Consider the following 56,957-nt stretch of genomic DNA (forward strand, 5'->3'; position numbering starts at 1 on the left):
GTCGACGCACCAGTCATACAGCGGGCGGTGGTCCTCGAACTCCAGCGTGCACAGCGAATGCGTGATGCCTTCCATCGCGTCGGACAGCGCATGCGCGAAGTCGTACATCGGGTAGATCGGCCACGCATCGCCGGTGTTCTGGTGAGTGACCTTGCGGATGCGGTACAGCGCCGGGTCGCGCAGGTTGATGTTGCCCGAAGCCATGTCGATCTTCGCGCGCAGCGTGCGGCTGCCGTCAGCGAACTCGCCCGCACGCATGCGCTGGAACAGGTCGAGGTTTTCCTCGACGCTGCGGTCGCGGTATGGCGAATTGCGGCCCGGCGCGGTCAGCGTGCCGCGGTACTCGCGCATTTCGTCGGCGCTGAGGTCGTCCACGTAGGCCACGCCGTCCGCGATCAGCTTGAGCGCGGCGCGGTAGAACACGTCGAAGTAGTCCGAGGCGTGGCGCAGGTCGTGCCACTCGAAGCCCAGCCAGCGCACGTCGTCCTTGATGCCCTGCACGAACTCCGGGTCTTCCTTGCCGGGATTGGTGTCGTCCAGCCGCAGGTTGCACCAGCCGCCGAATTCGCGGGCAATGCCGAAGCTGAGGCAGATCGCCTTGGCGTGGCCGATGTGCAGGTAGCCGTTCGGCTCCGGCGGAAAACGGGTATGGATGGCGGCGTGCTTGCCCGAAGCCAGGTCCTCGCGGACGATCTGGCGGATGAAGTCGCGTGGGCCGTCGGTGGCGACAGTGGCGGACTCGGCGGGGCTGGGCGTGCTCGACATGCAACGATCTCGTGGGCTGGCAAGGGAATCCCCCGAAGTTTACCCTGTCCCCGGTGGCGGCCGCAGGCTTGCCGTAGGCGCGCGGCGGGGCTAGCGTGCAACCATGCATACCGTTTATCGCGCCGAAAACCTGTTCGATGCGCATCTGGTGAAGGATGCGCTGGAGCATGCGCAGATCCCCGCCTTCATCGCCGGCGAGTACCTCACCGGCGGCGTGGGTCAGTTGCCGGCGCTGGATTACCTTGCGGTGATGGTGCCCGACTCCGGCGTGGAAACCGCCGAAGGCATCGTGCGTGAGGTCGAGGCGCAACTGACCGAAGCGCGCGAGGCGTTGCGCGAATGGGACGACGATCCCGGCCTGCCGGTGGGCGTGCCTTGCTGACCGTGGAAGACGCGAGGCCCCCATTCGCCGCATTGATCCGCGCCGTGGCTGACTTCCCCAAGCCCGGCGTGCTGTTCCGCGACGTCACGCCGCTGCTGGCCGACGCGCAAGGCTTCGCCGACTGCGTTGCCGCGCTGGCCTTACCGTGGCGCGATGCCGGCGTGCAGGCGGTATGCGGCATCGAGGCGCGCGGCTTCATCTTCGGCGCTGCACTGGCGCAAGCGCTGGGCGCGGGCTTCGTGCCGCTGCGCAAGCCAGGCAAGCTGCCGCCGCCGGTGCTGGCGGTGGACTATCAACTGGAATACGGCAGCGACCGGCTGGAGGCGCGCAGCGACGCGATTGCGCCGGACACGCGCGTGCTGCTGGTGGACGATGTGCTGGCCACCGGAGGCACGCTCGCCGCCGCGCAGGCGCTGGTGGCGCGTTTCGGCGGCGACGTGGTGGGCGCGTCGGTGCTCATCGAGCTGGAGGCGCTTCGTGGCCGCGAGCGCTGGATGGGCGAGCGGCCATTGCACGCCCTGTTGCGATACTGATCGCAAGGCGCAGCGCAACGGGGTGTCGAATCCTGGTCCGCGTATGTTCCCTGCGGCGCTATCGGGCCACGAGGAGTCGTGAGGCACCGTCCGTCTCGGATTGCGTCGCCGCCTCGGCTTCACATGGCCCGGTGGCGGAATCGGTATTACTTATCGCAATACCCCGATGGCTATTCGGAACTGGGCGGGGCCGGATCGGTCTGGTCCACGGGTGAATCGACCGTCGTGACATAGAACAATTCGCATGCCCCGTCGCCGGTATCGTCGCGCGTCATCGACGTGCGCCAATGCCATCCGCCCGCACGGTCCGCGTCCACAAGGAAACCATCCAGCGCCACCACTTGCCCCACGCGTATGCGTCCCAGTGCGCGACGCACGCCCACGTCGGCGGGGATCAGGTGCATGTTGGCGCTGTGTGTTTCGATTTCGCGGCGCGGTATCGGAAATTGCCGCACGCTCCAGTAATAGAAGCGACCGGATTGCGAGATGTCGATGTCTTTCAGGATCGCGCTGTCGGACATGCGGCCCCAGCCGAACGCGAAATCCTCCGGCACCAGTGCTGCACCGGCATCGAAGCGATAGTGCTCGGTGGACAGCACGCGCGCCACGAGGTCGAACTTCGCGCGCGGGGTGAGCGTGAAGTCGCCGAAATGGATGGGCTCCATCGGCGTATCCAGCGCTGTCTGCACGGGATCGTCAGGAGCAAGTTCACCCGGCCCGGGATGCAGTGGCCGCATGTGCCACCACGACCAGCCGCCCCAGAGTACAAGCAGCAGGGCGGCGATGAGCCAAGGGGAGAGCCGGTCGCGGCGCATTCAGTCGAGCTCCCGGGAAGGCCGTCGTGCGTGCATTGTCATGCCGATGCTGTGCGCTTTGCGCTTGCAGGCGTGACAACGTCACGCGGATCCAGCAGGCCCTTAGGCAGTTCGCGGACCACGGCGGCGAGCTGCTTGAGGAAGCCGCCCATGGCGGAACTCTTGCGCCAGAGCATCGCGATGCGGCGGCTGGGCGGGTGGCTGCCGCGGAACTCGATCAGGCGCAGGTTCGGCGCCTGCGCCACCGGCGGCTTCACCGCCAGCGTGGGCAGCAGGGTGATGCCGACTTCGGCGGCCACCATCTGGCGCAGGGTTTCCAGGCTGGTGGCGCGAAAGCCGCTTTTCTCGCCCGCGCCGGCGAGCTGGCAGACTTCCAGCGCCTGGTCGCGCAGGCAGTGGCCATCCTCCAGCAGCAACAGGTTCTGGTCGCTCAGGTCGGTCAGCTTCAGCGAGGGTCGCTTCGCCAGGGGATGCGATTGCGGCACGGCGAGCAGGAACGGCTCCTCGAACAGGAACTCCGTGTGCAGGCTTTCGTCGTGCACGGGCAAGGCAAGGATGCCGGCGTCGAGTCGGCCTTCGCGCAGGCGGCGCAGCACTTCCTCGGTTTTCTCCTCGACCAGCAGCAGTTCCAGTCGCGGAAAGCGTTCACGCATGCGCGGCACCACATGCGGCAGCAGGTAAGGGCCGAGGGTGGGGAAGATGCCCAGCCGCACCGTGCCGGATTCGGGATCCAGCGTACGCCGTGCGATGCCCTTGATCTGTTCCACCTCGTTGATCACGTCGCGCGCGCGCGCGACGATTTCGCGGCCCACGTCGGTGAGCAGCACCTTGCGCGGCGTGCGTTCCACCAGGGCCACGCCCAGTTCTTCCTCCAGCTTCTTGATCTGCGTGGACAGCGTGGGCTGACTGACGAAGCAGGCCTCTGCCGCACGGCCGAAATGGCGCTGCTCGGCAAGCGCCACGAGATAGTGCAGGTCGCGCAGGTTCATCGCGGGCTCTTGTCATAGACATGGACTATGGAATGTGATGTTAGCCATTGGATTGGCCGGCGCAAGCAAGGCTGCACGCATGCCTTATGGCACTGTGTGGAAAGTCATGCCGGACCTAGCGTGCGGGGTCACCTCACCCGATGGGAAAACGCCATGCGCCGTCATCTTCGTCCCCTTCTGCTCACCGCGCTGGCCGCCAGTTGCGGCATGGCTTTCGCGGCTTCCGCGGACCAGGTGCCTGCGGGCCGCCTGCCGGCGTGGGCCGTGCCGCAGTCCTATCGGATCGCGTTCAAGGTGGACCCGGCGCAAACCGATTTCTCCGGTACCACCACGATCAAGGTGAAGCTCGCGCAGGCATCCGATCATATGTGGCTGGATGGCGCCGAGCTCAAAGTGTCGAAGGTGACGGTGACGGATGCGGCGGGCAAGGCGCACGACGCGAAGTACGTGGAAGCCGACCCCAAGGCCGGCGTGGTCCGCGTGGATTTCGGCAGCACCTTGCCGGCCGGCGAAATCACGCTGAAGTTCGACTACACCGCTCCGCTCAACGCACAGTTGCAGGGCCTCTACAAGGTCACCGCCAAGGGCCAGCCCTATGCGATGACGCAGATGGAGCCGATCAGCGCGCGCTTCGCCTTCCCGAGCTTCGACGAACCCGGTTTCAAGACGCCGTTCGATATTTCCATCACTCTGCCCGACAGCCAGGTTGCGGTGGCGAACACGCAGCAGGTGAGCGAAAAGCCAGCCGGCCAGGGCTGGAAGACGGTGACCTTCGCGCAGACCCTGCCGCTGCCCACCTACCTCGTGGCCTTCGGCGTGGGTCCCTGGGACATCACGCCGACCGCGGAAATCTCGCCCGATGCCTATCGCAGCAAGCCGCTGCCGCTGCGCGGCATCGCCGCCGCCGGCGAGGCGCACCGCATGAGCCACGTGATCTCCGAGACGCCGAGCATCATCCACGCGCTGGAGAACTACTACGGCTTCGGTTACCCGTGGGACAAGCTGGACGTGCTCGCCGCGCCTGACTTCTCCGCGGGCGCGATGGAGAACGCGGGCCTGGTCACCTTCCGCGACTGGCTGCTGCTGCTCGACAAGGATTCGCCGGCGCGCAACGTGCGCGGCTCGTTCAACGTCACCGCGCACGAACTGGCCCACCAGTGGACCGGCGACACCGTGACACTGGCCTGGTGGAACGACATCTGGCTCAACGAGGCCTTCGCCACCTGGATGCAGGAGAAGGTCACCGAGGAAGTCCACCCCGAATACCGCGCCGACCTCGACCGCGTGCGCGGCGCGCAGGGTGCGATGGCCAACGACAGCCTGGTCAGCGCGCGCAGCATCCGCCAGCCGATCACCGGCAACGGCGACATCATGACCGCCTTCGACGGCATCACCTACCAGAAGGGTGCCTCGGTGATCGGCATGTTCGAGAACTACGTGGGCGACAAGACCTTCCAGAAGGGCATGCACGCTTACATCGAGGCGCACAAGTTCGGCAACGCGGATGCCGACGACTTGGTCAATGCCATCGCCACTGCCGCGGGCAAGGGCGACGACTTCAAGCACGCGTTCAAGAGCTTCCTCGACCAGTCCGGCGTGCCTTATGTGCAGACCGCGCTGGAGCAGAAGAACGGCCAGACCGTGCTTACGCTCAAGCAGAGCCGTTACCTGCCGCTGGGCAGCCGCGGCGACAGCCAGCGCATCTGGGGCATCCCGGTGTGCGTGCGCTACGGCACCGCCGATGGCAGCAAGGTGGCCTGCGAAATGCTCGACAAGGCCACCGGCTCGGTGGCGCTGCCGGGCGCCAGCAACCCCACCTGGGTGATGCCGAACGCGAACGCCGCCGGCTATTACCGCTTCAGCCTCGACAAGAGCGAGCTGGATGCGCTGACCAAGGAGGTCGCCAAGCTCAGCGACACCGAGCAATTGGCCTACGCCGATGCCATCAACGCCAGTTTCGAGCACGGCGACCTCGACGCTGGCCAGGTGCTCGCCGCGCTCAAGCCGCTCACCGAATCCAAGACCAGCCAGGTGGCCACCGCGCCGCTGGGTCAGCTCGAATGGATCTACCACCACGTGGCCAAGACCGACGCCCAGCGCGCGCGCATTGCGGATTGGGTGAAGGCCGCCTACCTGCCCAGGCTCGAAGCCCTGGGTTACCAGCGCAAGGCTGGCGAGTCGGATGACGATTCCCTGCTGCGCAGCACGCTGGCCGCGGCGCTGGGCCTCGACTACAAGCTGCCGGAAGTACGCGCGGAACTGCTCAAGCAGGGCGAAGCCGCGCTGCAGAAGAACACCGATGGCCGCTTGAACCTCGCCGCCGCCAACCCGGACCTGCTCGGCGATGCGCTGGGCGTCGCGGTGCAGACGCAAGGCAAGAGCGCGGTGGATGCCTTGATCGCCGAGCTGCCGCAGACCAGCGACCCGGCCTCGCGCAATGGCATGCTCGGCGGCCTGGCCAGTGTCGAGGATCCCGCGCTGGCCGAGCAGGTGCGCGACTTCGCCCTGAGCAAGCCGGTGAAGGTGGGTGAGATGGCTTCGCTGCTGCGCTCGGGCCGGGATACGCAAGCCCAGCGCGACGCGATGTGGTCGTGGTTCAACGGTCACTACTCGCAGATCCTCGCGCGCACCGGCAGCTTTGCCGGCGGCTTCCTGCCGATGCTGGCGGGCGGCGGCGGTTGCTCCACCGGCGAGGCGCAACGCCTGCAGGCGTTCTTCCAGCCGCGCATCAACGATGCCGCCGGCATCGCGCGCGGCCTGGCGCAGACCACTGAGTCCATCGAACTGTGCGCGGCATTGACCGCCAAGCAGGATCCGGCCTCGATCACGCACTGACCGGCCTCGTGCTCCGGATGACTGCAAGCCCCGCCACGGCGGGGCTTGCAGTTATTGGCAATGCCGCTGGGTGTGCATCCGTTCGGTGCGACGTCTGGCAAGGTATTGCCGTCGCGGTTGTCGTAGCATGGCCGTCCATTCAACCCACCGACATCGTCTACAGGGGGACGCATGATCGAGCTGGAAATCCAGGCGCTCGCGTTGCAACGCGAGGGCCTGCTCATCGAGGTTGGTCGACTGGCCGGCACCTGCGGCTACACGTTGGTGCGGCAACGGTCGGTGCAGGATCCGCACGGAACCCTGCTCTCCATGATCGTGCGCGGCTCGTGGTTCAAGAAGCGCGCGTTGCGTGCGGCGCTGGCGACCTGCGACCGTCTGGTCAGCTTCGAGCTGCATGGCGTCGTGGAAGGCGAGCAGCGCGAGCATTTCGCCGCCACCAACAAGACCGTTTCCAACTATGTGCCGCCACCTGCACCCGAGCCCGAGACGGTGGAAAAGCCGGTGGAAGAGGTTGCTGCGGTTGCCGAAGCTGAGCCGGCGCCCGCCGCCGTCAAGCCGACTGTGCAGGCCCCCGAACCTGCGCCGCCGGAGTCGTTCGATGAGTTCATTGTGGTGCATCAGCGCGCGCCCGCACCGGCGCCGGCGGAACCGCCGCCTGCACCCTTCATCGAGGTGGAGGTGCTGGAAGCCGACGTGATGGCCGTCGACAAAGCCCTGGCCTCGCTGGAATACGACTATCCGCGCATCATGCCCAACCTGCTGGCGCTGGACCGCAAGGTGGCCGCAGGCGCACGCGAATCCTCGCTGCAACTGGCGGGGCAGCGGGTCGGCGCGTGGCTGCATGCACGGGAACATGCCCAGCGTGGCAAGCAGACACTCCCTGCCGCGCTTGCCGCCATTGGGGCGCCCGCCTTGCAGGGCATCGTCGAGGTCGACCTGCAGGACGGCCAGTTGCACATACGCCACAGTCCCCTATGCGCGGAAGGCGGCCATTCCGGCTGCAGCTTCTACAGCGGCTTCCTCGAGGGGCTGCTGGCACACGCGATCGCTCCACAAGGGCTGTCGATTTTCCCCGTCTGCTGTCGCAGCTTCGGGGCAGACGACTGCGTGCTTGCCGTATCCGAATCCTGACCGCCGCGATTCCTTACACTGTGCCGGCCATGTAGGCACAGGGAGATGGGGATGCTCGCTCGACTGATCGGATGCTTGGGGCTTGGCTTGTTGGTGGCTGCGCCGTTGCACGCGCAGGACGTGCCGCCGCCATTGCGCGACTGGCAGGGTTGGGTGCTGCATGACGTACCACAGTACGCCTGCCCCTTCCTCGCCAACCAGTCGCCGGATCCGGACAGCTACCAGTGCGCGTGGCCCGGCCGGCTGGCACTGGACGCAGGCAAGGATGGTGCGCGCTTCAGCCTCGACGTGCACGTGGACGCGCCGAGCTGGGTGGCATTGCCGGGAGACGGACACGCCTGGCCGCAGTCGGTGACGTCGAACAACCAGGCCGCTGTGGTGTTGCAGCACGAGGGGTATCCGATGCTGTGGTTGCCTCCCGGCGACTACCAATTGCGCGGCACGCTGCCGTGGGCTGAGCGTCCCGCGCGCCTGCGTGTGCCGGCGGAAATCGGCATCGTCGCGCTGAGTCTGGATGGCGCGGCGGTGTCGCGCGTCGAGCGCAACGGCGATGAGCTCACGCTGGGCGAAGCCGCCGCCGCGCAACGCGCCGCCGATGCCTTGTCGCTTCGCGTCTACCGTAAGCTCGACGATGGTCTGCCGGACACGCTGCAGACGCAATTGCAGCTGGACGTGGCCGGCAGCCCGCGCGAAGTCGTGCTGGGTCCCGCCTTGCCCGCAGGCTTCGTCGCCACGGCGCTCGATGGCGACTTGCCGGCGCGGCTGGAAAGTGACGGCCGCTTGCGCGTGCAACTGCGTTCCGGGCACTGGCTGCTGACCCTGAATGCGCGCGCCACTGCGCCGCTGGAAAAGGTGGCGCTGAGACTGCCTGCCGCGCCGTGGCCGCGGCAGGAAATCTGGAGCTATCGCGACGACCCCGCGTTGCGCGGCAGCCGTGCCGAAGGGCGGGGCATCGACGCCGCGCATTCCGGTGTGCCTGGTGACTGGGGCGACCTGCCCGCATTCGCGCTGGACGACGACATGGGCCTGACCATCGCCGCAGGCACGCGCGGCGACGAAGGCGGCAAGGGCGACCAGATTCGCCTGCAACGCGAAATGTGGCTGGATTTCGACGGCGGTGGCCTGCGCGCGGCCGACCATCTCACTGGCGAACTGCGCCACCGTCGACGGTTGGACACGACCGCGCCGTGGCAACTGCAGCGCGCCAGCGAGGGCGGTACGCCGCTGCTGGTCAGCAGGGATAGCGACGGCAGGAGCGGCATCGAATTGCGCACACGAAGACTTGATCTGGATGCCGGCCTGCGCTTGCCCTTGCACGGCGGCACGATCCCAAGCTCCGGCTGGCAACTGCCGCTGGAAAACATCGACGCCAACCTGCATTTGCCCTTCGGCTATCGCCTGATCGCGGCGCCCGGTGCGGATCGCGCACCGGATACGTGGGTGGCGCGGTGGAGTTTGCTCGACCTGTTCGTGCTCGCGCTGGTCGCTTTGTTGGCCGGTCGCCTGCTCGGCTGGCGCTGGGCGTTGCTGGCGGCGCTGTATCTCGCATTGGGGCGCCACGAAGATGGCGCGCCGCTGTGGACGCTGGCCGTGGTGTTGATGCTGGCGTTGCTGCTGCGCGCTTTGCCGGGCGGGCGCTTGCATGCCGCGGTGCGCGGTGTCGCCATCGCAGTGTTCGCGCTGGCGGTGCTGTGGAGCCTGCCGTTTGCCGCGTCGCAATTGCAGTACGCCTTGCATCCGCAGTTGGAGAGCGGGCCAGTCGTGCAAGTGCAGTTTGTCCAGCCCCCGTCGGGAATCGTGGCGCAAGCCGCACAACCGCCAGTGGAAGGATCTCCCGCACCGCCGCCGCCGTCGCCCGCGGAATCGCCGTCGTTGGCTGAACCTGTGGCACCAAGGCAGCCTTCCCCTCAGGTTCTTTCTTCCGTCATCGTGACTGCGAGTGCCTTGCAAAGCCCCGCCCCCGATGGTTTCGACAGCCGCAGCCCGATCCAGGCTGGCTCAGGCACGCCGAGCTGGGATCAGGGCAACGACTACCAGCTGGGCTGGTCGGGTCCGGTGAGCCCCGAACAAACCATGCGCCTGCTGATTGCGCCGCGCTGGCTGTTGCGGCTGTTGCGCGTGGTGATGGTCGCCCTGCTGGGTGCGCTGCTCGCGAAGCTGCTCGGCAGCTTGCGTCCATGGCACGTCGCTTGGCCTGCCGCGCGCGGCGTGGATGCGGCCGGTGCGCTGCTGCTGGCCATTGCGCTGCTGCCGTCGGCTTCGCATGCACAGAGCCTGCCCAGCCAGCAGTTGCTGGAACAGCTGAGGTCCCGCCTCACCGAAGCACCGAAGTGCGCACCCGATTGCGCCAGCGTGGCGCAGGCGCAATTGCAGGTCAGCGGCGACACGCTGGACATGGCGCTGGACGTGCACACCGGAGCGACGGTGGCCTTGCCGCTGCCGCAGCCCGATGCCGCGCTGCAATTGCTCGACGCCAGCGTGGACGGCCATCCCGCTGCGCTGGTCCGCGATGGCGACGACGCGCTGCTGCGTCTCGACCGCGGTGTGCATCGTGTTGGCCTGCGCTATCGCATCGGCATGGTGGACAGTGCCAGCCTGAACTTCACGCTGCGCCCGCAACTCGTGGTGTTCAGCGGGCAGGGTTGGTCGCTGGATGGAGTGGATGGTGGCCGCCTGCTGGGCGACAGCCTCACATTGCAACGCGAGCGTGTTGCCGACAACGGCGTGCAGGCGGTGGCCGCACAGGACTTCCCGCCCTACGTGCGGCTGACCCGTCGCCTGCTGCTGGGTGTGGACTGGCAGGTGGAGAACACGGTCGAGCGCATCGCGCCCGCGAATGGCGGCTTCAGTCTCAGCCTGCCGTTGCTGCCGGGCGAACATCCACAGGGCGATGGCGCACTGGTGAAAAACGGACGCATCGACGTCACCTTCAACGCGGGCAGCCGGCAAGTGCGCTGGACCAGCCGGCTGGATCACGCGGCCAGACTCGCGCTGGCGGCGCCGGGGCTGGGCGAGCGCGCCGAGGTGTGGGAAGTCGTGGCTGCGCCGATGTGGCACGTCGATGCGCAGGGCGTACCGACCAGTGCCAGCGACACGGGTCTGCGCTTTCAGCCGTTGCCCGGCGAAACGCTGCAGCTCAGCTTCAGTCAGCCTGCGGCGATCGACGGCGGAAGCCTCGCCTTCGACGATGTCGACGTGCAGAGCAAGGTGGGTGAACGCAGCACGGAAACCACGGTCACGCTCAAGGCGCGCAGCACGCGTGGCGGCGAACACGCGATCACATTGCCGGCGGGTGCGGAGTTGCTTGAAGCAAGCCGCGACAGTGAGCCGGTGAGCCTGGCCGTGCGCAATGGCAAGCTCGGCCTGCCGCTGTTGCCTGGCGCACACGACTACAGCGTGCGGTTGCGCGTGCCGCACGGCGCCGCTGTGCGCATCGCTGCGTCGCCGTTCGCGCTGGATGCGCCGGTGGCGAACATCGGCAGCGAACTCGACCTGCCGCAGGATCGCTGGGTACTGTGGACATGGGGCCCGACCACCGGGCCGGCGGTGATGTACTGGTCACAACTGGCGGTGTTGCTGCTCGTCGCGTGGCTGCTCGGCCGCCATGCGCCCACACCGCTGCGCTTCCACCACTGGCTGCTGCTGGGGCTGGGTTTCTCCGCCTTCGCATGGGGCGCGTTCGCGCTGGTGGTGGTGTGGCTGGTCCTGACCGGCCTGCGCGCGCGCTGGGCGCCCGCAGAACAGCTGCCTGCGGCGCGCTTCAACCTCGCGCAACTCGGACTCGCCATGCTCACCGTGCTGGCGCTGGCCGTGCTGGTCGCCGCCGTGCCCAAGGGCCTGCTCGGCGTGCCGGACATGCACGTGGCCGGCAACGGCTCCGATGCGTGGCAACTGCGCTGGTTCGCCGACCAGAGCGACGGCGCTTTGCCCGCCGCCGGCGTGCTCAGCATATCGATGTGGTTCTACAAGCTGGCCATGCTGGCCTGGGCGCTGTGGCTGGCCTTCGCCTTGATCGGCTGGTTGCAATGGGCATTTGCAGCGTGGACTCATGGCGGCTACTGGCGCCGCAGGGAGTCCAGGCCGGATGTGACGCCGCCACCGTTGTCGTCGGCACCGGAAGAGCCGCCGCATGTCTGACGTGCGCGAAATGCTGGCGACCGCGGTGGAACGGCTGGGCGAGCGCGCTGATGCCGAAGCGTTGCTGCTGCACGCGCTCGGAAGGCCGCGCAGCTGGCTGTTCGCGCATGCTGACGATGTTCCGGATAGGGACGTCCAGACGGCCTTCGATACCTTGGTCGCGCGACGCGCGGCAGGCGAGCCGGTGGCCTACCTCACCGGCCGCCGGGGCTTCTGGACGCTGGAGCTGGAGGTGACGCCCGCCACCTTGATTCCGCGACCGGAAACCGAGCTGCTGGTGGAACTGGCGCTGGAGCGGCTGCCGCGCGATGCGGCAGCTCGCGTGGCCGACCTCGGCACCGGCAGCGGTGCGATTGCGTTGGCCATCGCCAGCGAACGCCCGCAGGTGCAAGTCGTCGCCACCGATGCGAGTGCCGCTGCGCTGGTGGTAGCGCGCCACAACGCGCAGCGGCTCGGTATCGCCAACGTGCGCTTCGCTCAGGGCGACTGGCTGGCGCCGCTGGCGGGCGAGCGTTTTGAACTGATCGTTTCCAACCCGCCCTACATCGAGGCGGCCGATCGGCATCTCGCTGAAGGCGATTTGCGCTACGAACCGGCTGCGGCCTTGGCGTCGGGCGCGGATGGCCTGGACGACATCCGCCGCATCGTTGCCGGTGCGCCCGCCCATCTCGAAGCCGGCGGCTGGCTGCTGTTCGAGCACGGCTGGGACCAGGGCGACGCTGCCAGTGCGCTGCTGCGTGCGGCAGGCTATGCGCAGGTGTTCACGGCGCAGGATCTGGAAGCACGCGATCGGGTGAGCGGTGGAAGGAAAGTGCGCGACTGATTCCGGGCGATGTGATCTGAGTTCTGCACGGCGCTGCATATTCCGATGCGCGGTTCGGCGCCGATGGCGCGCATACGAGAGCTAATGCGGCCGGCGCGATCCTGATTTCCGTGCTGCCGGCGCGAAGATGTGACATGAAAAAGCCGCCGTCCCGGTGTGTGCCGGGACGGCGGCTTTCCGCGATTCGTCGGGGATGACGATCGCCAGACGCAGTGGTTTTCGTCAGAGTGGTCGGCGGCGCCCGAAGATCAGCGACAGGATGAACAGGATGATGAAGACGACGAACAGGATCTTGGCGATGCTCGCGGCGAGGCCGGCGATGCCGAAAAATCCGAAGAAGCCGGCAATCAGCGCGATGATCAGAAAGACGATTGCGTAATAGAGCATGATTTTCTCCTGTGGCACATCAAGCAGGTTTCGATACCGTAATCGTGGATGTATGCCCATTCATGCCGGCAACTCGAGAGGCTTTATGGAGACGGCCGAGGGCCGCCTGTTCTCTCTGGCACCGCGAAGCAAAGGCTTGCATCACAGGCCGGAATTGAAGTCCCGCAGCTGTTTCATCGCCTCGTCCTTGGCAATGCCATAGCGCTCCTGCAGTTTTCCGACGAGATACTCGGCGTTGCCGTTGGCCACACCGACGTCGTCGTCGGTCAGCTTGCTCCAGCGGGATTTGAGTTTGCCGTGAAGCTGTTTCCACTGGCCCTTCAGCTTGTCTTCGTTCATCAGGAATTCTCCGTATCGGGAAATGGGTTACTTCACTTTCAGGCCCGAGGCATCGACGCTCTTCACGCCCTTGATGCTCTTGGCCGCGGCCACCGCTTTGTTCACTGTGATCTTGGTGGGAAGCACGCCGGTGAGGGTGACTACGCCATCGACTGTATTGACGGAAATTTCTTTGCTGGGGACTCCCTTGGTGGTTGCCAGCTCGGTTTTCACCTTGGTGGTGATCCAGGTATCGCCGCCGGCTTGGCTCATGGTGCTGGAGTGGTCGCTGACCGGCCTGTCTTGCGCTTGCGCCGTGCCGGCGAACGAACCCAGAGCGATGGCAACTGAAAAAGCCAGGGCTGGCAGGACGGCTGTGGTTTTCATGATGACCTCGCGTTTCGAAAGTGGATTTTCCGGCGGCATGAAAAGCGGCCCTATGAACCGTGGCGATGCAATGTCGGAGGCATCGTGGTCGGAGGCATCGCGCCGCTTTGCGAATGCCCGCTTTGCGCGCACAGCAAAGCGGGACGGCTTCAGTGATAGAAGGCGGGGAGTTAGGTTCGGGTGAATTATTCGTCGAGTGGGCCAAGCGGCATTCATGCGCGAAAGGCCCATCGAGATCGACGCCACGCACGCACGGCGTCCGGATTACGGGAGATCCGTTGCGGTGCTATGGGACGTATCGCTGTGGTTGCGGCAACGGGCCACGCCATGCCATCCGTGCATCGACACGCGATTAACCGCCGAAAGGCGTCAATGCGATCGCCGGATGCGGCCGTCGGCGACAGGCGTGAAGCCACGCGGTGTTTCGACACCCGCGAGGCGCCGTTGCCGGCGCCGCGTCTTGGTTTGCCGGGCTTCTAGCCTGCGCTGGCGAGGCTGCCGACGCACAGCTGCGGGAAGCGTGCGTGGATGGCGCGGCGGATGCCGGGTAGGTCGAGGCCGGCCATGGTGAGCACTTCCTCGCGGCTGCCGTGTTCCAGATAGACGTCCGGAAGACCGAGGTGCAGGATCGGCTTCACGATGCCGTGCGCGGCGAGGCATTCGGCTACCGCGGAGCCTGCGCCGCCCGCGATGGCGTTGTCTTCCAAGGTGACGAAGGCGTCGTGGGTCTTGGCGAGTTCCACGATCAGTGCTTCGTCCAATGGCTTCACGAAGCGCATGTTGACGAGGGTGGCGTCCAGTTCCGCAGCGATTTCCGTCGTCGGGGAAAGCATCGCGCCAAAGCTGAGCAGGGCGATGCCATGGCCGCGGCGGCGCAACTCGGCTTTGCCGATCGGCAGGGTGTCGAGCTCGGTGCGGATGGCGATGCCCGGGCCGGTGCCGCGCGGGTAGCGGATCGCGGCAGGTCCGGCGTAGTGAAAGCCGGTGCTGAGCATCATGCGGCACTCGTTCTCGTCCGCCGGCGCCATGATCACCATGTTGGGCAGGCAGCGCAGGAAGCTGAGATCGAAACTTCCCGCATGCGTGGCGCCGTCCGGGCCGACCACGCCGGCGCGGTCGATGGCGAAGGTGACGTCGAGGCTCTGCAGCGCCACGTCGTGGATGGCCTGATCGTAGGCGCGCTGCAGGAAGGTGGAGTAGATCGCCACCACCGGCTTGGCGCCTTCGCAGGCCATACCCGCAGCCAGCGTCACCGCATGCTGCTCGGCGATGGCCACGTCGAAATAGCGCTCCGGGTATTCCTTCGAAAAGCGGACCAGGCCGGAGCCTTCGCGCATCGCGGGCGTGATGCCCAGCAGGCGTTCGTCGGCAGCGGCCTGGTCGCACAGCCAGGCGCTGAAGATGTCGGTGTAGGTGGGCCTGGAAGGCGCGTTCTTCTTCACCAGGCCCGCTTCGGGATCGAACGGGCCCACGGCGTGGTATTCGATCTGCGCCTGCTCGGCGGGCGCGTAGCCCTTGCCCTTGGTGGTGACCACGTGCAGCAGCTGCGGGCCGGGCAGGTTCTTCACCGTGCGCAACGCAGCCAGCAGTTGCGGGATGTTGTGGCCGTCGATGGGGCCGGTGTAGTGGAAGCCCAGTTCCTCGAACAGCGTCGAAGGCACGAACATGCCCTTGGCGTGTTCTTCCCAGCGCTTGAAGAAGCGGCCGGCGAAGGACTGTTTCGGGATGGCCCGCTTGGCGCGTTCGCGTACCGCGTTCAAGCGACGGCTGGCCAGCGCGCGCGACATCATGCGGGTCATCGCGCCCACGTTCTCGCTGATCGACATGCCGTTGTCGTTGAACACCACCAGCATGTTCGGCTCGACGTCGCCGCCGTGGTTCAGCGCCTCGAACGCCATGCCGGCGGTCATCGCACCGTCGCCGATCACCGCCACGAACTTGCGCGGGTCGCCCTTGCGCTGCGCGGCGATGGCCATGCCCAGCGCGGCCGAGATCGAGGTGGACGAGTGGCCCACGCCGAAAGTGTCGTACTCGCTTTCCTCGCGGCGCGGGAACGGGGCGAGACCATCCTTCTTCTTGATCGTGGTGATGCGGTCGCGCCGGCCGGTGAGGATCTTGTGCGGGTAGCACTGGTGGCCCACGTCCCACACCAGCCGATCGGTGGGCGTATCGAACACGTGGTGCAGCGCCACGGTGAGTTCCACCACGCCCAGGCCCGCACCGAAGTGGCCGCCGGAACTGGCCACCGCCTCGATCAGGTACTGGCGCAGCTCGTCGGCGACGGCGGGCAGCTCATCGTCGGGAACGCGGCGCAGATCGGCCGGCGACTCGATGGCTGCCAGGTGGGGGTAATGTGCAGGATCTTTCATCCGCCTATTGTTGGCCCGATGGCGGGGCGGGGCAAGGGCGAGGGGCTGGCCGTGATGGGGCGGTTCAGCCCATCGTCTGGCGCCGGTCGCGCGGCAGGTGGCTGACCAGGAAGTCCATCTGGTCACTCAGGATGTTGCGGTTGGAGAGGATCAGGTGCTCCACCCAACTGGGCCGGTACGGCACGGCCAGCAACGGCATGTGGGCTTGCTGCGGGGTACGGTTGCTCTTCCTGAGGTTGCAGGCGAGGCAGGCGCTGACCACGTTCTCCCATTCGTCGCGACCGCCCTTGGATACCGGCTGCACGTGGTCACGGGTGAGGTCGCCACGGCTGAAGTGCTGGCCGCAATACAGGCACAGGTGGCGGTCGCGGGCGAACAGCGCGCTGTTGGTGAGCGCAGGGGCCGGATCGATCGCGTGTTCGTGGCAGTGGCCGGTGCTGGCGATGATGGGATGCAGGTCGAGCTGGCTCTGCACACCCAGGGCGCGATTGTGGCCGCCGTGCACGGTGAGGCAGGGATCGCCCAGCGTCCACGCCACTGCGCCGCGCACGTAGAGACACGCGGCGTCCTGCCAGCTGATCCAGTCAAGGATGCGGCCGGCGGCGTCCAGCGACAGCACGCGGGTCGAATGCAGGTCGGCCCGGCTGGCGACTTCCATCAGCATGCAGTTCGTCCTTCCTTACGAGAAAGAGCGCGGCAACCATGCAACGGTGCTCGGATGCACCCGAGCATAGAACAAAATTTGTTGCAAACGCACGCAAATAGGCCCTTGGCTCAATCAGATAGCTCCATGCCGGGCATTCGCGGCCGGCCACGGGCGCTGATATAGTGATTGTTCGTTTGCAGACCCGACGCCGGGTTTGGGAGGGGGGGCCGATGGTGGCAACCCCGGCACGGCGGGGCAGAGGTAATGACGTGGCTGAAGTTCTTTTCTACGAGCGCCCGGTGCCGCTCAACCGCAATGCACACAAGGATCTGCGCCTGAAGCCGATCCCGAACATGAAGTTCGCGCTGGACGCCCATTCCGTGCCGCTCACCGGCGTGGAATTTGCTTTGGCTGCGCGCGACATGCCAATCGTGTTCGCCGGCAACGACCTCGCTTCCGCCGGCCCGGTGGCCCTGCTGGGCCTGCGCCAGAACGAGAATCTGTTCGTCGACGCCAATGGCCAGTGGCTGCCGGGCGCCTACGTCCCGGCCTTCGTGCGCCGCTACCCGTTCGTGCTGGCCGAGAAGCCGGCCGGTCAGGAGGGCGATGATTTCGCCGTCTTCCTCGACGAGGGCTACGAGGGTTTCAACGCCACCGAGGGCGACCGCCTGTTCAACGAGGACGGCAGCGACACCGAAATGCTGAGCCGCGCCGTGGGTTTCCTCGGCGAGTTCCAGCAGCACGTGGCGCGTACCCGCTGGTTCATGGACCAACTGCGCAAGCACGACCTGCTGGAGTCGCGCAACATCAGCATGCGCAAGGGCACGCCGGACGGCCAGGGCCAGGTGATCAACCTCAATGGCATGTTCGTGGTCAACGAGGAAAAGCTGCGCCAGCTCGACGAGAAGACCGCGCAGGAATTCGTGCGTGAAGGCGTCCTCGGCTGGATCTACGCGCACCTGATCTCGATGAACAACCTCGATCGCCTGGGCCAGCGTCTGGGCGAACGCGAGGATGGCGAAGTGGGCGCTTCCAGGAACTGAGCCTGTCCGGGCGTCTTGCACGCCTGAAAAAAAGCGCCGCGACAGGCGACTGTCGCGGCGCTTGCTTTTGCGATCGTCCCTGATCGTGAAGATCAAGCGGGCGGCCATCCCTGGCCGCACTTTTCAATGGCCTGAAGGTCGGCGGCAGCGCGAAGCGCTTGCCGGGATCAGTTCGCCACCACCGGCAGCCCGATGTAACTGGCTTCGCCCGGCGCGTGGTAGATCCGCTGGGTGGCTTTCACGTAATCCGCCGGTTTGGCGAGCAGGATGTTGGGGACGAAGGTCTGCGGGTTGCGGTCGTACAGCGGGAACCAGCTCGATTGCACCTGCACCATGATGCGGTGGCCGGGCAGGAACACGTGGTTGGCGGCAGGCAGGTCGAAACGGTAGGCCAGCGGCTGGTTGGCGGCGAGCGGCCCCGGTTTGTCGTAGCCGGTGCGGTAACGGCCGCGGAAGATGTCCATCGCCACGGCAAGCTGGTAGCCGCCCATCGCCGGCTGCTCGGCCACCTGATCCGGATACACGTCGATCAGCTTCACCACCCAGTCGCTGTCGGTGCCGCTGGTGGAGGCGACCAGGTTTACCTCGGGCACGCCGGCGATGGTCAGCGGCTTGTCCAGTGGCGCTGTTTCGTAGGTAAGCACGTCGGTACGGCCGGAGGCTTCGCGCTGGTCGTCCACCAGCCATTCCGGCCAGGTGAGGCCGTTGTCGTAGCCGACCGGCTGGATCGGCCGCGCGCGGAACGGCACCGGGTGCGCAGGATCGGAGACGTATTCGTCGTAGGCGTTGCTGCCCGATGGTGGGTCGAAGCCGAGTTGCATTCCCGATTGCAGGTACAGCGCCTGGCTCTTGGCGGTGCAGCCGCTGTCGCATGACAGCGGCCAGCGATCCAGTCGCTGCCACTGGTCGGTGCCGGTCTGGAAGGCGGTGACCGGAGCGAGGCCGGCCTTCGGCGCGCCGTCCTTGAGATATTGCGCAAGGAAGGGGCGCAGGATGTGCTCGCGGAAGTATTTCGCGGTGTCGCTGCCGAAGCGGATCGCGCCCAGCGAGCTGCCTTCCTCGATCTCCTGGCCGTGGTGCCACGGGCCCATCACCAGCTTCACCATGTCGTCGCTGGTGTCCTTCGGCTTGATCGCGCGATACACGGCCAGCGCGCCGTAGATGTCCTCCTGGTCCCACAGGCTGTGCACCAGCATTACCGGCACGGTCAGCGGCTGATCGGCAAGCACCTTGTCCATCGCCTGCTGGCTCCAGAACGCGTCGTAGGCGGGATGCGCCACCAGCTTGTTCCAGAAGCCGAGCTGCCGCATGCCGTAGGCATCGCCCATCGCGCCGACGGAGCCGTAATGCATGAACAGGTCGTATTCGTCGTGGAAGCTGGTCCACCATTTCGCGGTGTTGTCGCGAGTGGCCTCCTGCTCGTAGATGTAGCTGAGGTTCTGCGCGCGGAAGGCGCCGTGGTGGAACCAGTCGTCGCCCATCCAGCCGTCCACCATCGGGTTCATCGGCACCGCCGCCTTCAACGCGGGATGCGGATGCACCAATGACATCAGCGGCTCGAAGCCGTCGTAGGAGATACCGATGGTGGCGACCTTGCCGTTCGATTCGGGGATGTGCTTCACCAGCCAGTCGATGGTGTCGTAGGTGTCGGTGGCGTCGTCCACCGGCGTGGGGTTGAGCGGCCCATGCACCGGGCGGTTCATCACGTAGTCTCCCTCGGAGCCGTATTTGCCACGGATGTCCTGGATCACGCGGATGTAGCCGTCCTCCACGATCACGTCGGCGGCGTTGTCGTAGCCCTCCAGCAGCGGTTCGAGGTGGCCGCTCATGAGGTTGTGGGTGAGCTGGTGCGCGTCGTAGGGCGTGCGGGTGAGCACGATGCCGGCGTGCTTCGCGCCCCTGGGGATCAGGATCACGGTGTTGAGCTTCACGCCGTCGCGCATCGTGATCATCACGTCGCGCTCGACGTAGTCGAAGCTGCCGGTGGCAGGCTTGAAGCTGGCCGGCGTCTCGCTGGGATAGTCGGGATACTTGGCCTGTGGCGCATCCGTTGCGGGGAGGGCGCTGCTGGCGGCAAGCAGGGCGGCAAGCAACGTGGTCTTCAGGCCCGCGGCGATACGGCGTGGCGTCATGGCATCGATTCCCCCTGGATGAAGTGATTGGGCAGCTTACCGTCGCGCTCAGCGTACCGGTTTCGCCAGTCGCAACAGATCCGTGCCGTAGCCCGCCGCCTCATAGAGTTCGCGTGCGCGTTCGTTGCCGGGGAACACCGCCAGCGTCACCAGCTGGCAATGATGCTCGCGCGCCCATCGCTCGGCGTGCGCCAACAGCGACGTGCCCACGCCACGGCCCTCGTGCGCCGGCGCCACGGCCAGGTCGGCGATGTGGCAGTTGCTGCGGCCGGTGAAGAAATCTTCGGTGCGCTGCAGGTGGATGAAGCCCACACGCGTGCCGTCGGCGTCTTCGGCAACGAACAGATGGCTGTTCGCGAGCTGGTCTTCCAGATGTCGCAGCAATTCGTCGCGGATACCTTCGATGCACTCGTGCCGCCGCCGCCACGCGGGCAGCGGGAAATCCACGAAGCGGGGCACCAGGGCCAGGATGAAGTCGTCGTCGTCTTCGGCGAGGCGGATCAGCAGGGACGGTTGGCTCATGGTCGTCGCAAGTGCGGAAACGTATGCCGGTTCTACACCCGCTCGGGGCGTGGCGGAAGTGCGCCATGCCGATTGGCGGCACGGCTATAGTGCGGCCTTCATTGCTTTCGCGAGGATCGCTCCGTGCCCTCTACCCGCATCCGTCTGCTGGCGGGCGACGACGCCACGCTTGTGCAGGGCGTCGCCGCAATCCAGGACGAAATGAAGTTGCCGTTGGCATTCCCACCCGAGGTCGAGGCCGAGGCAAGGCAAGCGGCAGCGCAACCCCGACTGCCCGAACTGGATCGCACCGATATTCCGCTGGTCACCATCGATCCGCCCGGCTCGATGGACCTGGACCAGGCCCTGCACTTCGAGCGGCGGGACGGAGGCGGCTATCGCGTGCATTACGCCATCGCCGACGTGGCCGCGTTCGTGGCGCCGGGCGGCGCCGTGGATGCGGAGGCGCATCGTCGCGGCGAAACCCTGTATGGCGCCGACTCGCGCATCCCGCTGCATCCGCCGGTGCTGTCCGAAGGTGCTGCCTCGTTGCTGCCCGACCAGCTGCGGCCCGCTTTGCTGTGGACGATCGACCTCGACGCCAGCGGCGAGATTGCCGCCATCGACGTGCGCCGTGCGCGGGTGAAGAGTCGGGCGCGGCTCGATTACGCCGGTGTGCAGCAGCAACTCGATGCCGGCACCGCCGACCCGTTGTGGACGCTGTTGCGCGAAGTGGGCGAGCTGCGGCAGCGGCGCGAACAGGCGCGCGGTGGCGTGAGCCTCGCGTTGCCCGAACAGGAAATCAGCGTGGTCGATGGACAGTGGCAGCTGGCTTACCGCGCCAACCATCCGGACGAGGACTGGAACGCGCAGATCTCGTTGCTCACCGGCATGGCCGCGGCGCAGCTGATGGTCAAGGGCAAGGTCGGCATCCTGCGCACGCTGCCGGCGCCGCAGCCGCAGGACATCGCGCGGCTCAAGCGCACCGCGCAGGCGCTGGCCATCGCGTGGCCGGACGGGCAGGGCTATCCCGACTTCATCCGCACGCTCGATCCATCGAAGGATACCCACGTCGCGATGCTCACCGCCTGCACCACAGTGCTGCGCGGCGCCGGCTACGTGGCCTTCGACGGCGACCTGCCCGCGCAGCCCGTGCAATCCGCGGTGGCGGCGGAATACGCCCACGCCACCGCGCCGCTGCGACGGCTGGTGGATCGCTACGTGGGCGAGGTATGCGTGGCGCTGTGCGCGAACCAGCCCGTGCCGGACTGGGTGCGCGCCGCGCTGCCGGCCTTGCCCGGCCTGATGGCCGAGGCGGATCACCGCGCCAAGCATTACGAGCGCCAGGTGACCGATCTGGTCGAAGCGGTGCTGCTGGCGCCGAACGTCGGCGAAACCTTCCAGGGAGCCATCGTGGAAATCAACGGCGCCCGCGGCGACGGCCACGAAGGCGTGGTGATGCTGCGTGATCCCGCCATCGAGGCGCGCGTCAACTCTCCGACAGCGCTGCCGTTGGGGCAGGAAGTCGTGGTGCGTCTGGCCGTGGCCGATCCGGCACAACGGCAGGTGCGTTTCGAACTGGAGAGTGGCGCGCCCTGATCGGCGATGCCGTTGCGGCGACTTCAGTTTATGCGTTGCCTGCCGATTCGCTAAGGATCCGATGACAGGTTTGCGGGAGGATGGCAGGGCTGCGGGCTAGTTTAAGAAGGTGGTATCGCTTGCGCGGGCAACGATGTCGCCGGTATGCCTGTGGTCGCGTGCGAATGAGGATATGCGCGTGAGCGGATGGAGAGTTGCATGCGTGGCTGGGCTGTTCTGCTGCATGGCGGCGGTTTCGTCCGCGTCAGCGCCCGTGGGCCCTGCCGCCGCTCCGGCGTCCGCGTCCGTGCCGGCGCGCATTCGCGTGGCCACCAACGACGATTACCCGCCGTTCGTGTTCATCGATGGCGATGGCAAGCCGCAGGGCTACGAAGTCGACATGTGGCGGCTGTTCCAGCGCCATACCGGCATCCAGGTCGATTTGATGCTCACGGACTGGGGCGACGCCATGCGGAACATGAAGGACGGGCGTGCCGACGTGATCGACATGCTCTACCGCACCCCCTCGCGCGAGCTGCTGTTCGATTTTTCAGCACCCTACGCCGACTTGCCGGTAGGCATCTACGCGGACCGGAGAATCAGCGGTGTCCGTGATGTGGCCACCTTGCGCGGCCTTCCGGTGGGCGTACAGCGCGGCGACGCCTGCGCTGAGCGGTTGCAGGAAGACGGCATCACCAGCGTGCAGCTTTACGGTGACTACCAGGACATCCTGCAGGCCGCGACCAAAGGCGATCTGCGCGTGTTCTGCATGGATCAGTATCCGGCGGATTACAACCTGTACCGGTATTCGGCGCTAAATCGCTTCTATGAAGCCTTCGTGCTGTTCACCGAACAATCGCACTGGGCCGTGCGCAAGGGCGACACGGCCATGTTCCTCGCGATCCAGCACGGCATGTCGCTCGTCACGCCGGACGAGCGCGCGACGCTGCGCAAACGCTGGCTGGATCATCCATCGTCGGAGACGGTGGGTTACCAGCGCAATGCCCGCGATGCGGGCATTGCTTTGGCGGTACTGCTGCTGCTGGCCATGCTGATGGCGCTGTGGGTATGGACGCTGCGTCGCACGGTGGCGGCGCGCACGTCCGCCTTGCGGTCGGAAGAGGGCAAGCTGCGCGCGATCTTCGATGCCAGTCCCGACGCGATGTGGGTGAAGGATCTCAAGGGCATCTATCGCGAAGGCAACGGTCGTGCGGTCGCCCTGTTCCACGAGCCTTGCGAGGCGCCGGTCGGGCGTAGCTGCGACGAGTTGTTCGATGCGGCGTTCGCGGCGAAGGTGACGGCACTGGACCGGGAAGCCAGGCAGCTCGGCCGGAACACCAGCGCCTTGCTGCCGTTGGAGGCCGCCGACGGTACGGAAAGGCAGCTCGAAGTCATCAGCACGCCCTTGTTCACGCCGCAGGGCGAGCTGCACGCCGTGATGAGTGCGGCGCGCGACGTCACCGAACGGTTGCTGGCCGAAGCACAGCTCCGGCTGTGGGCGCACGCATTCCAGAATGCCGCCTTTGGCATGTATATCTGCGATGCGCGCAGCAAGAGCCTGATCGCCGCCAACCCAACCTTCGCCAGCGAGCGGGGCTACGCGATGGAGGAGATGGTCGGCCTGTCTGTGGATGCGCTGTACCCGCCTGACCTGGTTGCCGAGCGCGCGGCCCTGCGGGCAACCGTCGACTGGCTGGACCACTACGTGTGGGAGACCGAGCACGTCGCGAAGGATGGCCGGCGCTTCCCGGTGTGGCTGGATTGTTCGGTGTTCCATGACACCGACGGCAGTGCGCAGTACGTGTTCGTCCACGCGCAGGACATCACCGAGCGCAAGCGGGTGGAAGGGGAGCGGCGCCTGGCCGCCGTCGCGTTCGAGACCCAGGAAGCGTTGATGGTGCTGGATGCCGACCGGGTCATCCAGAGAGTCAACCAGGCTTTCATCACGCTCACCGGTCATCAGCCGGCCGACGTGGTCGGGCGGCACGTGTCGCTGCTGCGCTCGAAGCAGAACGATCCCGAGTTCTATGAAAGCCAGTGGTCCGACGCGTGGCACGGCGGCTTCTGGCAGGGCGAGATGTGGATACAGGCGAGCCACGGCCAACCCAAGGTCGTGCGCATCACCACGTCGGTGGTCACTTCCGACGCGGGGCAGCTGAGCCACTTCGTCTGCTCGATGATCGACCTGACCAGCGAGCGCGAGGCGCATGCAAGCGTCGATCGCATGACCTATTTCGATTCGCTCACCGACCTGCCCAACCGGCGCTTCCTGTACGGCCAGCTGCAGCACATGCTGGGTGAGTCCGGCACGTGCATGGGTGCCTTGTTGCTGTTCGACCTCGACCACTTCAAGCGGGTCAACGACCTGCGCGGCCATGCCGCCGGCGACCGCTTGCTTGCATTGGTTGCGCAGCGCCTGCGCAACATGCTGGACGACGATTGCGTGCTGAGCCGGTTCGGTGGAGGCACCTTCGCGCTGGCGCTGCCCACCCGCGCGGAAACTCCGGCGATGCTGGCCAGCGAAGTGCTGGATTGCGCCGAGCGCATGCGTCAGGTATTGCGCGAACCGTTCCGGCTGGACGGCGAGGCGCTGGCGGGCATGACCATCAGCCTGGGTTGGGCCGAACTGGTGGCCGGCTGCGACACGCCCGAAACGGTGCTCAAGCAGGCCGAGCTGGCGATGTACGCCGCCAAGGCAGCCGGGCGTGACCGGGTGCGCCAGTTCGAGTCGGAGATGCAGGTGGCGTTGGCGCGTCGGGAGACGCTGGCCGGAGACCTGCTTCATGCCATCGCCGACGAGGCGCTGGAACTGCACTTCCAGGCACAGGCCGACCGTCGCGGCAACGTGGTCGGTGCCGAATTGTTGCTGCGCTGGACACGTCACGACGGTACGCAGGTCTCGCCGGACGAGTTCATTCCGGTGGCCGAGGAGAACGGCCTGATCCTGCCGCTGGGCGACTGGGTGTTGCGCAAGGCCTGCGCGCAGCTGGCGGCTTGGTCCGCCCTGCCGGGCAGGCGCGACTTGTCGCTCGCCATCAACGTGAGCGCGCGGCAATTCCTCCAACCTGGTTTCGTGGACAACGTGCAGCGCGCAATGGTGCTGTCCGGCGCCGATCCGTCGCTGCTGACGCTGGAAATCACCGAAACCGCGATCCTGGACGACCTCGCCGAAGCCGCGGACAAGCTCGCCCGCCTGCGCGCGATGGGCCTGCGCATCTCGCTGGACGACTTCGGCACGGGCTATTCCTCGCTGGCCTACCTGTCGCGCCTGCCGCTGGACGAGTTGAAGATCGACCAGGCTTTCGTGGCCCGGCTGCCGGAGGACGCCAATGACGCGATGGTGGCCCAGACCATCGTCGGCATGGGTCGCGGCCTGAGCCTGCAGGTGGTGGCCGAGGGCGTGGAGACGGAGGCGCAGCGGAACTTCCTGATGACCCAGGGCTGCGATATCTTCCAGGGTTATCTGATCTCGCGGCCCATGCCGCTGCGCTCCTTCGAGCAGATGCTTGGCGACCCGCCGGCAAGAGCAGCTTCAGCGTAGCGGGGCGCGTATCGCCCTGGAGAAATCCTCGCCCGATGCGCTGGCGCGCGCGCGGTCGGTGATGCGCGCCTGCTCGTTCCATTGCTGCAACGTGAGCCGGTGGTCCAGCACGCCTATCCTGTAGAGATAGCCGGGCAAATAGCCGGTGAGCAGCAGGCGCGTGTCCAGGGGCAGGCCGAGGCCGAGGTGGCGGGCCATCCGATACACCACGGTGGCGCAGTTCGATGTGACGGTGTTGTAGAACGCGGGCGTGTTCGCCCACTGGTTCGCGGTCTCCACGTAGGAGAGGAACAGCGCGCGCATCGTGGCTCGGCTGATGGCCAGCGGATAAAGGTAGTCGTCCTCGCCGCGCACATTGGTGCGTACGCGGATCAGATCGTCTTCCGGCGCGGCAATCAGTGTCGTTTCGAAATCCTTGAAGAAGCCGCCGATGGAGGAGAACTCCTGTCCGCGCCGCTTGCGTATCTCCACCGAAAAGACGAGGTGGCGACCGTCGTCGAAGCCGAACGAGATCATCGCGTGTGCGATCGCGCCGTTGCCCCAGTGCGACAACACGGCGTCGGCGGAGACCAGACGATCGAGCTCGTAGCTCCGCGTTTCCCAGCGCGCGTCGTAGTCGCTGTCGCTGCGCCAGGCGAAATCGCGCACGTTGCGCAGCACGACCACGTTGCCGTGCACCTCGCCGGCGAGCTGGCGCGAAACATCGTCGGCCCATTCGCGTTGACTGCTGGGCCGGATGGTGGCCCACCATGCCAGCAGCAATGCGTACATCAGCACATAACCGCACAAGGAAGGCCATGGGCGGTGGCGGATCGCCAGCACGAACAGCATCAAGGCCAACGCGACCCACAGCGCGGCGCCCAGCACGCGCACCACGCCGCCGCCGGGCAGCTGGTACCACAGTGCCAATGCACCCCAGGCGATGGAGAGCAGGGCAATCGACCCGCCCAGCAACAACGCTAGGCTTCGTCCCAGGATGCGCAACAGTTTCGCCATAGGTGTCGTCCATGCGTGGCTGGGCGCTAGCCTGCCGCGACGCGCGCGTCGTGGCAACGGTTGGGGGCGCCCGTGACTACAATCGCTGCAGCTCAGGCGAGGGAGGCGTGCAGGGAATGCGGGGCGATCCGGTCAGGCAGTGGTTGCGGTTCGCGATGGCGATGGTGCTGCTGTGCCTCAACGCCTGCGCCATGGTGAACGTGAGCCGGCTCAAGCCCGGCGACGTGGTAAGCGAGCGGCGCAACGACGTGATCGGCAGCGGCCAGCTCAGCGACGGCACGGTGCAGGCGCTGAACGGTGTGGCGTTGACCGGCAAGCAGTGCACGCAGTCCTTCGACGCCTGCGTCGGCATCGTCGGACATGCCAGCGGGCTCGACGAGGAAGGCCGGCTTTCCGCGCTTTCTGAGCTGTGGCTGGGCCGCGCACTGCGTGCCGACCGCCAGCCGGTGATGGACGACGCCACGCTTGACGCCTACCTGCAATGCGCGCGCTACGCCTACGCGTACCTGTTCTATACGCAGCGTACGCCCGCCGAACGCGTGTTCGACCAGCGCCAGGCCAAGGTGATCGCCTTCTACGATTACGCGGTGGAGCGCGTGGTGGGGCGCTGGTTCCAGGAACTGCCGAAGCTGGATACCGGCTGGACGCGTACCGATCTGGCTGGCTGGTCGGTGTTGCGGCCGGATACCGACCTGCATCTGCGCACCGCGCCGACGGAATTGCTGCCCGCATCCTCGTTGCGCTTCAAGGGTTTGCGCAACGTATACCGGCGCGACGGTTTCGGTTCGGAATTCGTGGCGGTGACGCCGCGCACGGCGGATGCGGCTTCCGTGCCGTGGCGCGAGCCGCGCTACGTGGCGATGACCGGGGTACTCACGTTTGGCGGCAACACGCTGGATGAGGTGCTGGGCACACGACAGGTGCAATTGCTGGTGCGCGATCCCTATCGCGATGCGGACGCGAGCATTGCCGGTCGCAGGGTGCCCTTGGGCGCCAACTTCACCGCGCCATACGGCTTGTGGCTGGCGCGCTCGGGTTTCGCCATGCAGTCGATCCGTTCGTTGCTGGGGCGGCAGGGCGGTCTGGATTCTCCGCGCGTGCTGCTGTTGCAGCCCTTCGACCCGAACCGCCGCACCGTGGTGATGCTGCATGGCCTTGCCAGCAGTCCCGAGGCATGGGTGAACGTTGCAAATGAAGTGTTGGGTGACGAGGAGCTGCGCCGCCACTACCAGGTGTGGCAGGTCTACTACCCAACCAACGCGCCCATCGCGTTGAACCTGATGCAGATCCGCCGTGCGCTGGACGACACCGTCCGCCACTTCGATCCCGACGGCACCACGCGCGCCACCAACCACATGATGCTGGTGGGACACAGCATGGGTGGCGTGATCGCTCGCCTCCTGGTGTCGTCCAGCGGGGACAAGCTTTGGAGCCTGGTGCCCGAGGGCGCGCATCTCTCGGCGACCAAGCGCGCGAAACTGCACCAGCAACTGGCGCCGTACCTGCAGTTCTCGCCCATGCCGCAGGTGGATGCCGCGGTGTTCCTCGCCGCGCCGCATCGCGGCACGCCGGTGGCACGGCATCGCATCGCGCGCTGGATCGCCGAACTGATCCGCTTGCCGCTTGGCGTGCTCAAGGAAATGGCCGGTGTCACCGATCTGCTGAAAGACGACAGCGGCAAGAATGCGCCCATCCATGTGTCGAACAGCGTGGACAACCTCAGCGATGCCGACCCCTTCATCGTCGCCACCGCGAACCTGCCGATTTCGCCCGCGGTGCGCTATCACTCGATCGTCGGCCTGTACAAACCGAGCGGCTCGCTGCAGCAGAGCAGCGACGGCGTGGTGCCTTATGCCAGCGCACATCTCGACGGTGCGGAATCCGAGGTGGTGATTCCCTCGTGGCACAGCGTGCAGGAAACACCGGCGGCGATCCTTGAGCTGCGCCGGATCATGCGGCTGCATCTGCAACGGGTGAATGGCGTCGGCACCATGCCGCGCAAGGTCGCGAGCCCGGATTGATCCCGACATCCGCTTGGCGAGCTATTGGCGACGTTGTGGCCTGCTGTGGCGCGGTCGATCTCCGGCGGGAACAGGAACGCCCGGATTGCTCGGGCGTTCCTGTGCGGACAATGCCCGACGAGGCACGTCAGGCCGCGGGCGTCGAAGCCACCGCGCCCGCACCGGACGAATCCACCGTCAGCGAGACGCGGCGGTTGTCGGCGCCGCGCTCGCGGCTGGCGCCCTTCACAACCTGGCGGTTGCTGTCCGCGCCGTAGCTCACCGCACGGACCTGGTCGGCGTTGATGCCGCTGGAAACCAGGAAATCGCGCACGGCCTGCGCGCGCTTCATTCCCAGATGTTTGTTGTAGGAGTGCGAGCCGGCCGGATCGGCGAAGCCTTCCACGGTGATCAGCACATTCGGGTGGTACTTGCTGATGGTCTCGGCGAAGTTCTGCAGCGCGGGCTTGTCCTGATCGTTGAGGTCGGCGCTGTTGAAGGCGAAGTGCGCCACGGTATCCACGCTGACGCGACCCTGCATGGCAGTGATCTGCGTGTCGTACTTGGAGAATTGCGATTGCATCTGCTGCCTGATCGCATCGATCTGCTGCTGTTGATCCTGCTGCTTCTGCTGCAGCTGCTGGATGGCGGTGTTGAGTTCGTCCTTCTTCACGTATTGCGAGCAGCCAGCCAGGCTGACGACCAGGATGCCGGTTGCCAGCATGGCGATTCGTGGGGCTCGGATGTTCATCGATGTTTCTCCCGATGTGCGTGCCGGCGTCGTCGGTGACAGCGACGGTGCCGGCATTCATGGACGCCCCCTGCGTGTGCTGCCTCTGGGAACCTAACGCATGCCAGTACGAAATCGCGCATCTCGGTGGGTCATCGCTACGGTGGCATTCAGTTTCCCCGGCTTCCAGCCATGACGAAGGCACGCTGTTGCGTGCGTGTGCTGCACAAAAGCGAAACCCGGCATTTGCCGGGTTTCGCTTCGATGCAGATACAGATGCGAGGCGTGCGTCAGGCGATGTCGGCAATCGTCCCGGCGCCCGACACCATGGCAGCCTTGTGCATCAGCGTGCGCGGCAACAGGCGGGCGAAATAGAACGCGGCGGTGTCGCGCTTGGCCTGCTTGAATGCTTCGGACTGCGTGCCTGCCTCCGCGGCGGCCACGGCGCGCGCCCAGAAGTAGGCCAGCGTGACGTAGCCCGAATACCACAGGTAATCCGCTGCGGCAGCGCCCAATTCCTCCGGGTTGGCCTGCACGCGCTGCGCGAGCGACTGGGTGAGTTCGCCCCATTCCTTCGCCAGGATGGCCAGCGGAGCGATCAGTGCGGCGAGTTTCGTATCGCCCGCATGCGTCTTGCAGAACGCGCCGATCTCGGCGACGAAGTGCTTGAAACCCACACCCTGCAACTGGAGGATCTTGCGGCCCAGCAGGTCCGCGGCCTGGATGCCGGTGGTGCCCTCGTACAGCGTGATGATGCGCGCGTCGCGCACGAACTGCTCCATGCCGTTCTCGCCGATGTAGCCGTGGCCGCCGTACACCTGCAGCGCTTCCTTGGTGCACTCCTGCGCGAGTTCGGTCACCACGCCCTTGGCGATGGGGATGAGGAAAGCCACCAGTTCGCTGGCGTGCCTGCGCTCGTCCTCGCTGGCGCCGCGTGCTTCGATGTCGGTCTGCAGCGCGGTGTAGTAGAGCAAGGCGCGCGAAGCTTCCACGAAGGCGCGCTGGGTCAGCAGCATGCGGCGCACGTCGGGCTGCACCAGCAGGTTGTCGGCAGCCTTCTCGGGGAACTTCGCGCCGGACAGCGCGCGGCTCTGCAGGCGCTCGCGCGCATAGTTCAGGCTGTTCTGCCACGCGCGCTCGGCCAGCGCCAGACCCTGCACGCCCACCGACAGGCGCGCGGCATTCATCATGGTGAACATCGCCGCGAGGCCTTTGTGCGGCTGACCGATCAGGTAGCCCTCGGCGCCGTCGAAGTTCATCACGCAGGTGGCCGAGCCCTTGAGGCCCATCTTGTGTTCGATGGCGCCGGCGTAGGCCTGGTTGCGTTCCCCCAGAGAACCGTTCGCGTCCACCTTGAACTTCGGCACGATGAACATCGAGATGCCGCGGCTGCCGGCCGGTGCATCGGGCAGGCGCGCCAGCACCAGGTGCACGATGTTCTCGGCCATGTCGTGCTCGCCGGCGCTGATGAAGATCTTGGTGCCGCTGATCGCATAGCTGCCGTCGGCGTTCGGCTCGGCGCGCGTCTTCAGCAGGCCGAGGTCGGAACCGGCCTGCGGCTCGGTCAGGCACATCGTGCCGGTCCAGCGGCCTTCTACGATGGGCTTCATGTAGGTGTGCTGCTGTGCCTCGGTGCCGTGCAGCTCCATCGCGTGGCAGGCGCCTTCGCTGAGCAGCGGGTACAGGCTCCACGACAGGTTGCCGGACTGGAACAGCTCGGTAGTGCTGGTGCCGATGACGTTGGGCAGCGCCTGGCCGCCGAACTCTTCCTTCGCGGTGAGGCCGGCCCAGCCGCCTTCGGAGAAGGCTTTGAAGGCCTCCTTGAAGCCCTTCGGCGTGGTCACTGCGTGGGTGGCCTTGTCGTAATGGCAGCCCTCGGCGTCGCCCGAGGCGTTGGTGGGCGCCAGCACCTGTTCGGAGAGCTTGCCGGCTTCCTCCAGCACCGCGTCGAGCAGGTCGCGACTGTGTTCCGCGCCGCCCTGCAACCTGGTGAGGATGGCCTCGGCGCCCAGCAGGTCGAAGAGGGTGAAGCGCTGGTCGTCTAGCGGAGCCTTGTAGATCGTCATGGCGAATCTCTCGTGAAGAAGGAATCAGCGGAAGGTGTTGGCGATGCCCGGCACCGGCGACAGGAAGTCGCTGTGCTGGAAAGGAAAATCCTGCGGGTTCTTGTTGTCCGGATGATCGGCCAGGTCGGGCTGGGCATGGATCGTGCCGCGGATGGCGTAGGCCAGCGAGCCGGTACTGCCCTTTGCCGCGACGGCGGCGAGCGCGCTGCCCATCGTGGCCGTGGGCAGCACGTCGACGGCGATCACGTCGCCGGCGAAGGATGGGATGTCGCGGTCGAACGCGGCATGCAGGCGCACCGGCATGTCGTTGGCCACCTGCAGCGAACCCTCGATGGAGCTGAAATCCATGCCGCCGTAGCTGTTGTTCTGGATGCGCACGGTGAGCCGCCACATGCCGCTAGGCAGCACCTGCATCTGCTGCACGGTGAGCGAGGGCGGGAATACGCTCTTGCGCTGCGGGCCGCAGGCCGCGAGGCAGGCGGCGCAAACAACGAGTGCGAAGCAGCGGATCAGTCGCATCACGGCCGTGACCTCATGGCTACGATCTCAAACGATTGTTTGAATCTTGACCCGGGCCGCTGCGCGCGTCAATGGACGGAGCAAGGGCGGTAGGGATGTCCGGGCTGCAGAGCTCGTTGCATGGCGCATGTTTCCGCCGCCTGGCCCACAAGGCCGCTGTCGGTCGGCGAACCGCCGAAAGTCGGCTCGTGCTGAAGCTCTCCGCACGGACGTTCCTGTAGTCCACGCTTGCGGCGGTTCCCACAAAAGTGGACACGCGGCATCATGCAGGGTTCCACCATCAGGCCAGCACGCCACATGACCCGTCGCATCGTCGCCCGTCGCTCTCCCATCCATGGCAATGGCGTGTTCGCCGTCGAGTCCATCCGGAAGGGCGAGGAGATCATCCAGTACCGGGGCACGCTGATGACCCACGCCGAGGCCGACGACATGTACGGCGACGGCGGCGAAACCGGCCACACCTTCCTGTTCACCCTCAACGACGACTACATCGTCGACGCCAACCGCAAGGGCAACACCGCGCGCTGGATCAATCACAGCTGCGCGCCGAACTGCCGCGCGGTGGTGGAGGAGAGCGCCGACGGCAACCCGCGCCACGACAAGGTGATGATCGAGGCGATCCGCAACATCAAGCCGGGCGAGGAACTGACCTACGACTACGGCATCACCCTCGACGTGCCGCACACCGCGCGCCTGAAGAAGCTGTGGCAGTGCCTGTGCGGCGCGCCCGACTGCACCGGCACACTGCTCCGGCCCAAGCGCTGACGCAACGGATTTTCCCCTGCCGCGCGGCCGCTTTCGCGCCGCAAATTCCTGCTGTCCGGACGCCTAGCCAGCCGTCGAAAAGCGCCTCTATACTCGCGCGACACGCCCGGCATGGGGATGGGTGGCCAGGGACTGCAACAGGGGATGACGATGGAAAGCAATCCGTATGCGGCGCCCGCCGCGGTGGTGGAGGATGTGGGCGGCAGTTATGCCGACGACCTGGAAAGCCGCAAGGCCAGCCGCGGCAAGCGACTCGGCGCGGCGATCCTCGATGGCCTGATCAACCTGCCCTGGCTCGGTCTGTTCGTGGGGGCGGGCGTGATGTACTACAACGCGGTCCGGCAGGGATTTCCGGCGCCGCACACCGCCGGCATGCTGATCTTCCTCGGCGTCCTGCTGATGCTTGGCGTGTTCGTGGTCAACTGCATGATGGTGCACCAGAGCGGCCAGACCATCGGCAAGCGGATGCTGGACATTGCGATCGTGCGCACCGACGGCAGCCGCATGGGGCTGCTCCGGTACATCTTCCTGCGCGTGGTGCCGGTCGTGCTGCTCGGCATGATCCCGCTGGTGGGGCGCTTCGTCGGCCTGATCGACTCGCTGCTGATCTTCGGCAAGGAACGACGCTGTCTGCATGACCTGATCGCCGACACCATCGTCGTCGACGTTTGATGCTGGACTCCGTCCGCGAGATCGAGACGCCCGAAGGCATCTCGCTGCGCCTGCGTGCGGTCGGTCCGTTGCCGCGCGCGCAGGCGTGGATGATCGACACGGTCATCCGCCTCGTGCTGCTGATGCTGGGGATGGCGCCGCTGTCGCTGCTCGGCACCGGCGGTCGCGGCGTGGCGATGTTGCTGATGTTCGCCTTGCTGTGGGCGTACTGGGTGATCTGCGAGCTGTGGCTGGACGGGCAGAGCCTGGGCAAGCGGGCGCTGGGCCTGCGCGTGGTCAATCTGGATGGCACGCCGGTGACCTGGCTGCCCTCGGTGACGCGCAACCTGCTGCGCGTGGTGGATGCGCTGCCGGGCGTGTACGGCGTGGGCCTGGCCAGCACCCTGGTCGATCCCTGCGCACGCCGGCTCGGCGACATCGTGGCGGGCACGATGGTGGTGTATGCGAAGGAACTGCCGATCGGCCACCAGGTGCCCGCCGCACCGGCGCAGCCCTTGCCCGTGCCGCTGGCCCCCGAGGAGCAGGCGGCGCTGGTGGACTTCGCCGAACGCGCGGACCGGCTCACCCCGCAGCGCCAGGAGGAACTGGCGAACCTGCTGGAACCGCTGACCGGCTGCCGCGACACCGCCGCGGTGAGGCGCCTGCTCGGCTACGCCAACAGCTTGCTGGGGCGCCCGTGAAACAGGAGCGTTTCGTGGCCATGCACGCGCAGGAATGGGACCACCTGCAGCTCTGGCTGGGCGAGCTCGACCGCCAGCCGAAGCGCGGCATGCGCCGCGAGCAGGCGCTGGATTTCCCGGCCGCGTACCGGCGCGTCTGCCATCACCTCGCGCTGGCGCGCGGGCGCGGCTACAGCCACGAGGTCACCGAGCGCTTGCAGTTGCTGGTGCAGCGCGGGCATCGCGTGCTGTACCGCCCGCCGCCGCCGCGCTGGCATCGCGCGGCCAGCTTCCTGGTCGCCGACTTTCCGCGCCTGGTGCGCGCGCAGTGGCGTTGCATGGCGCTCGCGGCGGCGCTGTTCTACGTGCCGGCGTTGCTGCTGCTGGCCTGGCTGCAGATACATCCGGAGCTGGCGCACACGCTGTTCAGCAGCGCGCGGCTGGCCGAGTTCGAGCGCATGTACGACCCCGCCAATCCGCACCTGGGCCGCAGCAGCGGCACCAACCTGCAGATGTTCGGCTTCTACGTGTTCAACAACGTCAGCATCGCCTTCCGCACCTTCGCCTCGGGCCTGCTGTTCGGCGTGGGTGCGATCTATGTGCTGGGCGCCAACGGCATCCTCATCGGCGGCGTGGCTGGCCATCTCACCGCGATCGGCTACGGTGGCCCGTTCTGGCGCTTCGTGGTGACGCATTCGGCGTTCGAGCTGAGCGCGCTGGTGATCGCCGGCGGCGCCGGCCTGCAGCTGGGACTGACCCTGCTCGCACCCGGCCGGCGGCGGCGCGGACCGGCGCTGGTGGAGGCCGGCTGGATCGGCGCGAAGCTGGCGCTGGGCGCTTTCGCGATGCTGGTGGTGGCCGCATGCATCGAGGCCTACTGGTCGTCACAGGCGGCGCTGCCCGACGCGCTGCGTTTTGGCACCGCCGCGCTGGCCTGGCTGCTGGTGCTGGGCTGGCTGGGTTTCGGCGGCAGGGCGGGCCAGCATGGAGCTTGAGCGGATCAGCGTGGTGCTGCGCCCGCGCGAGTCGCGCGAAGCCCTCGACCTGGGCGCCGCGATGCTGCGCGCGAATGCCGGCGCCGTGTGGCTGGCGTGGTTCGCCTTCAGCGTGCCGCTGTTCGTGCTGTGCAACGCGCTGGGCCTGCTGCTGGGCCTGCCGTGGCTGGGCCTGCTGCTGGTGTGGTGGCTGAAGCCGCTGTTCGACCGCGTACCGCTGTACGTGCTCTCGCGCGCCGTGTTCGATCGTGCGCCGCGCTGGCGCGAGAGCCTGCGTGGCCAGCGCGCGTTGCCGTGGGGGCCGACCATGGCCGGACTGAGCTGGCTGCGCATCGACAGCCACCGCGCGCTGCGCCTGCCGCTGGAACTGCTCGAAGGTGCGCCGCGCCGGCAGCGCGTCGCGCGCTGGAAGGTGTTGCGGCGCAAGCTGGTGGGCGAGGCCAGCCTGCTCGCCTGGGGCTGCCTGCAGTTCGAGCTGGTGCTGTTCCTCAGCGCCTGGCTGTTGGCGCTGTGGCTGCTGCCGCAGGAGTGGCGGCCGGCCTCGTTCGCCGATTTCTTCCGCCACGAAGTGCACGGCGCCGCCACCGCCTGGACGCTGGCGGCGTCCGCCGTGGACTACCTCGCGATGAGCGTGATCGAGCCGCTGTACGTGGCCTGCGGCTTCGCGCTGTACCTCAACCGGCGTACCGAACTGGAAGCCTGGGACATCGACCTCGCGTTCCGCCGCCTGCGCGCGCGCCTGCAGGATCTGGGCAAGCTGCTGTGCCTGCTGCTGTGCCTGGGCTTGCCGCTGGCCGGCCATGCCGCGACGCCGACGCCGAAGGCCGCGCCGGTGAGCACGCCGCAGCAGGTGTTCCGGCAGCCGCTGGACGACGGCGACCAGCGCTTCGCGGCCGCTGCGGCGCAGGTGTATCGCGATCCGCGTTTCGGCGGCGAGCGCCACGTGCGTCGCTGGGAATTGAAGTACGCCAGCCGGCCCGCGCAGCCGGTGAATATGGGCATGGCGCCACTGCGCTTGCTCTCCGGCGTGCTCAACGCCTTGTTGTGGCTGGCGCTGGCGGCGGCGGTGGCGGCGCTGGCCTGGTTTGCGTGGCGCTGGAGCGGCGGCTTGCGCGAGCAGTCGCCGCTGCCGTCGTTCGAAGCGAAGCTGTCGACGACGGTGGACGCGACGCCCGAAGCGCTGCCCCGCGACGTGGCCGGCGCCGCCCGCGAACTGTGGCAGGCGCAGCGCCGGCGCGAGGCCTTGGCGCTGCTCTACCGCGGCTGCGCGGAGCGCATCGCGCAGCAACTGCAGTTGCCGTTCGCGGTCGACGCCACTGAGGCGGACTGGCTGCGCCACGCCACCGCGCTGGACGACCCGGCGCGCACGCGGCGCGTCGCCGCGATCGTGCGCACCTGGCAGTTCGCCGCCTACGCCGGTCGCTACCCCGACCAGGTCGCGTTCGAGCGGCTGCTCGATGGCTGGCCGCTGCAGCCGGAGGCCGCCGCATGAAGCATCGCGGCCTGCTCGTCGTCGTGCTGGTGCTGCTGGGCGTTGCGCTGCTCGCGGGCGTGTTCCTCGCCACCTTCCAGCGGCGCGACGTGGTGGAACCGGTCCCGCCCAGCGGCATGGCGCAGACCAATCCGTTCTTCGCGCTCGAGCAGGTGCTGCGGGACATGGGCGAACCGGCGGCGTCGCTGACCACGCTGGATCCGGGCCAGGCGCCGCTGCAGCCGGGCGATACCGTGCTGGTGGGTGCCGATGCGGGACGCATCGATGCGGAAACCGCCGCACGGCTGGCCAGCTGGGTACGGCGGGGTGGCCATCTGCTGCTGGTGCCCGACGCGGGCACGCGCGCGCCCGTGTTTGCGGCGCTGGACCTGCTCGATCCACGTCCGGGCGGCTTCGGCTGCAGCCGCCTCGGCGACGAGAAAATGGCTGCCAGCTTGTGCGGCCTGCGCTTTCGGCTGAAACCTGCAGTCGTGCAGACGGTGGACGCGGCGATCGGCGACGCGGGCGATGGCTATCTGTTCGCGCGCACCGCCGTCGGTCGCGGCCAGGTCAGCCTGCTCGCCAGCCTTGCCCCGCTCGAACGGCTGCAGCTGAAGCATGCCGAAGCGCAGCGTTTCGCCTGGCGCCTGCTGGCGCCGAACCGCGGCCGCGGCCAGATCTACCTGGTCTATGCGCTGGACGGCCAGCCGTTCCTGAAACTGCTGGCGACGCAGGGCTGGCCCGCCCTGCTGGCGCTGGCGCTGCTGCTGGCGGCATGGATGGCGATGCGCGGCGCACGCTGCGGTCCACTGATGCCTGCGCCTGCTCCGCACAGGCGCGCGTTGCTCGAACACGTGCAGGCCGCCGGCGAGTTCCTCTACCGCCGCGACGGCGGCCGCAGCCTGCACCAGCTGGCCTGTCAGGCCGTGCTGGCGCGCTTGCGCCGGCGCGATCCGGCCAGCGTGCGCCTGAACGGCGAAGCCCTGTACGGGCGCCTCGCCGAACGCGGCGGCCTCGATGCCGCGCAGGTCGCGCAGGCCTTCCAGTCACCCGCGAACGCACAGGCGTTCCGTGCCTCCCTCATCACCCTGGCGCGACTCAGGAGCCGCCCATGACCACCGAAACCCTTGCCGCCCCGGACGCTGCGCCGGCCGTTTCGACGCCGATGCCGATAGCCGAACTGGGCGAACGCGCCCACGCCTTGCGCGACCAGGTGGGGCGCGCCTTCGTCGGCCAGCCCGAGGTGTTCGAGCAGGCGCTGCTGGCGCTGCTGGCCACCGGCCACGTGCTGGTCGAGGGCGTGCCCGGGCTGGGCAAGACTCTGCTGGTGCGCGCGCTGGCCGCTGCAGTGGGCTGCAGCTTCGGGCGCATCCAGTTCACCCCCGACCTGATGCCGGCCGACGTCACCGGCCACGCGGTGTACGACCCCAAGGCCGAAACCTTCCGCCTGCGCCGCGGCCCAGTGTTCGCCAACCTGCTGCTGGCCGACGAGATCAACCGCGCGCCGGCCAAGACCCAGGCCGCGCTGCTGGAGGCGATGCAGGAAGGGCAGGTCACCATCGAGGGCCGGCGCATGTCGCTGCCCGCGCCGTTCATGGTGGTCGCCACGCAGAACCCGATCGAGCAGGAAGGCACCTACACGCTGCCCGAGGCGCAACTGGACCGCTTCCTGGTCAAGGTGCTGATCGGCTATCCCGGCCTGGAGGACGAGCGCCGCATGGTGGCCGCGGTGGTGGACGGCAAGCTGGCCGCCGACCTCGACGTGTCGCGGGTGGAGCAGGTGATCGACCAGGCCGGCCTGCTGGCCATGCAGCGCGGCGTGGCCGCGATCCGCATGGACGCGGCGGTGACCGACTATGCCGTGCGCATCGTGCGCGCTACGCGCGAATGGCCGGGCGTGATCGGCGGTGCCGGCCCGCGCGGCGGCCTCGCGCTGGCGCGACTGGCGCGCGCACGCGCCGCACTGGATGGGCGCGATTTCGTGGTACCCGACGACGTGCGTTCGGTGGTGCTGCCCGCCTTGCGCCATCGCCTGCTGCTGGCGCCGGAGGCACTGCTGGAACGCCAGCGCCCGGACGACGTGCTCGGCGCGCTGCTGCACAAGGTGGCCGCGCCGAAGCAATGAGACCTGCACCGCTACTGCTGTGGCTGTTGCTGGCCTGGACCGTGCTCGGTGCGGCGGCCAGCCTTGGCCTGCTGCCGTTGTCGGCATGGCTGGCCGCCGGTCTTGCGCTGGCGGCACTGGGCATGCTCGACGCCTGGCGCCTGCGCCGCACTGCCTCGCCCGAACTGCGCCGCGAACTGGCGCCGGTGCTGCCGCTGGGCCCGGAGGCGACGGTGGCGCTGCACCTGCGCAATCCCACCCGACGCCACCAGCCGCTGCACCTGCACGACCTGCATCCCGGCGGCTGGGCCGTGCGCGGCATGCCGCGCCGCGTGACGCTGCCGCCAAGCGGCGCGCTGCGGCTGGACTATGCCACCACGCCCGACGCGCGCGGGCAGTTCCGTTTCGACGGCTGCCACGCGCTGCTGCCGTCGCCATGGCGGCTGTGGCAGGGGCGGCGCGTGCTGGGCGAACCGTCGTCCACCCGCGTCTACCCCAACTTCGCCGTGTTGGCCGAGCAGGCCGGGCTCAGCGTGGAACTGGCCTCGCGCAGCGTGGGCGCGCGCCTGCAGCGGCGCCGCGGCGAGGGCACCGAATTCCAGGAGCTGCGTGACTACCGCGACGGCGACAGCCTGCGCAAGATCGACTGGAAGGCCACTGCGCGCAGCCATCGACTGATCTCGCGCGAATACCGCGAGGAGCGTAACCAGCAGGTGATCCTGATGCTCGACTGCGGCCGCCGCATGCTGGCGCAGGACGGCCCGCTGGCGCACTTCGACCACGTGCTCAACGCCTCGCTGGCGCTGGCCGGCATCGCGCTGCGCGAAGGCGACGCGGTGGGCATGCTGGCCTGCCTCGGCCAGCAGCAGCGTTGGCTGCCGCCGCAGCAGGGCAGCGGCGGCATGGACCTGCTGCTCGGCGCCGGCTACGACCTGCAGGCGCAGCCGCTGGCCACCGATTACCTCGCCGCCGCGAATGCCCTGCAGGTACAGCAGCGCCGGCGCGCGCTGGTCATCCTCGTCACCAACGTGCGCGACGAGGACGACAAGGAGCTGCGCACCGCATTGAGCCTGCTCTCCCGCCAGCACTTGGTAGTGCTGGCCAGCCTGCGCGAACAGGCGCTGGACGAAGCCGCCCACGACCCTGGCGCCACGCTGGAAACCAGCATCCGCAGTGCCTCGGCGATGCACTACCTCGCCGAACGCGAGCGCGTGCACGAGACCTTGCGGCGGGAAGAGGTGAACGTGCTCGATGTGCGGTGCAGCGAGTTGTCCGGGGCGTTGATCGAGCGGTATCTGGCGATCAAGCGGGGGAATAGGTTGTGAGGGAGGGCGGGCCGGCATGAGGGAGCGCGATCCGCGCTTGCCGCTGCTGGCCCCGGGTGGGAGGGCGCTGCATGGTTGGCGTCGCTAGGAAAGGCTGCTGAATTAATCGGTGGGATTGGGGGCGGGTAAATCGCCTATAACGTTAATGATTGCTAATGTGGTGGTGACTATGAATTTTCAAAAAAGCTCAGTAATTATACTGTGCTGCCGGCTGTCTATTGTGCTGCCGACGGCGTTGTTGGTGTCGGGATGCGCAAAAGTGCTGAAGCCTGATCAGTTGCGTATGCCGGCTAGGCCAACGTGCATTTATCTAGCCACTCCCATCATCAGTACTGCTAAGCATGGTATATTGAACATTGAGTGGGATACGCGACTGGAGCGTGGCCCGTATGTATCTGAACGAGAAGATGATGAGGGTACTTATTACAGAGCTCCGCCTGGGGGCATTTCTGTTAGTCGCCACGAGCAAAATGGAAAGTCAGGCAGCGAAAGCGCGAACAGAACATATGACGGAGGCTTTTGGATTCCACGAGACCCCAATGCTACACCAAAACTCTACACCTATTTCTCGACTTCTCAGGCTCTAGTGGAAAAGCCGGGGGCAGACATTGATTGTTCATCCTTTGGCTATATAAATAATCCGAAAACTCAAGGAGTTAGCATAGTTGTATTTGCAGTTGGTGGCGCAATTGGCGGGGGCGTGGCGCGCGCCACTATTCCTGGGGCGCATGTTACTTATGGGCAATCTGTTATCGGTGGTGCAATAGGCATGGCTATCGTCGGGGCGCTCATTAATATGGATGTTGGGAAGATTATGCTTGGTAATCCACTTATGGATGATGATCTTAGTAGAAAAATTCAAAATTCCGCTAAGCAAGTAGTGCCGCTCAAGGAAAATAGTGCGACAGGCGGTCAAGGGAACGGAGGCTGAGGGTTCCCCACAAATCCCTTCGCTCAATCAACAACTTGCGCACCGATTGAAGGAACAGTGCGCGCATGATGCGGTCATTCCTCACGGGTTACGAAGCCAGAGGAGACCACGCCATGCGCGCGACCAAAGTATTGCAAAAGTGTCTGGGCGATGCATTGCAGCCGATGCACGCGCTGCGCCGTCGCGTGTTGCTGCGTGCCGTGGAGGCGTTGATCCATGGCCGTCGCCTGACCCTGATCGATGTCGCCCGTAATAAAAAGGTGTCAGGGACAATTCAAGGCGGAATCAGGCATCGTCCGGCGATGGCAGCGGTGTTCGGCTGCTCATTCCAGTGGGCGCCGCGCGCCGCTGAATTCAAGCGCCAGATGGACCCTTCAGGCAAGCGGGCCAATCAAAGGGGGTTGATATGAGCGTTCAAAAGCAAATCCAGGAATACATTGCTGCTCAGCCCGAGCCAAAACGCAGCGACATGAAGGAGTTGCACGTTGCCATTCTGGAGTTGATGCCGAAATGCAGGTTGTGGTTCCTCGATGGCAAGGATGACAAGGGAAAGATGGTTTCCAATCCGAACATAGGGTACGGAATCCAGACTTTGGAATATGCCAACGGAAAGAGCAGGGATTTCTACCAGATTGGTGTCAGTGCGAACACGGCTGGTATATCCGTCTATATTCTTGGGATAGCGGACAAGGAGTGCTTGGCCAGGGAGTACGGGAAAGAACTCGGCAAGGCAAGTGTCACGGGTTACTGCATCAAGTTCAAAAGACTGAAAGATATAGACATCGGTGTGCTCAAAGCGGCAATGCAGTACGGGATCGGGCAGACGGGTGCCCGGCATTGATTTCAACCTGGCTTGGCCAAGGGTTGACCCGGTCGAGGCGAGGGCGATGAACTGCAAGAGCGCTTGTCTGATGTCGAAAGCAGGCTGTCCTTCCCGCTTTCGACTCGCCGGGCCAAGGCCCGGCTCCGACGGATCAACCACCATCGCGGTTGATCCGCGAGCGGTCCATCCATGGACTGCTAGTCTTCCTCGACCTTCGGTCGCCACGCCTCGCTGAGCTGCTTCTGCACTGGTGCGGGCACTGGCTCGTAGTGGCTGAGGTCGAGGCTGTAGCGGCCGCGGCCGCCGGTCATCGCCTTGAGTTCGGTGGGGTAGCCGGTGAGCTCGGCCAGCGGGGCCTGGGCGCGGATCATCAGCTCGCCGCCGCGGCTGCTGTCGGTGCCGAGAATGCGGGCGCGCTTGCCGGCGAGCCCGCCGGTGACGTCGCCCACGGCGACTTCGGGGATGGAGATCTCCACGTCCATGATGGGCTCAAGCACGACGGGCCGCGCCTTGCCCACGGCATCGAGGAAGGCCTTCTTGCCGGCGCTGACGAAGGCCACTTCCTTGGAGTCGACAGGATGGTACTTGCCGTCGTACACGGTCACGCGCAGGTCCTGCAGCGGGTAACCGGCCACCGCGCCGCGCTCCATGGCCTGCCGCACGCCTTTTTCGATGGCAGGCAGGAAGGTGCCGGGGATCACGCCACCTTTCACCGCGTCGATGAATTCGAAGCCGGCGCCGCGGTCCAGCGGCTCCACGCGCAGAAACACTTCGCCGAACTGGCCGGCGCCCCCGGTCTGCTTCTTGTGACGGTGGTGCCCTTCAGCCTGCGTCGCGATGGTTTCGCGGTAGGCGATGCGCGGCGGCCGGGTGAGTACTTCCACACCGTAGCGTTCGCGCATGCGCTCCAGCGTCACCTTGAGATGCAGCTCCGAAAGGCCGCGCAACACGGTTTCGTTGAGTTCCTTGTGGTGTTCCATGCGCAGGCAGGGGTCTTCCTCGGCCAGTCGCGCGAGCGCGTTCGCCAGTTTCTGTTCCTGGCCCTTGTGCTTCGGCTCCAGCGCCAGCCCGAACATCGGCTCCGGGAAGCGCATGGGGGCGAGGTGGATGCGATCGTCCTCGTGCGAATCGTGCAGCACGGCGTCGTAGTGGATCTCCTCCACCTTGGCCACCGCAGCGATGTCGCCGGGGATGGCCTGCTCGATCTCCACGTGGTTCTTCGCGTTGAGGCGGAACAGGTGGCCAAGGCGGAACGGCTTGCGGCCGTCGTCCACGAACAATTCCGCGTTGCGGCGCAGCGTGCCCTGCCATACGCGGAAGATGCCAAGCTTGCCCACGAAAGGATCGTTGACGATCTTGAACACGTCGGCGATCACATGCTGCTTCGGGTCCGCGTTCACCGTGATCGCTTCGTCCTCGCCGTTGCGGAAAGGCGGCGGGTTGCCTTCCGCGGGGTTGGGCAACAGGCGATCCGCGATCTCCAGCAGTTCCGCCACGCCCGCGCCGCTGCGGGCGCTGACGAAGCAGATCGGCACCAGATGTCCTTCACGCAGGCATTGCTCGAAGGCGTCGTGCAATTGCTGCCGGTTCAACGCCGCCTCCCCTTTGTCGAGGTAGGCGCCCATGGTCGCCTCGTTGATCTCCACCACCTGATCGAGGATGCGCTGATGTGCGCTGGCCAGCGAGGAGAAATCCGTATGGCCCTCGGCATGGAAGAAGCAGTCGAGCACGTGCTTGCCGCCCTGTGCAGGCAGGTTCACCGGCAGACACTCGGGACCGAATTCCTCGCGCAACGCCTCCACCAGTGCACCCAGGTGGGCACCCTCGAAGTCGATCTTGTTGACCACCAGCACGCGGGCAAGACGACGTGAACGCGCGTGCTCCATGATGCGGCGCGTGCCGTGTTCGATGCCGTTGACGGCATTCACCAGCACCATCACGGTTTCCACCGCGGAGAATGCCGAGAGCGTGCCGCCGCGGAAATCGTCGTAGCCGGCGGTGTCGATCAGGTTGATATGGCAGCCGTCGCGGTCGATGCCGGCGATACAACTGTCGATGGAGTGGCCGCGCGCCTTTTCCTGCGCGTCGGTATCCGATTGCGTGGTACCGCGCTCCACCGAGCCCTGCGACTGGATGACGCCGCCGGCATGCAGCAAGGCCTCGAACAGCGAGGTCTTGCCGCTGCCGGCATGGCCGGCGAGCGCGATGTTGCGGATGTTTTCCGTGTGGTAGGACACGATACGACCCTCCTCTTGCAGGGTGCGGGTCGCATCGGCATGAGCGGCACCGCACGGAACCGCACATGGCGGCTGACGGGCCGTCATGGTCGTCCGGGCGCGGACGCGGGGGCGGTCATGGCGGGACAAGCCCGCCGATGGTACGTCGCGCAGTGGTTAGCCTTGCGTCAACAAGCACCGGGAACCGCGACAATACGCCGTTGTCTGTAGGGCGGTTCAAGCGACGCCTCGCATACTCCCGCCATTCCCGGCGTCATCCGGCGCATAAGGCATTCCCATCGCCACTCCCACGCAGGCCGAAACCCGAGCCACGCCAATGCCCGATCCCGAGCGGGACGGCATGCATGCGCTCGATCCGGTGACGGCTGCGCGCCTGCGCCAGTTGCGCAGCCGCGAACCGTTGCACAGGTGGCGGCTGGCGTGGTGGGTCCTGGCCGTCGTCGCATTGCTGCACCTCGTGTTCGCCGCGCTGACGTGGTGGGCGATGCGGCCGCCGGCACCGTCGCGGGGCGAGCCGGCTGCGGCGGCGACCGACATGCTCGAGGTGCGCTTCATTTCCACGGGCAGCAAGCCGGCCGCGAAGGCGCCACCACCCATGGCGTTGCCGCCACCGTCAGCGCATGCGACCCGCGCGCCGGCGAAGCGTGTCGCCGAACCCGTGTCGAAGAACGCGCTGAGCGTGCAGATTCCTGCGCCGGCCCCGGCGGCCAGCGTGGCCAAGCCGCATCTATTCGACAGCAACGGCATGCCCATTCTGCCGGCCGTGGCCAGCAGCGCCCCCGCGCCCGATTACGTGCAGCAGATGCCGCAGGGCGACGCGGGGATCATGCAGCACACGAGCCCGGTGAAATACCAGCCCACCCGTTTCGACAAGGACTGGGGGCGCACCAGCGCCGTCACCAATGCGCTGCAGAAGGCGGTGGACAAGACCACGGTGAAGCACACGTTCGACCTGGGGCACGGCATCCACATCCATTGCGGCATTTCGCTGGCGGCGTTGGCCGGCGGCTGCGGTGGCGATCCGCCGTCGCCGCCGTCGTCAAAGGACGGCGACGTGCGCATGAACATGGCGCCGGCCAAGCCGCTCGCACCCGGCCCGAATGTGCCGAAGGCGCCCCCGTTGTCCGAGTGCATTTCGCTGTATCGCGCAGGCAAGCCGCTTGCCGATGGTTGCCCCAGCGACACGCCGATCCACGCGGTGGATCAGGAGTTGCGCGAGCAGCGCGAGAAGCAGGCAAAGCAGGCGGCGGAGCACTGAAGTTCCGTTGGTGCCCACTACACTCCTGAGATGCCGCTGCCCAAGGATCCCCATGCACCACGCCAGCCCTTCCAGCGGCCGGCGCAAGTGCTGCTGAACTCGCCGCTCGCCGCCTCGTCGCGCATGCTGAACCTGCGTGCGTCGCGGCGGCCGCGGCCCAACCTGCTGTGGCGACGCACCGTGGCGCTCGCCGCCAGCCTGCTGATCCATATTCTTTTCCTGTTCGGCTTCATTCTCGGCCCGGCATGGGAGCCGCCGCCGGGAAGGGAAGCGCCGGCGAAAATGCAGGCGCGCTTCATCGAACTGCCCGATCTTGCCCCGCCACCGCCGCCGAAAGGGGAGCCGCCGCGCCAGACCGGACCGCTGCACCAGGGGCATGCGATGGCCGTCCCCGGGACGCCGCGCACTGCGAGCGTCGCCGCACATCGGACAACGGCCACGGCCGCTGTTGCCGCGAAGGCGGTGGCCGTGGCGCCGGCGAAGGTGGCCGCCGCTCCCGTGCCACCGCCCAGCGTGCCGCAGCCGGCGCCCGCACCCAAGTTGCAGCCGGTACCGGTGGCGAACCAGCCGCCGCCGGTGAGCCTGGCCAACCCCACCCTGCAGCCGCCGGTACCGCCCAAGTTCCAGCCTACGCCGGTGCGCGCACCGCAGCTCGAAGGCAACCAGCCGATGCCGCCGCCGGCTTCGCTGGCGTTGCCGGTGGTGCCGTCGCAATCGCAGCCGTCGATTGCGCAGCCGACCATGGCACTGGATCGCGTGGCGCCGGACATGCAAGTGCCAACCATCGTGCAGCCCGCGCACGTGGACCTGCCGGCGGCTCCGCCCGAACCCGAACTGCAGGCCGTGCCCCTGGCGGCGCAAGCAGCGCCGCAGGTCAACCTGCAGACTTCCTTGAGCGCGCCTGCACCCGAGCTGCCACAACACCTGCCCAAACTGCAGGCACCCGCGCCTGTCGAGGCGCAGGAACAACCGCTTGCCGCGATCCCGCAATTCCCGCAATCCGCGCCTGCCGTGCCCAGCATCGCGTCGTTGCCCAAGGCCGCGATAGCGATTGCGCACGACCAGCCGCTCACCACGATCAGTCGCCCTGTGCCGCTGACCCTGCCGCCGGGCGAGGACACATCGAAGGCCAGCGAGGCCTCGACTGCCGCGCCGTCGAGTGCCGCGAACGATGCCGCGCACGAAGCTGCTGGCAAGGCCAACGAGAGCACGGCATCGGATGTCAGCACCGCGTCGGATGCCAATCCGCAAGGCAGCGACGACGCGCGCCCCGGCGAGCCGCAAGGTGCGGCCAATGCCAGGGAGACGGTTGCGATGCACGGCAACGGCCCGACGACATCGCACGGCCTTGGCCATGCCACCGCGGGCGACGCGGACAAGGGCGCGGGCATGTCGCCAGGCACGCAGCCGGGGACAGGCTCAGCAAACGCGCCATCACCCAGCAACGTGCCCGACTACGTCCAGCTCAAGCCTACCGGTGACACTGCAGTGATGAGCCACGGCATCAACGGTGTGAAATATCAGGCCACGCGCTTCGACCCGTACTGGACGCCGCCAGGCGAGAGTTCGGTGGACACGGCCTTGCGCCACGCGGCGGAAAAGACCACGGTGCAACACACCTTTCACCTGCCGCGCGGCATCCGCATCAAGTGCTCGGTGACGCCGCTGGTGCCGGTGTCGCTGCTTGGTTGCAGCAATGCCGATCCACCGCCTCCGGCAGTGGCGCAGAAATCCTACGACCGACTCAACTTGCCGGACCTCCCCGGTGGCAGCGTACCCAGCATGCCGCCCGCGCCATCGACAACCGCCGCCGCTCCGCCACACGTGGTGCTGGACAACGGTGCGCAATGCGCCGCTGCCCGTGTCGCCGGCGGCCCGTTGCCGCCAGGGTGCCCGCCGACCGAGCCGGTGGTGAAAGGCCATGCGCCAGCGGCTTCGTCGAGTTCGTGGGTACCAGCCAGCGACCAGTTCGGGCCGTCTTTGCCGGTTCATGCCGGCCAGCAGTAAGAAGGCGCACCAGGGATGTCGTGCACAGGGCCAGCGGATGAGGGATTGCCCGAATGGCCTTGGATGCCAGCCGCTGCACACCGTGGATTCCGCGCGAATCGCCCCGCGATCAAGGTCAGGGCAAGCGGGCCATCTTCATCGTGCAGCCATGAGTGTGGTGGTGTCGAAGACGCACACGCGGTTGCGACCGCCTTCCTTGGCGCCGTACAGGGCACTGTCCGCGTGGGCCATCAGGGTCTCGTAGGTGTCCGAACCATCGGACAGCATGCAGAGCCCGATGGAGACGGTGAACCGGACCTCGTCCTCGCGCGGAATGCGGATGGCCAGCGACGCCAGGGTGCTGCGCAGCCGTTCGGCAATGACCAGCGCGTCGCTCATCTTCACCTCGGGCAGCAACAGGCCGAATTCTTCTCCGCCGAGCCGGCCGAGCAGGTCAATCTCGCGCAAGCCAGCCTGACACGTGCTGGCCAGGCCGACGAGCACCTGGTCGCCTACGGCGTGGCCATGGACGTCGTTGATGCTCTTGAAGTGGTCGACGTCCAGCAGCAGCATTGCAAGCGGGGTCTTGCTTCTCGCGCAGCGTGCGATCACGTGTTCGGACACCTCGATGAAGAAGCGCCTTGAACAGGTGCCGGTGAGCGCATCCGTATTCGCCATCTTCTCGAAGGTATGCGATTGAAGCTCCAGTTCGCGCGTCTTTTCCTCGAGAGCCGCGGTTCTCTCCCTGACGAGCGCTTCCAGTTTCTCGTGGTGCGATTGAAGTTCCGCTTCGTGGCGAATGCGTGCCGCAACGTTTTCGGCCAGGTATTCGCGCATGCGATTGATCGACCCCGCCATTTGATCAATCTCGTCGGGTGACCGGTTCCATTTCGATTTCGGCAGGATGAGCGGAATGTCCAGATACTCCACACGCAGCATGCGCAGATAGCTGGACATGATCTCCAGCGATTGCGTCATCCGGGCCTGGACGAGGAGCAGGAGGGCCAGCGTTCCGAAGAATGTGAGGGAAAGTGTGGCGATGCCTATCTCGATGGCCTGATGTTGCAGCTTCTGCCTCACCGGGCTCCAGCCGAACTCGACGGTCAGGGTGCCGAGGTCGAAGTGCTGGTGGTCGCTGTAGATCAGGGGATAAGTGCGGGTTACCCGCGGGTGTGCATCGGGCCGGCCACGCTGATGCAGTTCCTCATGGCTCTGCAGGCGCACATAGTCGACGCCCGGTATGTTGCCGATCTCGTCCAGGCGGTCATCTATTTCATGCGCGTTCACCTGCCAGAGGCTGCCGACGAGCGCGGGGACGATGGTCCGGCCGATTTCGTCAAGTCTTTGCCGCGTCGCATTTACCTCGCTGCGATAGCTGCCAAGAAGCATCCAGGCGGTGATGATGACGGTGACCAGCAGGTTGATGGAGACATTCGCTACGGCCAGCCTCTTCGCCAGTACGCGCTTGTGCCGGCCGTTGGAGCCTTGCGTATTCATTGCGTGGTTTCGGGTTGAAACCCGAAGTCGCGGCAAGCGGGCACCATGCTGGCCGGAAGCAATGGGTTGGTCAGCTCGATGACATGGCGATCGTGCAAGTGCAGGGCATTCAGGCTCTGGCGGTACGTGAGCTCGAACAGCCGCCGGAGGCTGCCGTCGGCAATGGCCCGTTCGAGGCCCTTCTGCAGTTCGGCGGCGAGTGATGGATTGCTTTTCGAAACGAAAAAGACGAGCGCCGACGGATAGTGCAGCAGCAGATGTGTCTCCGCTACGAGATCGGCTCCATCGGGGCTCTGGAGTTCCTGGCCTATCTCGGCCACCGATCGGGGCACGGCGTCGACGTGGCCCAGCTTCAACATCGAGAATAGGGACGCGTAGTCGAACGCTGCAGTCATGTCGAAACCGTTGTCACGCAAGATCGCCAGATCCGGCCAGTCCTGATCCTGAGCCATCGGCACATGGGCCAGTTGCGAGACCGTCAGCAAGTCCCTGAACTGCTTCTCCTCGTCGCGCCTGATCAGCAGGATGCGCCAACCGATCAGGCCGCGATCGATCGGGACCCTGACGGTAAGGAGCCGTTTGTCCCGCTCCACCGTCGCGACGGACCATCCTACCGTCACCACCTGGTTGTCCTCGAGCAGCCTGAGGGTGCGTGCCTGCGACAGCACGATCGCGCTCTGCTTCATCGAGAACGCGACATTCAGATGTTCCAAAGCCAGGCGCAGAACCGCGACCGGGTAGCCCGTTCTGGCGTCGTAGGGCGTTTCCGGCCGGGGAAAGACCACCTGCAGGGAGGGCGCGGCATGCACGCCTGCCGACGAGAATTCGAGTGCAGCCATCATGGCCAAGCGGAAAAGACGTTTTCCCACCATGCCAGCCTCGCCTTGCCAAGTCACATCGTTCCCCGGCGCCGATCTTTGTCATGAAAAGGGTGGCCGAGGACTGCCACTCTTCGTCTTCCAGCGGGTCATCGGGAATGCACCGGATACCTGCGGGATCAACGATAACGCAGGGTCATGGATACGGTCGATAGCACGCAAATTTGACTACGGCGAGGGGTGGTCGGCATGCACCTCGCGCGGGCAGGGATCGTTTCCGCATCATTGGGACGTCGCTGCGTCTGGTATCGGCTTACAGGCCAAGAACATTAACCGGGCTTGCTTCCCCCGGGATGGCTAAGAAGGGCGCCCTGGCCACAGACAAGCGTTCGGGGCGAGGAATAGGGCGGCCACAAGCCGCCCGCCGGCTGACGGCAGGCACGAAGGACGAGGAAGCCGGCGGCGAACGGTCACAGCAACCGCTGAAACTCCTTCAGCAGCGGCAGCCGCCGCACACGCACCGCGCTGACGCGGAACACCGAGTTGGCGAGGGCCGGCGCGACGGTGGGCATGGCAAGGAAGCTGGCGCCGGTGGGCGGACGTCCGTCGTCGGGGACGACAATCGTTTCCACGCTGTTCGGCAGCAAGGCCATGCTGGCGAGCGGATAGCTTTTCCAATCGTGCTGCTGCACCTGACCGTCCTTCACCGTGATGGCCAGATTGAGCGCGGTGGAGAGCGCATCCAGCGTGGCGCCGGCGACCTGGCCTTCGAGGCCGAGCGGGTTGATCACGCGGCCCACATCCACGGCGCAGACGACGCGCTCGATGCCGAGCTTGTCGTTCTGCAACGAGGTCTCGATGGCGTGCGCCACGTAGGCGCCGTCCATGTACCAGCAGGCGATGCCCAGGCCGTTGACGCTGCGCAGCCAGCTCTTCCAGCCGATGCGGTCGGCGACGAGCTGCAGCACGTTGCGCAGGCGGCCGGTGTCCAGCATGCCGCCGTTCTTCAGCGCGATGTTGCGCGGCTCGCCGAGCAGGCGCAGGCGGGTTTGCAGCGGATCCTCGCGCAACTGGTGCGCGATTTCGTCGATGAAGCTCTCCGCCGCGAAGGCATTGGCGAGGTGCGGCATGGCGCGGTGCGGACCGCGTGGCAAGCTGGACTCCTGCGCATACCAGTCGCTGCGGAAATTGGGCACGAGGCCCGCGGGCAACTGGTCGGCGGAGACTTCCGAATTCCACAGGCGGTCGGCGGGCACGCCCCGGCCGGCGAGTGCGGACGCGCTGGCGATGCGCTGGTTCCAGGCAACCACGTTGCGCTTGCGGTCGAGCGTGGCGCTGATCCTGTGCACGCTGGCGGGGCGGTAGTAGTCGTTGGTGAAGTCTTCGCTGCGCGTCCACAGCAGGCGCACCGGCTTGTTCACGGCCTTGGCCAGCAGCACCGCTTCGGCCACGTAGTCGTGGTCGAGGCGGCGACCGTAGCCGCCGCCGACGCGCGGCACGCGGATCTCGATCTGGTCGGGAGCGAGGCCGGTGAGTCGTTGCACCACTGCCCAGGCCTGCTGCGGCGCCTGCGTGGGTACCACGAGGCTGGCCTTGTCCTTGTCGATGCGCGCGAGGCAGTTCATCGGTTCGGCACAGGCGTGTGCGAGCCAGGGTTGGTAGTAGGTGGCGTCGAGCCGGCTGGCGGCGTGCTTGGCAGCCTTCTCCACGTCGCCTTCGTCGCGCACGCGGGTGGTGGGCGCGGCGGTGGATTTGTCGTCGAGCAGGGCGGCGGCCTGCTGTTCCAGTGCGGCGCTGCTTTCCGCGGCACCGGCGCCGGGCTTCCATACCACCTTGAGCTTGTCGCGACCTTCCAGCGCGGCCCAGGTGTTTTCGGCCAGCACCGCAACCGCGGGAGCGATCACGGTAAAGCCGCGTGACTGGCTGGGATCCGGCTTCAGCTGCAGCACCTTGGCCACGCCCTTCACCGCGAGCGCGGGGGCGGGATCGACGCTTGCCAGCGTGCCATCGGGCCAGGGGCAGTGCAGCAGCACGGCGACCAGCGCCTCGGCCTCGTTGTGGTCGATGGCGTACTTGGCCTGGCCGGTGACGATGGCGTGCGCATTGGCGTCGCCTACCGGCTTGCCGATCAAGGTGTAGCGATCCGGCGACTTCGGCGCGGGCGGCTGCTGCGGCAGGTCGATCTTGCTGGCGTCGTCCACCAGGCTGCCGTAGGTGACGCGGCGGCCGTCGGGCGCGATCACCGTGCCGGCTTCGCAATGCAGGCGGTCGGCCGCGATGCCGAGGCGGCGCGCGGCAGCCTGGGTCAGCAGCCAGCGTGCGAGCGCGCCAGCATGGCGCAAATCGGCCCATGCAGCGGGGACGGAGTCGCCGGTGCCACCGCGCTGATGGCCGTAGGTCCAGCGTGGCCGGCCGTTGTCGCCCGTTTCGACACCGAGGCCGAGGGGCACCACGCTGACGCGGTTCCAGTCCGCATCGAGCTCGTCGGCCACGATCATCGGCAACGCGGTGGCGACGCCGGTGCCGGTGTCGGGATCGCGCGCGCCGATCAACACGTTGCCATCGGAATCGATGCGCACATACGCGCCCAGATCATGGAAATCGTTGCCCAGCCATTCCTGCGGCAGCGATGGTTCGCCGGCCTCGGCGAAGCGCACGCCGATCACCAGCGCACCCGCGGTACCGGCGAGTATCTGCAGGAAGCGCCGGCGCGACAGCCCGATGCCGTTCGACGGGTTCGCGCTCATGCCTGGCCCACCTTGCCGGCCGCGGCGCGCTTGATCGCGGCGCGTACCCGGGTCTGACAACCGCAACGGCAGCTGTTGGGCAACTGGTTGATGTCGGCGTCGCTGGGTTGCGGCTTCCGCTTGAGCAGGTCGAAGCCGGCCATCAGCCAGCCCGGCGTGCAGTAGCCGCAACCGATCGCGTCCTCGTCGATGAAAGCCTGCTGCAGCGGATGCAGGGTGCCGTCGTCCGCAGCGAGGCCCTCCACCGTGGTGATGCTCTTGCCGGCAAGCTTCGCCATCGGCTGGGTGATCGCGGAAACCAGCTTGCCGTTCACCAGCACCAGGTCGGCGCCGCTGCCGCCGTGCGCGCCGCCGTACTTGGTGCCGGTGAGCCACAGCACGTCGCGCAAGTACCACAGCAGTGGCATCTGCGGGTCGCCGGTATGCGCGAAGTGTTCGCCGTTTATTTCGACCGCAATGCCGCCATGCGCCGCCGCGGGCGCGATGCCGTTGTCCGGAACGGCCGGCGTACCGTGGGCTTGGGCTTGGGCTTGCGCCATGCGGGATCTCCTTCAAACGTATCCCGTGCATTGTGGCATTGCGGCGGCTGGCTTAGGAATGCGGGCCGCTTGATCGTTGCGCGGAAATACAGGCTGGGCAGGCGGCATGTCCCGCTGCGCACAGGAGGCTTACCCCAGCAGTGCCTTCATCCTTGCCCGCGTCAATGGGCCGAACCGCAGCTTCTCGCACAGTGCGTCAAGTGCGACGGCATCGCCACCCGCACGGTGCAGGGCGTCGATGCCCTCCGGCACCGGTGCGTCCAGCGCAATGCGCGTGAGACGGCGATAAAGCAACGCTTGTTGCCCATGCTCGCGCAGTTTCGCGGCGCAACTGGCGGCGCCGCGGATGCGCAGGAAGGGAACCTCTTCCACCCGATCGAGCAGGGCTTCGAGGTTGCCGAAGTGGTGGAGCAGGGCGGCGGCGGTCTTGGCGCCGATACCGGGCACGCCGGGGATGTTGTCCACCGCGTCGCCGCAGAGGGCGAGGTAGTCGGCGACCTGGTGCGGATGCACGCCGAGTTTTTCGTGCACGCCAGCGGGGCCCCAGCGCAGGTTCTTCGCGTAATCCCACTGCTCGTCGTGTTCGCCCAGCAACTGGCCGAAGTCCTTGTCGGCGGAGACGATCACGCTGGGCACGCCGTGGGCGCGCAAGCCCCACAGCACGCTGCCGATCAGATCGTCCGCCTCGTAGCTGTGATCGATCAGCACCGCGACGCCGAGCGCGGCAGTGACTTCGCGGCACAGCACGAACTGGCGTTCCAGGTCGGGCGGCGGCAACTCGCGGTTGGCCTTGTAGGGCGGGTAGATAGCGTTGCGGAAGGAACTGGTGAGCGAAGCGTCGAATGCCACGGCCAATCGTTCCGGCCGCACCCGTTCCAGCAGTTCGCAGAGGAAGCGGGTATAGCCGTGCACGGCGTTGGCGGGATGACCCTCGGCGTCGTGGAATTCGTCAGGCATCGAGTGCCAGGCGCGGAACACGTAGAGGCTGCCGTCCACCAGGTGGGCGGCGCCGCGGCGGTCCGCGTTCATGGCGCCCATGTGTAGAGCAGATCATCCAAGGCGGGACGCTCACGATCGGGCACGTCGAGCTGCGGCGTGCCGAGATGCACGAAACCGATGACGTGTTCGTTCATGGACAGTTGCAGCAACGCGGCCACGTCGGGGTCGTAGGCGGCCCATCCGGTGAGCCACTGCGCGCCGAAGCCCAGCGCATGCGCGCCGAGCAGGATGTTGTAGGCCACGCAGCCGGCGCTCAGGCGCTGTTCGATCTCGGGAACGGTGCTGCTGGCATCGATGCATGCGACCACGGCGATCACCAGCGGCGCGAAGGTATAGCGCAGTTGCTCCTTCTCGCGCTTGGCGTCGGAGAGTTCCGGTTGCTTGCGTATCGCCAGTTCTGCCAGCCGTTCGCCGAAGCGCAGCTTGGCATCGCCCTGGAGGCGGATCAGCCGGAACGGCGCCAGCTTGCCGTGGTCGGGCACCCGGATCGCGGCGGCGAGCAGCTCGCGCAGGGTGGCCTCGTCGGGCGCGGGCGCGCCGAGCTGGCGCGACGGGATGGAGTGGCGCTGTTGCAGCAGGGAAAGGGCGGCGGTCATGACGCAGGTCGTGGTGCGGGAGCCCCCATGCTAGCGGCCACGTGTGCCGCACGCGAATCAGGCACTTGTCGACTCCTCTGTCGTTCCTGCCGCACGCATGCCGACTGGTTCACAGGTTCGACGAAACATTCACGCCGCTTCACGGAGCCGTCATCAGCGCGATACAGGATGGGCGGGCAGGGGATGCATCGGGAGGAAATCTGATGAGAACACGTTCCATGTCGTTCGTTTTGCTCGGCGCGGCGCTGATGCTGGGCGCGGCGGCGCAAGCCCAGGACAGCTATGTCGCCGGCATTTTCGCGCCTGCGAAATCGACGGCCACGTATCCGTGCAACGACGCGCAGTTCCTGCAGGACCAGCAGGCGTTCGAGAACGGCCAGATCACGGCCGACCAGCCCGAGGACGTCTGCGGCATCGTGACCGCGGTGCTGCCGGAGAAGAAGACCAGCAGCGGCCACCACGGCTATTTCTACGTGCAGGTGGCTTCGGGCGTGGTGATCGAGATCGTGTCGGATCTCGACCAGATGGACGCGCCGAAATGGCCATGGGTAGCGGTGGGCGATACCACCTACGTGAAAGGCCGCTACTACTACGACAACATGGACAGCCAGGGCATCGACTGGACGCACCACGGCACCAGCAGCTCCTGGCCGTATGCCGGCTACGTGGTGGTGAACGGCACGAAGTACCAGTAAGCGCTGGCGGAAAGGGGCGGCGCCATCGGCGTCGCCCTTTTCCTGCCGGGTCAGGGCGATGGCGCCGCGGTGCGCAACCGGAAGGCGCCCGGCAGGAGTGCCCCCACGCTGGTCTGCGCGTTGTCGCCGCGAAGGTTGGCGAGCAGCACCGGCATCTCGGCGTCGCACAATTCGCTCATCACCTGGCGGCAGGCGCCGCAGGGAGTGACCGGTCCGTCGCAGTCGGCGATCACCGCGATGGCGGCGAAATCGCCCGGCTTGCAGCCGGCGGCAACGGCGGCGAACAGCGCGGTGCGCTCGGCGCAATTGCACAGGCCGTAGGAAGAATTCTCGACGTTGCAGCCGCTGAAGCGGCGGCCGTCGTGCGCCAGCAAGGCGGCGCCCACGGCAAAGCCGGAGTACGGGGCGTGGGCTTGTTCGCGGGCTGCGCGCGCCAGCGCCAGCAGTTCGTCGTGCGGGATGGAAACGGGCATCGTGCTCTCCGTGCTCCCCCGGGCGGTGGATCAGATTAGCGCGCCGTGGCGGCGCGTCCAAGTGCGCGCAAACATGGCAAGATGCAGCGATCTTCCACGAGGGACGCACGATGCCGATCACCGTAGCCGCCCTGCGCGAGACCGCCGCCGGCGAACGCCGCGTGGCGATCACGCCCGAGATGGCCAAGAAGCTCCGCGGCAAGGGGTTGCGCGTGTTGCTGGAACGCGGCGCGGGCGCGGCGGCAGGTTTTCCCGACACGGTTTACGCAGATGCGGATTTCGCATCGGCCGGCGAAGTACTGGCGCAGGCCGACCTGCTGGCCTGCGTGCTGCCGCCCGAGGATGCGGTGTTCGCGCAGTTGCGCGAAGGTGCGCTGGTCGTGGGGCAATTGCGGCCTTACGGCGCACCCTCGCGCATCGCGGCGCTGGCCGCGCACAAGCTCACCGCGTTCGCGCTGGAGCTGCTGCCGCGCACGACGCGCGCGCAGGCGATGGACGTGTTGAGTTCGCAGGCGGCAGTGGCCGGCTATCGCGCCATGCTGATCGCCGCCGAGGCGGCACCCAAGTTCTTCCCCATGCTCACCACCGCAGCGGGCACGATCCGTCCGTCGAAGGTGCTGGTGATCGGTGCCGGCGTGGCCGGCTTGCAGGCCATCGCCACGGCGCGCCGCCTCGGTGCGCAGACCGAGGGTTACGACGTGCGCCCGGAGACGCGCGAACAGGTGGAATCGCTGGGCGCGAAGTTCCTCGACCTCGGCGTCAGTGCCGCCGGCAGCGGCGGCTATGCGCGCGAACTGTCGGCGGAGGAGCGCGCGGCGCAGCAGCAGGCGCTGGCCGAGCATCTCAAGGCATTCGACGTGGTGGTATCCACTGCTGCCGTGCCGGGCCGGGCCGCGCCGAAGATCCTCACTGCCGCGATGATCGAGGGCATGAAGCCGGGTGCATTGGTCGTGGATCTCGCCGCCGAAAGCGGCGGCAACTGCGAATTGACCCGGCCGGGTGAGCGCCTGGAGCACGGTGGCGTCACGATCCTGGGTCCGCTCAACCTGCCGGCCGGTGCGCCACTGCACGCTTCGGAGATGTACGCACGCAACGTGGTGAACTTCGCCGAGCTGCTGCTGAAGGACGGCGCACTTGCCCCCGACTTCGACGACGAGCTGGTGGCGAAGAGCTGCCTGGCGCGCGGCGGCGAGGCGATGTTCAAGGGATAGGCGGCTCCCGCGGGAGTATCCCGGGGCTTGGTCAGCGTTTCGGTCCGTGCAGCCAGTGCAGCCGCTGCGCGGGCGGCATGGCATGCCATTGCTGCATCAGCTTGGCGCGCTGCTCCGGCGGCATCTTCTGGAAGCGCTGGTAGGCGGCGTGCAATTGCTCGCGCTGCTCCGCCGGCAATTGGCGGAACAGGCGCTGGTTGTCGCGTGCCTGCTTGCGCTCCACCGGTGTCATCTGTTGCCAGCGGGCAATGCGTTGGCTGATCTGCGCACGTTGTGCGGGTGGCAGGTTTACCCAGTCCCTGCTTTTCTCGAGCAGGTGCTGTTGGCGCTGCGGCGGCAAGCCGTCCCAGTCCTGCCGCAGCGGCGACAGGACGTCGCGCTGGGCGGGTGTGAGGCTGTCCCAGGAGGTCGGCGCACGCGCGCTCTGCGCATGCAGCGCGGGTGCGACGGCAAGTCCGCCGAGCAGGGCGGCGAGGACAAAAGAATGCAGCGGGCGTGCGAACCAGGCCATGGATCAGTGGGCGGGGGGCGGG

At 66.9% G+C, this 56,957-nt stretch carries 48 protein-coding genes and 1 pseudogene (2 of these 49 cut by a window edge); 25 read left to right on the forward strand and 24 right to left on the reverse strand.

All coding sequences use genetic code 11. From position 1 onward, the window contains the following. Positions 1-765 carry the 5' end (the start) of a glutamine--tRNA ligase/YqeY domain fusion protein gene (locus tag IHE49_RS00245; protein ID WP_192153811.1) on the reverse strand. It extends 984 nt beyond the left edge of the window, so 765 of the gene's 1,749 nt are visible here — the first part of the coding sequence; it begins with the start codon at positions 763-765; its stop codon lies beyond the left edge, outside the window. Between the two features lie 103 nt (positions 766-868). On the opposite strand from IHE49_RS00245, the gene IHE49_RS00250 reads away from it, so the two are divergent. Together IHE49_RS00250 and IHE49_RS00255 are read left to right on the forward strand one after the other, a co-directional pair. After that, complete coding sequence (locus IHE49_RS00250) at positions 869-1,147, forward strand: DUF2007 domain-containing protein (RefSeq protein ID WP_192153813.1); 279 nt, start codon at positions 869-871, stop codon at positions 1,145-1,147. Continuing rightward, a complete protein-coding gene (locus IHE49_RS00255; protein WP_192153815.1) occupies positions 1,105-1,680 on the forward strand; it encodes an adenine phosphoribosyltransferase in 576 nt (191 codons plus the stop codon). Before IHE49_RS00250 ends, IHE49_RS00255 begins: the two co-directional genes overlap by 43 nt. A gap of 170 nt (positions 1,681-1,850) precedes the next feature. On the opposite strand, the gene IHE49_RS00260 is transcribed toward IHE49_RS00255, so the two are convergent. Next, complete coding sequence (locus tag IHE49_RS00260; RefSeq protein WP_192153817.1) at positions 1,851-2,495, reverse strand: hypothetical protein; 645 nt, start codon at positions 2,493-2,495, stop codon at positions 1,851-1,853. Positions 2,496-2,533: 38 nt separating this feature from the next. Continuing rightward, positions 2,534-3,484: a DNA-binding transcriptional regulator OxyR gene (gene oxyR / locus IHE49_RS00265; RefSeq protein ID WP_192153819.1), complete on the reverse strand. Its 951-nt coding sequence runs from the start codon at positions 3,482-3,484 to the stop codon at positions 2,534-2,536. A gap of 153 nt (positions 3,485-3,637) precedes the next feature. On the opposite strand from oxyR, the gene IHE49_RS00270 reads away from it, so the two are divergent. The 4 genes from IHE49_RS00270 to prmC all read left to right on the forward strand — a co-directional run bounded on the left by IHE49_RS00270 (position 3,638) and on the right by prmC (position 12,410). Beyond that, complete coding sequence (locus IHE49_RS00270) at positions 3,638-6,319, forward strand: M1 family metallopeptidase (RefSeq protein WP_192153821.1); 2,682 nt, start codon at positions 3,638-3,640, stop codon at positions 6,317-6,319. A gap of 171 nt (positions 6,320-6,490) precedes the next feature. Next, the gene (locus IHE49_RS00275) at positions 6,491-7,450 is read left to right on the forward strand and encodes a hypothetical protein (RefSeq protein WP_192153823.1); all 960 of its coding nucleotides are present in this window, start codon (positions 6,491-6,493) and stop codon (positions 7,448-7,450) included. Between the two features lie 51 nt (positions 7,451-7,501). Next, the gene (locus tag IHE49_RS00280; RefSeq protein WP_192153825.1) at positions 7,502-11,587 is read left to right on the forward strand and encodes a hypothetical protein; all 4,086 of its coding nucleotides are present in this window, start codon (positions 7,502-7,504) and stop codon (positions 11,585-11,587) included. After that, entirely contained in the window at positions 11,580-12,410 is an 831-nt protein-coding gene (gene prmC, locus IHE49_RS00285; RefSeq protein ID WP_192153827.1) for a peptide chain release factor N(5)-glutamine methyltransferase, read from the forward strand. The genes IHE49_RS00280 and prmC overlap by 8 nt, the downstream gene beginning before the upstream one ends. 222 nt (positions 12,411-12,632) lie before the next feature. Here prmC and IHE49_RS00290 read toward each other — a convergent pair whose 3' ends face one another. From IHE49_RS00290 to IHE49_RS00310, 5 genes are all read right to left on the reverse strand, one after another. Then, a complete protein-coding gene (locus tag IHE49_RS00290; RefSeq protein ID WP_192153829.1) occupies positions 12,633-12,797 on the reverse strand; it encodes a DUF1328 domain-containing protein in 165 nt (54 codons plus the stop codon). Positions 12,798-12,938: 141 nt separating this feature from the next. Further along, positions 12,939-13,136, reverse strand: a complete 198-nt coding sequence (locus tag IHE49_RS00295; protein ID WP_192153831.1) for a CsbD family protein — start codon at positions 13,134-13,136, stop codon at positions 12,939-12,941. A 27-nt stretch (positions 13,137-13,163) separates the two neighbouring features. Beyond that, complete coding sequence (locus IHE49_RS00300) at positions 13,164-13,502, reverse strand: BON domain-containing protein (RefSeq protein WP_192153833.1); 339 nt, start codon at positions 13,500-13,502, stop codon at positions 13,164-13,166. A gap of 476 nt (positions 13,503-13,978) precedes the next feature. After that, entirely contained in the window at positions 13,979-15,871 is a 1,893-nt protein-coding gene (gene dxs, locus IHE49_RS00305; RefSeq protein ID WP_192153835.1) for a 1-deoxy-D-xylulose-5-phosphate synthase, read from the reverse strand. Between the two features lie 64 nt (positions 15,872-15,935). Continuing rightward, entirely contained in the window at positions 15,936-16,535 is a 600-nt protein-coding gene (locus tag IHE49_RS00310) for an HNH endonuclease (RefSeq protein WP_192153837.1), read from the reverse strand. Positions 16,536-16,786: 251 nt separating this feature from the next. Between IHE49_RS00310 and IHE49_RS00315 the strand changes: the two genes are divergently transcribed. Beyond that, positions 16,787-17,560: a SapC family protein gene (locus IHE49_RS00315; RefSeq protein WP_192153839.1), complete on the forward strand. Its 774-nt coding sequence runs from the start codon at positions 16,787-16,789 to the stop codon at positions 17,558-17,560. 167 nt (positions 17,561-17,727) lie between these two features. On the opposite strand, the gene IHE49_RS00320 is transcribed toward IHE49_RS00315, so the two are convergent. Both IHE49_RS00320 and IHE49_RS00325 read right to left on the reverse strand, forming a co-directional pair. Beyond that, positions 17,728-19,692, reverse strand: coding sequence for a CocE/NonD family hydrolase (locus IHE49_RS00320; RefSeq protein WP_192153841.1), 1,965 nt, complete (start codon positions 19,690-19,692; stop codon positions 17,728-17,730). A 48-nt stretch (positions 19,693-19,740) separates the two neighbouring features. After that, a complete protein-coding gene (locus tag IHE49_RS00325; protein WP_192153843.1) occupies positions 19,741-20,214 on the reverse strand; it encodes a GNAT family N-acetyltransferase in 474 nt (157 codons plus the stop codon). Between the two features lie 123 nt (positions 20,215-20,337). Here IHE49_RS00325 and IHE49_RS00330 point away from each other — a divergent pair, with 123 nt between their 5' ends. Both IHE49_RS00330 and IHE49_RS00335 read left to right on the forward strand, forming a co-directional pair. Further along, positions 20,338-21,792: an RNB domain-containing ribonuclease gene (locus IHE49_RS00330; protein WP_343227513.1), complete on the forward strand. Its 1,455-nt coding sequence runs from the start codon at positions 20,338-20,340 to the stop codon at positions 21,790-21,792. Between the two features lie 286 nt (positions 21,793-22,078). After that, positions 22,079-25,312: an EAL domain-containing protein gene (locus IHE49_RS00335; RefSeq protein ID WP_192153845.1), complete on the forward strand. Its 3,234-nt coding sequence runs from the start codon at positions 22,079-22,081 to the stop codon at positions 25,310-25,312. Here the strand turns inward: IHE49_RS00335 and IHE49_RS00340 are convergent. After that, complete coding sequence (locus tag IHE49_RS00340; RefSeq protein ID WP_192153847.1) at positions 25,304-26,308, reverse strand: DUF4105 domain-containing protein; 1,005 nt, start codon at positions 26,306-26,308, stop codon at positions 25,304-25,306. The two genes, IHE49_RS00335 and IHE49_RS00340, sit on opposite strands and share 9 nt — an antisense overlap. 116 nt (positions 26,309-26,424) lie before the next feature. Here IHE49_RS00340 and IHE49_RS00345 point away from each other — a divergent pair, with 116 nt between their 5' ends. Beyond that, on the forward strand, positions 26,425-28,329 hold the full coding sequence (locus tag IHE49_RS00345; protein WP_192153849.1) for an alpha/beta fold hydrolase: 1,905 nt from the start codon (positions 26,425-26,427) through the stop codon (positions 28,327-28,329). A 127-nt stretch (positions 28,330-28,456) separates the two neighbouring features. On the opposite strand, the gene IHE49_RS00350 is transcribed toward IHE49_RS00345, so the two are convergent. From IHE49_RS00350 to IHE49_RS00360, 3 genes are all read right to left on the reverse strand, one after another. After that, positions 28,457-29,059 carry an OmpA family protein gene (locus IHE49_RS00350; protein ID WP_192153851.1) on the reverse strand — a complete coding sequence of 201 codons (603 nt, stop codon included), beginning with the start codon at positions 29,057-29,059 and terminating at the stop codon, positions 28,457-28,459. Between the two features lie 269 nt (positions 29,060-29,328). Further along, positions 29,329-31,104 carry an acyl-CoA dehydrogenase C-terminal domain-containing protein gene (locus IHE49_RS00355; protein ID WP_192153853.1) on the reverse strand — a complete coding sequence of 592 codons (1,776 nt, stop codon included), beginning with the start codon at positions 31,102-31,104 and terminating at the stop codon, positions 29,329-29,331. 24 nt (positions 31,105-31,128) lie between these two features. Continuing rightward, on the reverse strand, positions 31,129-31,623 hold the full coding sequence (locus IHE49_RS00360) for a hypothetical protein (RefSeq protein ID WP_192155341.1): 495 nt from the start codon (positions 31,621-31,623) through the stop codon (positions 31,129-31,131). A gap of 297 nt (positions 31,624-31,920) precedes the next feature. Between IHE49_RS00360 and IHE49_RS00365 the strand changes: the two genes are divergently transcribed. From IHE49_RS00365 to IHE49_RS00415, 11 genes and pseudogenes are all read left to right on the forward strand, one after another. Further along, positions 31,921-32,388 (forward strand): SET domain-containing protein-lysine N-methyltransferase, encoded by a 468-nt coding sequence (locus IHE49_RS00365; RefSeq protein ID WP_192153856.1) that lies wholly within the window; start codon positions 31,921-31,923, stop codon positions 32,386-32,388. Positions 32,389-32,538: 150 nt separating this feature from the next. After that, positions 32,539-33,060: an RDD family protein gene (locus IHE49_RS00370; protein WP_192153858.1), complete on the forward strand. Its 522-nt coding sequence runs from the start codon at positions 32,539-32,541 to the stop codon at positions 33,058-33,060. Next, positions 33,060-33,740 carry an RDD family protein gene (locus tag IHE49_RS00375; protein ID WP_192153860.1) on the forward strand — a complete coding sequence of 227 codons (681 nt, stop codon included), beginning with the start codon at positions 33,060-33,062 and terminating at the stop codon, positions 33,738-33,740. Before IHE49_RS00370 ends, IHE49_RS00375 begins: the two co-directional genes overlap by 1 nt. Further along, on the forward strand, positions 33,737-34,714 hold the full coding sequence (locus IHE49_RS00380; protein ID WP_192153862.1) for a stage II sporulation protein M: 978 nt from the start codon (positions 33,737-33,739) through the stop codon (positions 34,712-34,714). The genes IHE49_RS00375 and IHE49_RS00380 overlap by 4 nt, the downstream gene beginning before the upstream one ends. Further along, positions 34,704-36,206, forward strand: a complete 1,503-nt coding sequence (locus IHE49_RS00385; RefSeq protein ID WP_192153864.1) for a DUF4129 domain-containing protein — start codon at positions 34,704-34,706, stop codon at positions 36,204-36,206. Before IHE49_RS00380 ends, IHE49_RS00385 begins: the two co-directional genes overlap by 11 nt. Continuing rightward, positions 36,203-37,300: a DUF4350 domain-containing protein gene (locus IHE49_RS00390; RefSeq protein WP_192153866.1), complete on the forward strand. Its 1,098-nt coding sequence runs from the start codon at positions 36,203-36,205 to the stop codon at positions 37,298-37,300. Before IHE49_RS00385 ends, IHE49_RS00390 begins: the two co-directional genes overlap by 4 nt. Beyond that, entirely contained in the window at positions 37,297-38,310 is a 1,014-nt protein-coding gene (locus IHE49_RS00395) for a MoxR family ATPase (RefSeq protein ID WP_192153868.1), read from the forward strand. The genes IHE49_RS00390 and IHE49_RS00395 overlap by 4 nt, the downstream gene beginning before the upstream one ends. Continuing rightward, entirely contained in the window at positions 38,307-39,614 is a 1,308-nt protein-coding gene (locus IHE49_RS00400; protein ID WP_192153870.1) for a DUF58 domain-containing protein, read from the forward strand. The genes IHE49_RS00395 and IHE49_RS00400 overlap by 4 nt, the downstream gene beginning before the upstream one ends. A gap of 145 nt (positions 39,615-39,759) precedes the next feature. Beyond that, entirely contained in the window at positions 39,760-40,545 is a 786-nt protein-coding gene (locus IHE49_RS00405) for a hypothetical protein (RefSeq protein ID WP_192153871.1), read from the forward strand. 113 nt (positions 40,546-40,658) lie between these two features. Continuing rightward, a pseudogene (locus IHE49_RS00410) lies at positions 40,659-40,796 on the forward strand (IS4 family transposase); the annotation flags it as partial. 155 nt (positions 40,797-40,951) lie between these two features. Continuing rightward, positions 40,952-41,386 carry a DUF1801 domain-containing protein gene (locus IHE49_RS00415; RefSeq protein ID WP_192153873.1) on the forward strand — a complete coding sequence of 145 codons (435 nt, stop codon included), beginning with the start codon at positions 40,952-40,954 and terminating at the stop codon, positions 41,384-41,386. Positions 41,387-41,565: 179 nt separating this feature from the next. Here the strand turns inward: IHE49_RS00415 and fusA are convergent, their stop codons facing one another. After that, positions 41,566-43,605 carry an elongation factor G gene (fusA, locus tag IHE49_RS00420; protein WP_192153875.1) on the reverse strand — a complete coding sequence of 680 codons (2,040 nt, stop codon included), beginning with the start codon at positions 43,603-43,605 and terminating at the stop codon, positions 41,566-41,568. Between the two features lie 316 nt (positions 43,606-43,921). Here fusA and IHE49_RS00425 point away from each other — a divergent pair, with 316 nt between their 5' ends. Then, a complete protein-coding gene (locus IHE49_RS00425) occupies positions 43,922-44,863 on the forward strand; it encodes a hypothetical protein (protein WP_192153877.1) in 942 nt (313 codons plus the stop codon). Between the two features lie 30 nt (positions 44,864-44,893). Then, the gene (locus tag IHE49_RS00430; protein ID WP_225578088.1) at positions 44,894-46,870 is read left to right on the forward strand and encodes a hypothetical protein; all 1,977 of its coding nucleotides are present in this window, start codon (positions 44,894-44,896) and stop codon (positions 46,868-46,870) included. 135 nt (positions 46,871-47,005) lie between these two features. On the opposite strand, the gene IHE49_RS00435 is transcribed toward IHE49_RS00430, so the two are convergent. The 6 genes from IHE49_RS00435 to IHE49_RS00460 all read right to left on the reverse strand — a co-directional run bounded on the left by IHE49_RS00435 (position 47,006) and on the right by IHE49_RS00460 (position 54,045). Further along, positions 47,006-48,346, reverse strand: a complete 1,341-nt coding sequence (locus IHE49_RS00435) for a GGDEF domain-containing protein (protein WP_192153882.1) — start codon at positions 48,344-48,346, stop codon at positions 47,006-47,008. Then, positions 48,343-49,218, reverse strand: a complete 876-nt coding sequence (locus tag IHE49_RS00440) for a transporter substrate-binding domain-containing protein (RefSeq protein ID WP_192153884.1) — start codon at positions 49,216-49,218, stop codon at positions 48,343-48,345. Before IHE49_RS00440 ends, IHE49_RS00435 begins: the two co-directional genes overlap by 4 nt. A 416-nt stretch (positions 49,219-49,634) precedes the next feature. Further along, entirely contained in the window at positions 49,635-51,911 is a 2,277-nt protein-coding gene (locus IHE49_RS00445; RefSeq protein WP_192153885.1) for a molybdopterin cofactor-binding domain-containing protein, read from the reverse strand. After that, positions 51,908-52,318, reverse strand: a complete 411-nt coding sequence (locus IHE49_RS00450) for a 2Fe-2S iron-sulfur cluster-binding protein (RefSeq protein WP_225578139.1) — start codon at positions 52,316-52,318, stop codon at positions 51,908-51,910. The genes IHE49_RS00445 and IHE49_RS00450 overlap by 4 nt, the downstream gene beginning before the upstream one ends. Before the next feature lie 261 nt (positions 52,319-52,579). Continuing rightward, on the reverse strand, positions 52,580-53,488 hold the full coding sequence (locus tag IHE49_RS00455; RefSeq protein ID WP_192153890.1) for a 5'-3' exonuclease H3TH domain-containing protein: 909 nt from the start codon (positions 53,486-53,488) through the stop codon (positions 52,580-52,582). Further along, positions 53,476-54,045 (reverse strand): nitroreductase, encoded by a 570-nt coding sequence (locus IHE49_RS00460; protein WP_192153892.1) that lies wholly within the window; start codon positions 54,043-54,045, stop codon positions 53,476-53,478. Before IHE49_RS00460 ends, IHE49_RS00455 begins: the two co-directional genes overlap by 13 nt. Before the next feature lie 203 nt (positions 54,046-54,248). Between IHE49_RS00460 and IHE49_RS00465 the strand changes: the two genes are divergently transcribed. Then, the gene (locus IHE49_RS00465) at positions 54,249-54,740 is read left to right on the forward strand and encodes a hypothetical protein (protein ID WP_225578089.1); all 492 of its coding nucleotides are present in this window, start codon (positions 54,249-54,251) and stop codon (positions 54,738-54,740) included. Positions 54,741-54,790: 50 nt separating this feature from the next. On the opposite strand, the gene cdd is transcribed toward IHE49_RS00465, so the two are convergent. Next, positions 54,791-55,201 carry a cytidine deaminase gene (gene cdd, locus IHE49_RS00470; RefSeq protein ID WP_343227539.1) on the reverse strand — a complete coding sequence of 137 codons (411 nt, stop codon included), beginning with the start codon at positions 55,199-55,201 and terminating at the stop codon, positions 54,791-54,793. A 122-nt stretch (positions 55,202-55,323) separates the two neighbouring features. Between cdd and IHE49_RS00475 the strand changes: the two genes are divergently transcribed. Continuing rightward, positions 55,324-56,424 (forward strand): NAD(P) transhydrogenase subunit alpha, encoded by a 1,101-nt coding sequence (locus tag IHE49_RS00475; RefSeq protein WP_192153895.1) that lies wholly within the window; start codon positions 55,324-55,326, stop codon positions 56,422-56,424. Positions 56,425-56,455: 31 nt separating this feature from the next. Here IHE49_RS00475 and IHE49_RS00480 read toward each other — a convergent pair whose 3' ends face one another. Then, positions 56,456-56,935 (reverse strand): DUF3106 domain-containing protein, encoded by a 480-nt coding sequence (locus IHE49_RS00480; RefSeq protein ID WP_192153897.1) that lies wholly within the window; start codon positions 56,933-56,935, stop codon positions 56,456-56,458. Positions 56,936-56,938: 3 nt separating this feature from the next. Beyond that, on the reverse strand, positions 56,939-56,957 hold the end of the coding sequence (locus IHE49_RS00485; protein ID WP_192153899.1) for a hypothetical protein. The gene runs 380 nt beyond the window's last position; 19 of the gene's 399 nt are visible here — the last part of the coding sequence; its start codon lies off the right edge, out of view; its stop codon occupies positions 56,939-56,941.

It is taken from the genome of Rhodanobacter sp. 7MK24, from assembly GCF_014842995.1.
Lineage (GTDB): Bacteria > Pseudomonadota > Gammaproteobacteria > Xanthomonadales > Rhodanobacteraceae > Rhodanobacter_A.

Excerpts from the sequence above, each read along its gene's own strand:
- IHE49_RS00250 (WP_192153813.1), top strand. The coding sequence starts at position 869 with ATGCATACCGTTTATCGCGCCGAAAACCTGTTCGATGCGCATCTGGTG.
- IHE49_RS00255 (WP_192153815.1), top strand. The coding sequence starts at position 1,105 with ATGGGACGACGATCCCGGCCTGCCGGTGGGCGTGCCTTGCTGACCGTG.
- IHE49_RS00260 (WP_192153817.1), bottom strand. The coding sequence starts at position 2,495 with ATGCGCCGCGACCGGCTCTCCCCTTGGCTCATCGCCGCCCTGCTGCTT.
- oxyR (WP_192153819.1), bottom strand. The coding sequence starts at position 3,484 with ATGAACCTGCGCGACCTGCACTATCTCGTGGCGCTTGCCGAGCAGCGC.
- IHE49_RS00270 (WP_192153821.1), top strand. The coding sequence starts at position 3,638 with ATGCGCCGTCATCTTCGTCCCCTTCTGCTCACCGCGCTGGCCGCCAGT.
- IHE49_RS00275 (WP_192153823.1), top strand. The coding sequence starts at position 6,491 with ATGATCGAGCTGGAAATCCAGGCGCTCGCGTTGCAACGCGAGGGCCTG.
- IHE49_RS00280 (WP_192153825.1), top strand. The coding sequence starts at position 7,502 with ATGCTCGCTCGACTGATCGGATGCTTGGGGCTTGGCTTGTTGGTGGCT.
- prmC (WP_192153827.1), top strand. The coding sequence starts at position 11,580 with ATGTCTGACGTGCGCGAAATGCTGGCGACCGCGGTGGAACGGCTGGGC.
- IHE49_RS00290 (WP_192153829.1), bottom strand. The coding sequence starts at position 12,797 with ATGCTCTATTACGCAATCGTCTTTCTGATCATCGCGCTGATTGCCGGC.
- IHE49_RS00295 (WP_192153831.1), bottom strand. The coding sequence starts at position 13,136 with ATGAACGAAGACAAGCTGAAGGGCCAGTGGAAACAGCTTCACGGCAAA.
- IHE49_RS00300 (WP_192153833.1), bottom strand. The coding sequence starts at position 13,502 with ATGAAAACCACAGCCGTCCTGCCAGCCCTGGCTTTTTCAGTTGCCATC.
- dxs (WP_192153835.1), bottom strand. The coding sequence starts at position 15,871 with ATGAAAGATCCTGCACATTACCCCCACCTGGCAGCCATCGAGTCGCCG.
- IHE49_RS00310 (WP_192153837.1), bottom strand. The coding sequence starts at position 16,535 with ATGCTGATGGAAGTCGCCAGCCGGGCCGACCTGCATTCGACCCGCGTG.
- IHE49_RS00320 (WP_192153841.1), bottom strand. The coding sequence starts at position 19,692 with ATGACGCCACGCCGTATCGCCGCGGGCCTGAAGACCACGTTGCTTGCC.
- IHE49_RS00325 (WP_192153843.1), bottom strand. The coding sequence starts at position 20,214 with ATGAGCCAACCGTCCCTGCTGATCCGCCTCGCCGAAGACGACGACGAC.
- IHE49_RS00340 (WP_192153847.1), bottom strand. The coding sequence starts at position 26,308 with ATGGCGAAACTGTTGCGCATCCTGGGACGAAGCCTAGCGTTGTTGCTG.
- IHE49_RS00345 (WP_192153849.1), top strand. The coding sequence starts at position 26,425 with ATGCGGGGCGATCCGGTCAGGCAGTGGTTGCGGTTCGCGATGGCGATG.
- IHE49_RS00350 (WP_192153851.1), bottom strand. The coding sequence starts at position 29,059 with ATGAACATCCGAGCCCCACGAATCGCCATGCTGGCAACCGGCATCCTG.
- IHE49_RS00355 (WP_192153853.1), bottom strand. The coding sequence starts at position 31,104 with ATGACGATCTACAAGGCTCCGCTAGACGACCAGCGCTTCACCCTCTTC.
- IHE49_RS00360 (WP_192155341.1), bottom strand. The coding sequence starts at position 31,623 with ATGCGACTGATCCGCTGCTTCGCACTCGTTGTTTGCGCCGCCTGCCTC.
- IHE49_RS00365 (WP_192153856.1), top strand. The coding sequence starts at position 31,921 with ATGACCCGTCGCATCGTCGCCCGTCGCTCTCCCATCCATGGCAATGGC.
- IHE49_RS00370 (WP_192153858.1), top strand. The coding sequence starts at position 32,539 with ATGGAAAGCAATCCGTATGCGGCGCCCGCCGCGGTGGTGGAGGATGTG.
- IHE49_RS00375 (WP_192153860.1), top strand. The coding sequence starts at position 33,060 with ATGCTGGACTCCGTCCGCGAGATCGAGACGCCCGAAGGCATCTCGCTG.
- IHE49_RS00385 (WP_192153864.1), top strand. The coding sequence starts at position 34,704 with ATGGAGCTTGAGCGGATCAGCGTGGTGCTGCGCCCGCGCGAGTCGCGC.
- IHE49_RS00390 (WP_192153866.1), top strand. The coding sequence starts at position 36,203 with ATGAAGCATCGCGGCCTGCTCGTCGTCGTGCTGGTGCTGCTGGGCGTT.
- IHE49_RS00395 (WP_192153868.1), top strand. The coding sequence starts at position 37,297 with ATGACCACCGAAACCCTTGCCGCCCCGGACGCTGCGCCGGCCGTTTCG.
- IHE49_RS00400 (WP_192153870.1), top strand. The coding sequence starts at position 38,307 with ATGAGACCTGCACCGCTACTGCTGTGGCTGTTGCTGGCCTGGACCGTG.
- IHE49_RS00405 (WP_192153871.1), top strand. The coding sequence starts at position 39,760 with ATGATTGCTAATGTGGTGGTGACTATGAATTTTCAAAAAAGCTCAGTA.
- IHE49_RS00415 (WP_192153873.1), top strand. The coding sequence starts at position 40,952 with ATGAGCGTTCAAAAGCAAATCCAGGAATACATTGCTGCTCAGCCCGAG.
- IHE49_RS00425 (WP_192153877.1), top strand. The coding sequence starts at position 43,922 with ATGCCCGATCCCGAGCGGGACGGCATGCATGCGCTCGATCCGGTGACG.
- IHE49_RS00430 (WP_225578088.1), top strand. The coding sequence starts at position 44,894 with ATGCCGCTGCCCAAGGATCCCCATGCACCACGCCAGCCCTTCCAGCGG.
- IHE49_RS00435 (WP_192153882.1), bottom strand. The coding sequence starts at position 48,346 with ATGAATACGCAAGGCTCCAACGGCCGGCACAAGCGCGTACTGGCGAAG.
- IHE49_RS00440 (WP_192153884.1), bottom strand. The coding sequence starts at position 49,218 with ATGGTGGGAAAACGTCTTTTCCGCTTGGCCATGATGGCTGCACTCGAA.
- IHE49_RS00445 (WP_192153885.1), bottom strand. The coding sequence starts at position 51,911 with ATGAGCGCGAACCCGTCGAACGGCATCGGGCTGTCGCGCCGGCGCTTC.
- IHE49_RS00450 (WP_225578139.1), bottom strand. The coding sequence starts at position 52,318 with ATGCCACTGCTGTGGTACTTGCGCGACGTGCTGTGGCTCACCGGCACC.
- IHE49_RS00455 (WP_192153890.1), bottom strand. The coding sequence starts at position 53,488 with ATGGGCGCCATGAACGCGGACCGCCGCGGCGCCGCCCACCTGGTGGAC.
- IHE49_RS00460 (WP_192153892.1), bottom strand. The coding sequence starts at position 54,045 with ATGACCGCCGCCCTTTCCCTGCTGCAACAGCGCCACTCCATCCCGTCG.
- IHE49_RS00465 (WP_225578089.1), top strand. The coding sequence starts at position 54,249 with ATGAGAACACGTTCCATGTCGTTCGTTTTGCTCGGCGCGGCGCTGATG.
- IHE49_RS00475 (WP_192153895.1), top strand. The coding sequence starts at position 55,324 with ATGCCGATCACCGTAGCCGCCCTGCGCGAGACCGCCGCCGGCGAACGC.
- IHE49_RS00480 (WP_192153897.1), bottom strand. The coding sequence starts at position 56,935 with ATGGCCTGGTTCGCACGCCCGCTGCATTCTTTTGTCCTCGCCGCCCTG.